The 57,120-nt window shown below is 60.3% G+C and carries 52 protein-coding genes and 1 tRNA gene (2 of these 53 running past the window's edge); 34 read left to right on the plus strand and 19 right to left on the minus strand.

Annotated features, from left to right (window positions below; translation table 11 throughout):
• A protein-coding gene (locus tag PH547_RS05005; RefSeq protein WP_285167690.1) for an LLM class flavin-dependent oxidoreductase crosses the window boundary here: on the minus strand, window positions 1-885 show its 5' portion. It extends 114 nt beyond the left edge of the window; the window shows 885 of its 999 coding nt (coding positions 1-885); its start codon is at window positions 883-885; its stop codon lies off the left edge, out of view.
• Between the two features lie 194 nt (window positions 886-1,079).
• Here PH547_RS05005 and ruvC point away from each other — a divergent pair, with 194 nt between their 5' ends.
• From ruvC to PH547_RS05035, 6 genes are all read left to right on the plus strand, one after another.
• The gene (gene ruvC, locus PH547_RS05010) at window positions 1,080-1,592 is read left to right on the plus strand and encodes a crossover junction endodeoxyribonuclease RuvC (protein WP_028754576.1); all 513 of its coding nucleotides are present in this window, start codon (window positions 1,080-1,082) and stop codon (window positions 1,590-1,592) included.
• A gap of 77 nt (window positions 1,593-1,669) precedes the next feature.
• Window positions 1,670-2,284 carry a Holliday junction branch migration protein RuvA gene (ruvA, locus tag PH547_RS05015; RefSeq protein WP_285167692.1) on the plus strand — a complete coding sequence of 205 codons (615 nt, stop codon included), beginning with the start codon at window positions 1,670-1,672 and terminating at the stop codon, window positions 2,282-2,284.
• Window positions 2,285-2,445: 161 nt separating this feature from the next.
• Window positions 2,446-3,489, plus strand: coding sequence for a Holliday junction branch migration DNA helicase RuvB (gene ruvB, locus PH547_RS05020; RefSeq protein WP_028754570.1), 1,044 nt, complete (start codon window positions 2,446-2,448; stop codon window positions 3,487-3,489).
• Window positions 3,486-4,388, plus strand: coding sequence for a metallophosphoesterase (locus tag PH547_RS05025; RefSeq protein ID WP_285167694.1), 903 nt, complete (start codon window positions 3,486-3,488; stop codon window positions 4,386-4,388). The genes ruvB and PH547_RS05025 overlap by 4 nt, the downstream gene beginning before the upstream one ends.
• A gap of 4 nt (window positions 4,389-4,392) precedes the next feature.
• Window positions 4,393-4,902, plus strand: coding sequence for an NUDIX hydrolase (locus tag PH547_RS05030; RefSeq protein ID WP_285167695.1), 510 nt, complete (start codon window positions 4,393-4,395; stop codon window positions 4,900-4,902).
• A 15-nt stretch (window positions 4,903-4,917) separates the two neighbouring features.
• Entirely contained in the window at window positions 4,918-5,481 is a 564-nt protein-coding gene (locus PH547_RS05035; protein WP_285167696.1) for a DinB family protein, read from the plus strand.
• Here PH547_RS05035 and PH547_RS05040 read toward each other — a convergent pair.
• Genes PH547_RS05040 through PH547_RS05050 form a run of 3 tightly spaced genes read right to left on the minus strand, consistent with a single transcriptional unit; the run spans window position 5,450 to window position 8,456 of the window.
• On the minus strand, window positions 5,450-6,376 hold the full coding sequence (locus PH547_RS05040) for an NAD-dependent epimerase/dehydratase family protein (protein ID WP_285167697.1): 927 nt from the start codon (window positions 6,374-6,376) through the stop codon (window positions 5,450-5,452). The genes PH547_RS05035 and PH547_RS05040 overlap by 32 nt on opposite strands.
• Window positions 6,373-7,236: a glycosyltransferase gene (locus tag PH547_RS05045; protein WP_285167890.1), complete on the minus strand. Its 864-nt coding sequence runs from the start codon at window positions 7,234-7,236 to the stop codon at window positions 6,373-6,375. The genes PH547_RS05040 and PH547_RS05045 overlap by 4 nt, the downstream gene beginning before the upstream one ends.
• Entirely contained in the window at window positions 7,236-8,456 is a 1,221-nt protein-coding gene (locus PH547_RS05050; protein ID WP_104824150.1) for an NAD-dependent epimerase/dehydratase family protein, read from the minus strand. Before PH547_RS05050 ends, PH547_RS05045 begins: the two co-directional genes overlap by 1 nt.
• A gap of 137 nt (window positions 8,457-8,593) precedes the next feature.
• On the opposite strand from PH547_RS05050, the gene ybgC reads away from it, so the two are divergent.
• The 12 genes from ybgC to glmM all read left to right on the plus strand — a co-directional run bounded on the left by ybgC (window position 8,594) and on the right by glmM (window position 21,340).
• Window positions 8,594-9,049, plus strand: coding sequence for a tol-pal system-associated acyl-CoA thioesterase (ybgC, locus tag PH547_RS05055; RefSeq protein WP_104824149.1), 456 nt, complete (start codon window positions 8,594-8,596; stop codon window positions 9,047-9,049).
• 424 nt (window positions 9,050-9,473) lie between these two features.
• Window positions 9,474-10,196, plus strand: a complete 723-nt coding sequence (gene tolQ, locus PH547_RS05060; protein WP_104824148.1) for a protein TolQ — start codon at window positions 9,474-9,476, stop codon at window positions 10,194-10,196.
• A 27-nt stretch (window positions 10,197-10,223) separates the two neighbouring features.
• The gene (gene tolR, locus PH547_RS05065) at window positions 10,224-10,682 is read left to right on the plus strand and encodes a protein TolR (protein WP_028754561.1); all 459 of its coding nucleotides are present in this window, start codon (window positions 10,224-10,226) and stop codon (window positions 10,680-10,682) included.
• 9 nt (window positions 10,683-10,691) lie between these two features.
• Window positions 10,692-12,011 carry a hypothetical protein gene (locus tag PH547_RS05070; RefSeq protein WP_104824147.1) on the plus strand — a complete coding sequence of 440 codons (1,320 nt, stop codon included), beginning with the start codon at window positions 10,692-10,694 and terminating at the stop codon, window positions 12,009-12,011.
• Window positions 12,011-12,427, plus strand: coding sequence for an energy transducer TonB (locus tag PH547_RS05075; protein WP_104824146.1), 417 nt, complete (start codon window positions 12,011-12,013; stop codon window positions 12,425-12,427). The genes PH547_RS05070 and PH547_RS05075 overlap by 1 nt, the downstream gene beginning before the upstream one ends.
• 20 nt (window positions 12,428-12,447) lie before the next feature.
• Window positions 12,448-13,752 (plus strand): Tol-Pal system beta propeller repeat protein TolB, encoded by a 1,305-nt coding sequence (gene tolB, locus PH547_RS05080; RefSeq protein WP_104824145.1) that lies wholly within the window; start codon window positions 12,448-12,450, stop codon window positions 13,750-13,752.
• 270 nt (window positions 13,753-14,022) lie between these two features.
• Complete coding sequence (pal, locus tag PH547_RS05085) at window positions 14,023-14,556, plus strand: peptidoglycan-associated lipoprotein Pal (protein WP_104824144.1); 534 nt, start codon at window positions 14,023-14,025, stop codon at window positions 14,554-14,556.
• A 160-nt stretch (window positions 14,557-14,716) separates the two neighbouring features.
• On the plus strand, window positions 14,717-15,760 hold the full coding sequence (ybgF, locus tag PH547_RS05090) for a tol-pal system protein YbgF (RefSeq protein ID WP_104824143.1): 1,044 nt from the start codon (window positions 14,717-14,719) through the stop codon (window positions 15,758-15,760).
• Window positions 15,761-15,765: 5 nt separating this feature from the next.
• Window positions 15,766-17,088 carry a tRNA lysidine(34) synthetase TilS gene (gene tilS / locus PH547_RS05095; RefSeq protein WP_260303113.1) on the plus strand — a complete coding sequence of 441 codons (1,323 nt, stop codon included), beginning with the start codon at window positions 15,766-15,768 and terminating at the stop codon, window positions 17,086-17,088.
• A 124-nt stretch (window positions 17,089-17,212) separates the two neighbouring features.
• On the plus strand, window positions 17,213-19,156 hold the full coding sequence (gene ftsH / locus PH547_RS05100; protein ID WP_104824141.1) for an ATP-dependent zinc metalloprotease FtsH: 1,944 nt from the start codon (window positions 17,213-17,215) through the stop codon (window positions 19,154-19,156).
• A gap of 318 nt (window positions 19,157-19,474) precedes the next feature.
• Window positions 19,475-19,684, plus strand: coding sequence for a GDCCVxC domain-containing (seleno)protein (locus PH547_RS05105; protein ID WP_483315530.1), 210 nt, complete (start codon window positions 19,475-19,477; stop codon window positions 19,682-19,684).
• A gap of 303 nt (window positions 19,685-19,987) precedes the next feature.
• Window positions 19,988-21,340, plus strand: a complete 1,353-nt coding sequence (gene glmM, locus PH547_RS05110; protein WP_104824139.1) for a phosphoglucosamine mutase — start codon at window positions 19,988-19,990, stop codon at window positions 21,338-21,340.
• A gap of 84 nt (window positions 21,341-21,424) precedes the next feature.
• Here the strand turns inward: glmM and PH547_RS05115 are convergent, their stop codons facing one another.
• The gene (locus PH547_RS05115; protein ID WP_104824138.1) at window positions 21,425-21,979 is read right to left on the minus strand and encodes an SH3 domain-containing protein; all 555 of its coding nucleotides are present in this window, start codon (window positions 21,977-21,979) and stop codon (window positions 21,425-21,427) included.
• A 309-nt stretch (window positions 21,980-22,288) separates the two neighbouring features.
• Window positions 22,289-22,549: a cupin domain-containing protein gene (locus tag PH547_RS05120; RefSeq protein ID WP_285167709.1), complete on the minus strand. Its 261-nt coding sequence runs from the start codon at window positions 22,547-22,549 to the stop codon at window positions 22,289-22,291.
• 456 nt (window positions 22,550-23,005) lie between these two features.
• On the opposite strand from PH547_RS05120, the gene PH547_RS05125 reads away from it, so the two are divergent.
• On the plus strand, window positions 23,006-23,860 hold the full coding sequence (locus PH547_RS05125; protein WP_104824136.1) for an outer membrane protein: 855 nt from the start codon (window positions 23,006-23,008) through the stop codon (window positions 23,858-23,860).
• Between the two features lie 249 nt (window positions 23,861-24,109).
• Window positions 24,110-24,940 carry an outer membrane protein gene (locus tag PH547_RS05130; protein ID WP_285167711.1) on the plus strand — a complete coding sequence of 277 codons (831 nt, stop codon included), beginning with the start codon at window positions 24,110-24,112 and terminating at the stop codon, window positions 24,938-24,940.
• Window positions 24,941-24,949: 9 nt separating this feature from the next.
• Here PH547_RS05130 and PH547_RS05135 read toward each other — a convergent pair whose 3' ends face one another.
• A complete protein-coding gene (locus PH547_RS05135; protein ID WP_283047194.1) occupies window positions 24,950-25,744 on the minus strand; it encodes a glycosyltransferase family 25 protein in 795 nt (264 codons plus the stop codon).
• A gap of 260 nt (window positions 25,745-26,004) precedes the next feature.
• Here PH547_RS05135 and PH547_RS05140 point away from each other — a divergent pair, with 260 nt between their 5' ends.
• The 9 genes from PH547_RS05140 (at window position 26,005) to PH547_RS05180 (ending at window position 34,434) form a co-directional block, all read left to right on the plus strand.
• Window positions 26,005-27,183 carry a phosphoserine transaminase gene (locus PH547_RS05140; protein WP_285167715.1) on the plus strand — a complete coding sequence of 393 codons (1,179 nt, stop codon included), beginning with the start codon at window positions 26,005-26,007 and terminating at the stop codon, window positions 27,181-27,183.
• Between the two features lie 84 nt (window positions 27,184-27,267).
• Window positions 27,268-28,863 carry a phosphoglycerate dehydrogenase gene (gene serA / locus PH547_RS05145; protein ID WP_104824132.1) on the plus strand — a complete coding sequence of 532 codons (1,596 nt, stop codon included), beginning with the start codon at window positions 27,268-27,270 and terminating at the stop codon, window positions 28,861-28,863.
• A 137-nt stretch (window positions 28,864-29,000) separates the two neighbouring features.
• Entirely contained in the window at window positions 29,001-29,693 is a 693-nt protein-coding gene (locus tag PH547_RS05150) for a lysophospholipid acyltransferase family protein (protein WP_104824131.1), read from the plus strand.
• Window positions 29,690-30,640 (plus strand): phosphatidate cytidylyltransferase, encoded by a 951-nt coding sequence (locus PH547_RS05155; protein ID WP_104824130.1) that lies wholly within the window; start codon window positions 29,690-29,692, stop codon window positions 30,638-30,640. The genes PH547_RS05150 and PH547_RS05155 overlap by 4 nt, the downstream gene beginning before the upstream one ends.
• The gene (locus PH547_RS05160) at window positions 30,637-31,023 is read left to right on the plus strand and encodes a hypothetical protein (RefSeq protein WP_104825191.1); all 387 of its coding nucleotides are present in this window, start codon (window positions 30,637-30,639) and stop codon (window positions 31,021-31,023) included. Before PH547_RS05155 ends, PH547_RS05160 begins: the two co-directional genes overlap by 4 nt.
• Before the next feature lie 4 nt (window positions 31,024-31,027).
• The gene (locus PH547_RS05165) at window positions 31,028-31,678 is read left to right on the plus strand and encodes a CDP-alcohol phosphatidyltransferase family protein (protein WP_104824129.1); all 651 of its coding nucleotides are present in this window, start codon (window positions 31,028-31,030) and stop codon (window positions 31,676-31,678) included.
• Window positions 31,679-31,878: 200 nt separating this feature from the next.
• A complete protein-coding gene (gene mnmA, locus PH547_RS05170; RefSeq protein WP_104825190.1) occupies window positions 31,879-33,078 on the plus strand; it encodes a tRNA 2-thiouridine(34) synthase MnmA in 1,200 nt (399 codons plus the stop codon).
• A 165-nt stretch (window positions 33,079-33,243) separates the two neighbouring features.
• Window positions 33,244-33,320: transfer RNA gene (locus PH547_RS05175), tRNA-Met, on the plus strand.
• Between the two features lie 826 nt (window positions 33,321-34,146).
• Window positions 34,147-34,434 (plus strand): hypothetical protein, encoded by a 288-nt coding sequence (locus tag PH547_RS05180; RefSeq protein ID WP_104824127.1) that lies wholly within the window; start codon window positions 34,147-34,149, stop codon window positions 34,432-34,434.
• A 160-nt stretch (window positions 34,435-34,594) separates the two neighbouring features.
• On the opposite strand, the gene PH547_RS05185 is transcribed toward PH547_RS05180, so the two are convergent.
• From PH547_RS05185 to PH547_RS05215, 7 genes are all read right to left on the minus strand, one after another.
• A complete protein-coding gene (locus PH547_RS05185) occupies window positions 34,595-34,825 on the minus strand; it encodes a hypothetical protein (protein WP_158704489.1) in 231 nt (76 codons plus the stop codon).
• An 830-nt stretch (window positions 34,826-35,655) separates the two neighbouring features.
• Entirely contained in the window at window positions 35,656-36,906 is a 1,251-nt protein-coding gene (locus PH547_RS05190; protein ID WP_104824125.1) for a DUF6250 domain-containing protein, read from the minus strand.
• Between the two features lie 39 nt (window positions 36,907-36,945).
• The gene (locus tag PH547_RS05195) at window positions 36,946-38,994 is read right to left on the minus strand and encodes an O-linked N-acetylglucosamine transferase, SPINDLY family protein (RefSeq protein ID WP_285167716.1); all 2,049 of its coding nucleotides are present in this window, start codon (window positions 38,992-38,994) and stop codon (window positions 36,946-36,948) included.
• Window positions 38,995-39,320: 326 nt separating this feature from the next.
• Window positions 39,321-45,710 (minus strand): beta strand repeat-containing protein, encoded by a 6,390-nt coding sequence (locus PH547_RS05200; protein WP_350223729.1) that lies wholly within the window; start codon window positions 45,708-45,710, stop codon window positions 39,321-39,323.
• Window positions 45,711-46,257: 547 nt separating this feature from the next.
• A complete protein-coding gene (locus tag PH547_RS05205) occupies window positions 46,258-46,500 on the minus strand; it encodes a DUF982 domain-containing protein (RefSeq protein WP_104824123.1) in 243 nt (80 codons plus the stop codon).
• 114 nt (window positions 46,501-46,614) lie between these two features.
• Window positions 46,615-46,875, minus strand: coding sequence for a DUF982 domain-containing protein (locus PH547_RS05210; RefSeq protein ID WP_104824122.1), 261 nt, complete (start codon window positions 46,873-46,875; stop codon window positions 46,615-46,617).
• Between the two features lie 153 nt (window positions 46,876-47,028).
• Window positions 47,029-47,685, minus strand: coding sequence for a TetR/AcrR family transcriptional regulator (locus PH547_RS05215; RefSeq protein ID WP_285167718.1), 657 nt, complete (start codon window positions 47,683-47,685; stop codon window positions 47,029-47,031).
• 321 nt (window positions 47,686-48,006) lie between these two features.
• Between PH547_RS05215 and PH547_RS05220 the strand changes: the two genes are divergently transcribed.
• The 3 genes from PH547_RS05220 to PH547_RS05230 all read left to right on the plus strand — a co-directional run bounded on the left by PH547_RS05220 (window position 48,007) and on the right by PH547_RS05230 (window position 51,124).
• Window positions 48,007-49,209 carry a multidrug effflux MFS transporter gene (locus tag PH547_RS05220; RefSeq protein ID WP_285167719.1) on the plus strand — a complete coding sequence of 401 codons (1,203 nt, stop codon included), beginning with the start codon at window positions 48,007-48,009 and terminating at the stop codon, window positions 49,207-49,209.
• A 132-nt stretch (window positions 49,210-49,341) separates the two neighbouring features.
• Window positions 49,342-50,037, plus strand: a complete 696-nt coding sequence (locus tag PH547_RS05225) for a DNA-3-methyladenine glycosylase I (protein WP_285167720.1) — start codon at window positions 49,342-49,344, stop codon at window positions 50,035-50,037.
• A gap of 55 nt (window positions 50,038-50,092) precedes the next feature.
• A complete protein-coding gene (locus PH547_RS05230) occupies window positions 50,093-51,124 on the plus strand; it encodes a hydroxyacid dehydrogenase (RefSeq protein WP_285167721.1) in 1,032 nt (343 codons plus the stop codon).
• Between the two features lie 155 nt (window positions 51,125-51,279).
• Here the strand turns inward: PH547_RS05230 and PH547_RS05235 are convergent, their stop codons facing one another.
• From PH547_RS05235 to PH547_RS05250, 4 genes are all read right to left on the minus strand, one after another.
• Window positions 51,280-51,936 (minus strand): methionine ABC transporter permease, encoded by a 657-nt coding sequence (locus PH547_RS05235; RefSeq protein ID WP_285167722.1) that lies wholly within the window; start codon window positions 51,934-51,936, stop codon window positions 51,280-51,282.
• Entirely contained in the window at window positions 51,926-53,014 is a 1,089-nt protein-coding gene (locus tag PH547_RS05240; protein WP_285167723.1) for a methionine ABC transporter ATP-binding protein, read from the minus strand. Before PH547_RS05240 ends, PH547_RS05235 begins: the two co-directional genes overlap by 11 nt.
• A 121-nt stretch (window positions 53,015-53,135) precedes the next feature.
• The gene (locus PH547_RS05245) at window positions 53,136-53,981 is read right to left on the minus strand and encodes a MetQ/NlpA family lipoprotein (protein ID WP_285167724.1); all 846 of its coding nucleotides are present in this window, start codon (window positions 53,979-53,981) and stop codon (window positions 53,136-53,138) included.
• Between the two features lie 213 nt (window positions 53,982-54,194).
• Window positions 54,195-54,686: a cupin domain-containing protein gene (locus PH547_RS05250; protein WP_104824115.1), complete on the minus strand. Its 492-nt coding sequence runs from the start codon at window positions 54,684-54,686 to the stop codon at window positions 54,195-54,197.
• Window positions 54,687-55,029: 343 nt separating this feature from the next.
• Between PH547_RS05250 and PH547_RS05255 the strand changes: the two genes are divergently transcribed.
• Window positions 55,030-55,422 (plus strand): BRA0787 family protein, encoded by a 393-nt coding sequence (locus PH547_RS05255; protein ID WP_104824114.1) that lies wholly within the window; start codon window positions 55,030-55,032, stop codon window positions 55,420-55,422.
• Window positions 55,423-55,485: 63 nt separating this feature from the next.
• Here the strand turns inward: PH547_RS05255 and PH547_RS05260 are convergent, their stop codons facing one another.
• Complete coding sequence (locus tag PH547_RS05260; RefSeq protein WP_104824113.1) at window positions 55,486-55,899, minus strand: carboxymuconolactone decarboxylase family protein; 414 nt, start codon at window positions 55,897-55,899, stop codon at window positions 55,486-55,488.
• A 242-nt stretch (window positions 55,900-56,141) separates the two neighbouring features.
• On the opposite strand from PH547_RS05260, the gene PH547_RS05265 reads away from it, so the two are divergent.
• Window positions 56,142-57,120, plus strand: partial view of a CaiB/BaiF CoA transferase family protein gene (locus PH547_RS05265; RefSeq protein WP_104824112.1) — the 5' portion only. It continues 182 nt past the right edge of the window; 979 of the gene's 1,161 nt are visible here — the first part of the coding sequence; the start codon lies at window positions 56,142-56,144; its stop codon lies off the right edge, out of view.

Below are 57,120 nucleotides of genomic sequence, written 5' to 3' on the forward strand. Positions count from 1 at the left end.
GATGAACTGCGAAAGCTTGGCCTCCGCAGTCGCGGGTGAGCCGACAATGGCGTAACGCAGGGTGTGTTCGACATTCAGTTTTTCCATAGGCGTCCAGAAATCGTCCATGTCCCTGCGGGGGCGAGGGAAGGGGCCGCGGACATTGCGGCGCAGGTTGACGAATTGCTGCTGTGCCGAGGTGAAGTGATAATCCGCCTCTTCGTCGGTCTCCGCGGCCGAGCCCATGACGCCGACCATGACATAGGGTTTGTCGAGCGTTGCCGACGGCGTGAAGCGGTCGCGATAGATGGCAACCGCATCGAGCAAAGCTTCCGGCGCAAAATGCGAGGCGAAAGCATAGGGCAGGCCGAGCATGGCGGCGAGATGGGCACTGTAGAGGCTCGATCCGAGCAGCCAGATCGGCACCTTGGCGCCGTTGCCGGGCACGGCAAGGATCGATTGGTTCTCGTCGGCCGGACTGAACAGATGCTGCAGCTCGACAATATCATTGGGGAAGCTCTGGGCGCCGGCATCGAGGTTGCGACGCAGGGCCTGCGCCGTGCGCATATCCGTGCCCGGCGCACGACCGAGACCGAGATCGACGCGGCCGGGGAACAGGGCTTCGAGCGTGCCGAATTGCTCCGCTATCACCAGCGGCGAATGGTTCGGCAGCATGACGCCGCCCGAGCCGATGCGGATACGCGACGTGGCTGCTCCGACATGGCCGATAACAACCGCGGTCGCGGCGCTGGCGACGCCGGGCATGCCATGATGCTCCGCCAGCCAGAACCTGGTGTAGCCAAGCGCTTCCGCCTTCTGCGCTAGGCGCTTCGAGCCTTCGAAGGATTGGCTGACTGTGCTGCCCTCGGCAACGGGCGAAAGATCGAGGATGGAAAAGGGGACCATGGCAAGAGACCTGCGTGGTGAAAGGGGAGGAGCAATTGTCTCCATGTAGGAGCGCCGACACTCCATTCCAAACCCTGCCCGGCAATTTCGTCACCCTAATTTCAAAGCTGCAGAAAGAGGCTGGGTTTGGGAGTTTGTTTTTGTTTTGTTCACATTTTGCTGGCACATCTGCAGCTCCAAAGATAGGTTGACGCATGCAGAATACGATTCGAATCATCGGCATCGATCCCGGCCTGCGCCGCACCGGCTGGGGCATTATCGACACATTGGGCAATTCCCTGCGTTTCGTGGCCTCGGGGACGGTGACGTCGGACGGCGAGATGGATCTCGCGTCGCGCCTCTGCCAGCTTCACGATGGGCTTGCCGATATCGTCCACAGCTACAAGCCGGATGAAGCCGCTGTCGAACAGACCTTCGTCAATAAGGATGCGGTGGCGACGCTGAAGCTCGGCCAGGCGCGCGGTATCGCCATGCTCGTGCCGGCGCGCGCCGGGCTGCAGGTTGCCGAATATGCGCCGAATGCCGTCAAGAAGGCAGTGATCGGTGTGGGTCATGGCGAGAAGCAGCAGATCCACATGATGCTGAAGATCCTGATGCCGAAGGTGGAGTTCAAAGGCAACGACGCCGCCGATGCACTCGCCATCGCCATCTGCCATGCCCATAATCGCGGCGCCAGCCGGATGCGCCAGGCGGCGCTGGCGGGGTAGTTTGTTTTCGTTATCGCTCTTACTTTCCTTCACTTGACCTTATCTCTCCCGAAACCCATCCCTGACGGACATCATTCATGATCGGCAAGTTGAAAGGCACAATCGAAGAGATCGGCGAGGACTATGCGCTCGTGGATGTGCACGGCGTCTGCTACGTCGCCTATTGTTCGGCGCGTACGCTGTCGAAACTCGGCTCGGCCGGCGAGGCCTGTGTTCTCTTCATCGAGACCTATGTCCGCGAGGACCAGATCCGTCTTTTCGGGTTCACGACGGTGCTTGAACGGGAGTGGTTCAATCTTCTGCAGACGGTGCAGGGTATCGGCGCGAAGGTGGCGCTGGCACTGTTGTCGACGCTGACGCCGTCGGAACTCGCCAATGCGATCGCGCTGCAGGACCGCGGCGCCGTATCCCGGGCGCCGGGTGTCGGGCCGAAAGTGGCGATGCGCATCGTCACCGAGCTGAAGAACAAGGCGCCGGCCTTTGCGGGCGAGGCGATCAATATCGGCCTAAAGCAGGAATTGGGCGAGGGTGTCGCTTCCGCCCCGGTCGCCGATGCCGTTTCTGCGCTCACCAATCTCGGCTATTCCCGCGACCAGGCCGCAAATGCGGTTGCGGCTGCGATGAAATCGGCGGGTGAGGAGGCAGACAGCGCCAAGCTGATCCGGCTGGGCTTGAAGGAGCTCGCACGGTGATCCTTTGCACCTTTTTCTATTCCTTACTATTGTCTCAAGGTAAGGAGATCGATTCATGGCGCTCTTCCACGGAATGGTGATCTAAGGGAGGGAGCCATGGTGACCGCCATGGTCTTCAGCATCAAAGCCGCAAAACGCATACCGGGAATGGAACGTCTGACATGAGCGAAGCCGCACGCTTGATATCGCCGGAAAAGCGGGGCGAAGACCTGGATGTGACGCTTAGGCCGCAGTCGCTGGACGAGTTCACCGGCCAGGCGGAGGCTCGCGCCAATCTCAAGGTGTTCATCGAGGCTGCGAAAGGACGCGGCGAGGCGTTGGACCATGTGCTGTTCGTCGGCCCCCCGGGTCTCGGCAAGACGACGCTGGCGCAGATCATGGCGAAGGAACTCGGCGTCAATTTCCGCTCGACGTCCGGCCCGGTCATCGCCAAGGCCGGCGATCTTGCCGCGCTTCTGACCAATCTCGAAGAGCGGGACGTGCTCTTCATCGATGAAATCCATCGCCTCAATCCGGCCGTCGAAGAAATTCTCTATCCGGCCATGGAGGATTTCCAGCTTGATCTGATTATTGGCGAAGGCCCGGCGGCGCGTTCGGTGAAGATCGATCTCGCAAAGTTCACGCTGGTCGCCGCCACCACGCGTCTCGGCCTGCTGACGACGCCGCTGCGTGACCGTTTCGGCATTCCTGTTCGCTTGAGCTTCTATACGGTCGAGGAACTGGAGCTGATCGTCCGCCGCGGAGCGCGGCTGATGGGGCTCGGGATAACCGAAGAGGGCGCGCGCGAGATTGCCAGACGCGCCCGCGGCACGCCGCGCATTGCCGGCCGCCTGCTGCGCAGGGTGCGCGATTTCGCCGAAGTGGCAAAGGCCGAGGCGGTAACCCGCGAGATCGCCGATGAGGCATTGACGCGGCTGCTGGTCGACAATGTCGGTTTCGATCAGCTCGACAAGCGCTATCTCAACATGATCGCCGTCAATTTCGGCGGCGGCCCGGTCGGCATCGAAACCATCGCCGCGGGCCTCTCCGAACCGCGCGACGCGATCGAGGATATCATCGAGCCCTATATGATACAGCAGGGTTTCATTCAGCGTACGCCGCGCGGCCGCGTACTGACGGCGATCGCCTGGCGACATCTCGGGATGCAGCCGCCAAAGGACCTGGAGGCAGCACAGTTCAGGCTGTTCCAGGAGGAAGGCGAGTGATCGGCCGTCGCGGTTTCCTGAAGCTCTTCGGCAGCAGTATCGTCGGATTGATGGCGCTCGGTGGCTATGCCTTTGGATACGAGCCCGTCTTGCGCCTCAACGTGGCCCGCTACCAGTTGACGCCGCCTGGTTGGGCGCCGGGGCTGAAACTGAGGATCGTAGCCCTTGCCGATTTTCATGCGTGCAGACCGTGGATGACGGCCGATCGCATCGCCTCCATTTGCACCCGTGCCAACGATCTCGGTGGCGATATCATCGTTCTGCTCGGCGATTACACGTCGGGGACGGATTTCGTAACCGGACGCGTCGATCATCGGGTGTGGGCGGCGGAGCTCGCGGCCCTGAAGGCGCCGCTCGGCGTTCACGCAATCGTCGGCAATCATGACTGGTGGCACGATGCGGCGGCGCAAAAGCGCGGCTCAGGCCCGACCTTCAGTCACAAGGCATTGGCGGATGTCGGAATTCCGGTCTATTCCAATCGTTCGGCTCGTCTCGAAAAGGATGGACACGGCTTTTGGCTGGCAGGCGTCGAGGATCAGCTTGCTTTGCGCCGGAGCGTCCGCTGGAAGCGCCAGTTCACGACGGGGCTCGATGATCTCGACGGCACACTGGCGCAGGTGAATGACGAGGCGCCGGTTATCCTCCTCGCCCATGAGCCCGATATCTTTCCGACCGTGCCGTCGCGCGTGTCGCTGACCTTGTCCGGTCATACGCATGGCGGGCAGGTCAGGGTTTTCGGCTGGTCGCCCTATCTGCCGTCGCGCTATGGCGACCGGTATGTCTATGGCCATATTGTCGAAGAGGACCGCCATATCATCGTCTCCGGCGGCCTGGGCTGTTCGGTGGCGCCGGTTCGCGTCGGCGTCCCGCCGGAAATCGTTGTGATCGATCTGGGATAGGGCGATGTCGAAACGCAGGGCCATCAGGGTGAACGCCGGTCATGCGCGATACCAGATGCGCGTGGCGGGCCTTGGTTTTCGCGAGGGGCATGTGCTCGTCCACCGCGCTGTGCATGAGCCGTTCTGGACCTTTCCGGGCGGCAGGGCGGAAATCGGCGAGACGTCGCAGGAGACGTTGCGGCGAGAGATGATGGAGGAGCTGGGCGTCGACGTTGTGGTTGGCCGGCTGCTTTGGATGGTGGAGAACTTCTTTCACTACGAGCGCCGTGATTGGCATGAGCTGGGGCTCTACTATGTGATGGATATCCCCCGGGGTTTCCCGTTTCGGCCGGAGGAGATCGTTCATCGCATCCAAGACGGCGACAATCATCTCGAATTCAAATGGGTGCCGGCCACGCGCGAGGCGCTGGTTGCACTCGATATTCCGCCCTATTTCATTGCCGACGAAATCGAAAGTCTGCCGATAACCGCGCGCCATCTGGTTTGGCGGGACGGCGATCTCGACAAAGCGTAGAGGAGGGAGTGCAGCATGTCCGGTTTCGATCCGATCCGCGTGTTCCGCAAGCTCGCTTACAACAACGCCTTGGCGAATACTCGATTGCATCGGGCTTGTGCGGCGCTTCGCCCTGGTGAGTTCGAGGCCAGGCGGGTGAGCTTCTTTCCGTCGATCAAGTTGACCCTTAATCACATCCTGACCGTCGACTGGTTTTATGTCGATGCGCTGGAGGGCGGGACGCTTGGTCTTAAGGCTTTCGACATCGAAGAGCCATTCGACACGCTCGATGCATTGACGGTGGAGCAAGGCAAAGTCGACGCGCGGCTCGTGGTTCTGTGTGAACATCTGAATCCCGAGGGGCTGGTACGGGTGATCGATCTGCATCGCGGCGACCGCATCCAGAGGGAGCGTGCGGAGGATGTGCTGAACCATCTTTTCCAGCACCAGACCCATCATCGCGGGCAGGTGCATGCCATGCTCGCCGGCAGCAGCGTCGCCCCGCCGCAACTGGATGAATTCATCGTTGCCGACGATGCGAGATTTCGGGGTGAGGACTTGGCGGCGCTTAGCTGGGACGAGACGATTCTGATGCGCTGAAACCCGCATGGCGCGGCGGCATCGTCAATTTCGCAATAGTTTCTTCCAGCAAGGCCGTGCCGCCGCCGCGCCAGCCGAGCGCGCGGATTTTCGACGTATCCATAGCGCTGACGACGCCTTGTAACGCGGGTGCGGGCAGGGGGTTCGGACAGCCGGTTGCCCGCTGCAAGTGCGCAAGGATATTGTGCGTATCGGTGAGAATATCCGAGAGGTTGAAAGCCTCGCCATTGATGCGGCTGGTCTCTGTTTCCAAGAGCAGGCGGACGGCGCGGCCGAGGTCGCGACCGTGGACTTCGGTTCCGGCGCGGGAAGGAACGGTCTTTCCCGCAAGGTAGTCCGTGAAAAGATCATCCCATTTGTTCGGCCGGAGGTCGCCGTAGACGCCCGTCGCCCTTAGGCTTGCCGTCAGGAAGCCGGGCGCGGACAAGGAGAAGAGGGCGTGTTCGGCATCGCGCTTCACTTCGCCATAGAGCGTGTTCGGCGTCGGGATGATGTCTTCCGTCAGCGTCTCGCCGGCCAGCCGATCACCATAGATGGCGCGCGACGAGAGAAAGATGCAGCGGCGGATGCCCGCGCGTTTTGCCGTCTCGAATAGCTTTATCGTGCCATCCCGATTGAGCCGGCGGAAGCTCTCGGGATCGTCGCCTTCGCCGCCGCGATATTTGCCGGGGACATGCGCGAAGGCCGCGTGCACGAAGAAATAGGCATCGTCGAAGACGTCGCTCTGATCCTCAGAAGGGTCGAGGCTAAATGGCACGAAGGTGACGGGCTGGGAGAAGAGGCTGGATTCCGGTGCGTTGCGGCCGCCGACGGCAACCTGATATCCAGCAGCAAGCAGCTCCTCGACGATATAGCGGCCGACGAGACCTGTCCCGCCCGAGACCAGAACTTTCATGCCGCCTCTTTCGGATTGGCGAATGCGGTGATGTCTGGCACGTCACGCCCGGCATGGAAATGGTGCCACAAATCGATCAGCGGTTTCAGTTGATCGGCCTTCGGGTGGTTCTTCTCCCAAGGCTTTTCATATTGGTAATGCAGGATCGAAATGCTGTTCCAGTCCCAAAGCGTGGGCATGGTGAACCATACATATTGCAGCATATTCATGAAGACCGGCAGGCCGTGCCAATCCGGGAAGAATGTCTCGAGAAAGGTTTGGTCGGTGCGCCGCCAGAAAACGTCGGGACGATCGAGCAGCTTCAGCATGTCCTTGAAGGTCGCGAGCGACGGCTTGGCGACGAAGACGCCGGAATTCATTCGATGAAAGTCCGCAAGGCTTTCATACACGTTGGGTGCGGCGGAAAATTCCGGATAGTCGAAGAGCCTGTCGACATTCTTCAGCACCAATGCATCCGCATCGATGAAGACACAGGTGTCATACTCGATGAGCTGCCAGAGCCTGAGCTTGCAGAAATTATCGAGCGGCGAGTGGAATGATGGTTTGCGGCCCTTGGTGAAGGGAGCGTTGGCATGCAGATTGCCGCGCGCGTGGCGCTCGTTGAATTCATCGGAAAGCGCCAGATGTTCCACTTCCACCAGCCGGCAGCCGAGTCCTTTCAGCGGCGCAAGATCACTTTCGTCGACGCCTGCCGTGTGTAGAACCACCATATCGGCTCTGGTGCTGGTGCGCGAAATCGAATGCATCAATGCCAACGCGCCCATGGCGTAGTCGGCATTGGTGACGAGCGTGACGAAGGCTTGCCGCGCTTGCGGGGTGGAGCGCGGCCGTATCCCCTGCAGGATTTCGCTTCCGAACATCATGAGACCGACTTCAATCGCTTGCCTTCGGGATCGTGGTTGACCGTCGCCGCGAGATCCTTGGTCCAGGCGGAAACGGCCGGAACGCGCGAGCGATCGACGCGATAGGCATATTTCCTGGCGACATCGACGATTTCGCTCAAAAGACCCGCTTGCAGGGTGATCGGCGCCAGGCCGAGATCGAGGAACTTGTCGTTCTTGACGATCAGGTCGTTCTCCGGCGCTTCCTTCCGTGGGTTGGGCAGCCGGACGATTTCCGCACCGCTCAACTTGGCGATCATCTCGGCGAGATCGCGGACCCGATGCGTCTCCGTCATTTGATTGAAGATCTCGACACGCGCATTGCGCGGCGGCGGGTTCTTCAGCGCCAGCTCGATGCAGCGCACCGAATCCTGGATGTGGATGAAGGCGCGGGTCTGGCCGCCGGTGCCGTGCACGGTCAAGGGGTAGCCGATCGCCGCCTGGATGAGGAAGCGGTTCAGTACTGTGCCGTAATCGCCGTCATAGTCGAAGCGGTTGATCAATTGTTCGTGACGGCGCGTCTGCTCCGTATGCGTGCCCCAGACGATGCCCTGATGCAGGTCGGTAATCCTGAGACCGTCGTTCTTGGCATAGAACTGGAAGAGGAGTTGATCCAGGCATTTGGTCATGTGGTAGATCGAACCCGGATTGGCCGGATAGAGAATATCCTGATTGACGGTCCGGCCATCGACGGTCTCGATGCCGACGGGCAGGTAGCCTTCCGGAATGGCGGCGCCGACCGTGGAATAGCCATAGACACCCATGGTGCCGAGATGGACGAGATGGGCGTCAAGGTTGAGTTCGACCAGCGCATTCAGGAGATTATGCGTGGCGCTGACATTGTTGTTGACCGTGTAATTCTTGTGGCGGTCGCTCTTCATCGAATAGGGCGCGGCGCGCTGTTCGGCAAAGTGGACGATGGCGTCGGGGCGATGCTCGGCGAGCCACTTTTTCAGAAGCTCATAGTCTTTTGCGAGATCGATGAGGTGGAAGTGGATGCGGCGGCCGGTCTCCGCATGCCAGATGCGGGTGCGCTCCTGGATCGAATCCATCGGCGTCAGCGATTGCACACCGAGCTCCGTGTCGATCCAGCGGCGGGAGAGATTGTCGAGAATATGGATCTCATGACCGGCATCGGAGAGATGCAGCGAGGTTGGCCAACCAATGAAACCGTCGCCGCCCATAACCGCTATTTTCATGAGATCGTATCCTTCTGCGTCGATCGCTATCCGGCACCATTCCGGATAGTCAGTATTTATGACAATCGTTCAAAGCTTGCTTGATGGCAGAAGTTCGGCCAAAGAGGGTCCCCAGATTTTTTGGAGATGCGGCGACGATGAACAGCCCCTTTCTGATTGCCGGGGAACTGGAAGCCGGTAGCCACCGGCTGGTGCAGCGAGTCTATTATGAGGATACGGATTTTTCCGGCCTCGTCTATCATGCGCGCTACCTCCACTTCCTCGAACGCGGCCGCACGGACTATCTGCGCTGCCTCGGCGTGGAACAGCGCGAGCTCCTGAATGCCGACGAGGAGGGGCTGGTTTTTGTCGTTCACCGTATGGAGATCGACTTCAGGGGGCCGGCGCGAATGGACGACCTGTTGGTGATTCGCACAACGACCGAGAAGGCCGGTGGCGCCAAGATGGTGCTGTCCCAGGAAATCCGCCGCGGTGAGACGCTGCTGATCGCGGCCAAGGTCATTATCGCGGTAATCAACGCCAAGGGAAAACCGCGGCGGTTACCGGAAAAGCTGGCTGCGCAGATGCTGGTGGCGTCCGAGGCTGTGGTTTAGTGCCATAAGGGAGGCTGCTTAGAGCCAGCAGGCAGCCGTGTGTGGCGATGTCGGAGGCCTCGAAAAGTCTCCTTGCTAAAACTTGAGTTTTGTGTGAAGGAATTCCCGCGCGCAAGAACTGTTTTGTGCCTGCCGCCGGTTTCGTCCGGTCCGTTCTTTCCAGGAGACAGAATAACCTTCGTCACCGTCAAATCTTTCATGCTCCGACGCTAACATTCTTTTAACCATAATAGTGTCTTACTGCCGTTGTCGGAGTTTGTGCGGCGCACGCCTTCCTTTGACCAAATTTGACGGCAAGAAGGCAGTTGTAAGCTTGGAAGGCTTTGACCAGGGCGTTCAGCGGCGGCTGCCAAACATTTCTTGTGAGATCACTTTTAGCCGCCCGGTCTAGCGCCGGGCGTTTGGATTCGGGGATTTTGGATCAATGGAACAAGTAGCATTGGCAGCGGCCACCACACCGGACATCACCCTCTGGTCGCTTTTCATGCAGGCAGGCTTGGTGGTCAAGCTTGTCATGCTCGGACTGCTCGCGGCCTCCGTATGGACCTGGGCGATCGTCATCGACAAGTATCTGAGCTATGCCCGGGCCCGCCGGCAGTTCGATCATTTCGAGCAGGTCTTCTGGTCGGGCCAGTCGCTCGAGGAACTCTATCGCACGCTTTCGGAGCGTACCAATACGGGACTGGGCGCCATCTTCGTCGCCGCCATGCGCGAATGGAAGAAGTCGTTCGAGCGCGGCGCGCGTTCGCCGATCGGCCTGCAGATGCGTATCGATCGCGCCATGGACGTGACGTTGGCGCGTGAATCGGAACATCTGGTCGCCCGCCTCGGATCGCTTGCGACCATCGGTTCGGCCGGCCCGTTCATCGGTCTCTTCGGCACCGTCGTCGGTATCATGACCTCGTTCCAGGCGATCGCCGGTTCGAAGTCGACCAATCTCGCGGTCGTCGCCCCCGGTATCGCAGAAGCCTTGCTCGCGACCGCGATCGGCCTCGTCGCCGCTATTCCCGCAGTTATCGCCTACAACAAGTTCTCGGCCGACGCCGGCAAGCTCTCGGCGCGCATGGAAGGCTTCGCGGACGAATTCTCCGCCATCCTGTCGCGCCAGATCGATGAGAAGCTGCAGCCGCGCCAGGCTGCGCAGTAAATCGCAGACGGAACCGGAGTAAATCACATGGCAATGTCTGTTGGAGGCAAGGGTGGCGGCGGTGGCCGCCGGGGCGGGCGTCGCGGCGGTGGCCGAGGCGGTCCGATCGCCGATATCAACGTGACGCCGCTGGTCGACGTCATGCTCGTGCTGCTGATCATCTTCATGGTGGCCGCGCCGATGATGACATCCGGCGTGCCGATCGACCTGCCGCAAACGCAGGCCGGCGCATTGAACGCCCAGACCCAGCCGATCACCATTTCCATCAAGCAGGACGGCCAGGTCTTCCTGCAGGAAACGCAGATCGAAGCGGCCGACATTGCCGCCAAGCTGAAGGCGATCGCCACCACCGGCTACAATGAACGCATTTTCGTACGCGGCGACGGAAAAGCGCCCTATGGCGTCATCGCCGACGTCATGTCGCGCATCCAGGAGGCCGGCTACAAGAATATCGGCCTGGTTACGCAGCAGATAACGGACCATTGACGGATCGACATGAAGCGCAGCATCGCCACATCTGCCGTCATTCACATCTTGGTGCTGATCGGCGCCATGCTGACGCTGAGTGCGCCTGCGCCTCTGGAGACGCCGGAGAGCACGGCGATGGACGTCGATATCGTCCCCGCCGATCAGCTTCAGCAGGGTGAGAAGCATGCGCCGGTGACGGATCATGCGGCGCCGAAGCAGACCAAGAAGCAGACCCAGGTCGCGAACGCGCAGAATGCCGGCGAAAACGATATCGACCTGAAGAACCCGGCCGTGCCGACGCAGCGTCCGCAAGATGAGAACGCCGCCCTCGCGCCGAAGAAGACCGACGTTCCGGTGCCGCAGAACGATCCGCGGCCGAACGATGTCAAGACGATCGAGCAGCAGGATACAGAGGCTGCGCCGAAGGAAGTGGCTGCTGTTCCGCAGCAGAAGCCGGATGTGACCCCCACACCGACACCGACGCCCACCCCCACGCCACAGAAGACGGAGCCGACGCCGCAGAAGAGCGAGGTCACGCCTGCGCCAACACCCACGCCGACCCCGACACCGACTCCGCAAAAGGCTGATCCGAAGCCGGTGACCGAAAACCCGACCGAGGAGGCTGCGCAGCCGCCGGCGGACAAGGTTCCTGTTCCGGACGTGAAGCCGCAGCCAGTCCAGCCGCCGAAGACTGCCGAGGCGAAGCCCGACCCGAAGCCGGAGCAAAAGCCTGTGGTGAAGCCACAACAGGTGGCGGAAGCCAAACCAACAGCCAAGCCAACGGACAAGACGACCACTCAAAGCACGAGCAAGAACACCTCGACCGATAACGGGCAGGGCGACAGCGACAAGAAGCGCGAGACGGCAAAAGGCTCGAATGCCGGTCTGGATAATGGCCTCGCCGATGAGATCAACAAGGTGCTCAATAACACCTCGTCCGGCGGCGGTGCCAAGCGCTCGGCGAAGTCAACTTCTGCGGGTGCACAGACCAATGTCGCTTCGACCGGTGGCATGAAGTCGCTGAGTAGCGGCAAGCTCAGCCAGAGCCAACAGGACGGCCTGCGCGACCTGATCGCCAAGAACTGGAATATCATTCCTGGCCTGGAAGGCGCGGGCGATGTGAAGATCAAAGTGCATTTCAAGCTCGACAAGTCCGGCCAGATCGTCGGTGAACCGGAAGTCTCCGCGAGCGGCGGACCGGCGTCGACACAGGCTGCCTTGCAGGGCGGCGCCGTTCGCGCGGTGTTGCGGTCGCAGGTGGATTTCATGAAGATCCTGCCGCCGGACAAATACGACGATTGGCAAGAAGTTGTCGTCAACTTCAGCGCAGCGGACCTGGGGCTGTGATGGTGAGCATAGCCAATATGAATCGATGTCGTTTCGCTTTCGTTTCCTTATTGGTCTCGCTCGCGGCCACGCTCTCCACATCGGCTGAAGCTAAGCACTTGATGCCCCAGTCGGATCAAGCTGCAGAGGCCGAGATAGAGAATCGCATCGCTAGCAACTGGTCCATGGTGCCCGGTTTGGATGGGGCGGATAAGGTTCGAGCGAAGGTACGCATAAAGGTAGGTCAGTCGGGCAAAATTATTGGTGAACCAAAGATCACCATGATTGGCGGACCCGCTGCCACGCGCACGGCAATTGCCGCGAGCATCTATAGAGCAATTCTAAGATCAGTTCCGTTCAAAGATCTCCCAATGAATAAAAATGACGCCTGGAGAGAAGTAGTCATTGACTTCAAAGCCGACGACTTCGGGCATTAATGCTGAAAGGCTTGATACATATGATCAGAAAATCCCTCGTTCGTCTCCTGCTGGTGCTGGCAGCCTTGACGGCAGCCCTCGCCACTCCGGCTTATGCTGTGGTCGAGATCAACATCAACAAGGGCAACGTCCAGCCGATGCCGATCGCCATCACCGACCTTCTGTCGAATGATGGCCTGGGCGCACAGATTTCGGGCGTCATTGCTGCCGACCTGCAGCGCTCCGGCCTGTTTGCGCCTGTCAACAAGCAGGCCTTCATCGAGAAGATCAGCAATCCGGATGCCACGCCGCGCTTCCAGGACTGGACGGCGATCAACGCTCAGGCGCTGGTAACCGGCCGAGTGACGCAAGAGGGCGGTCGCCTTCGCGCCGAGTTCCGCCTGTGGGACACCTATGGCAGCCAGCAGATGATCGGCCAGCAGTTCTATGCGCAGCCGGACAACTGGCGTCGCGTCGCCCACATCATTGCTGACGCGATCTATGAAAAGATCACCGGCGAGAAGGGCTATTTCGACACCCGCGTCGTTTTCGTTGCCGAGAGCGGCCCAAAGACGGCCCGCAAGACGCAGCTCGGCATCATGGACCAGGACGGCTTCAATGCCCGCATGCTGACCGACGGCAGCGACCTCGTGCTGACGCCGCGCTTCTCGCCGAACCGGCAGGAAGTCACTTACATGTCCTTCGCCAACCAGCAGCCGCGCGTCTATCTGCTGCAACTGCAGACGGGCCAGCGTGAACTGGTGGGCAACTTCCCGGGCATGACGTTTTCGCCGCGCTTCTCGCCGGATGGCCAGCGGGTGATCATGAGCCTGCAGCAGGAAGGCAATGCCAACATCTATACGATGGACCTGCGCTCGCGCACCACGACCCGCCTGACCTCGACGGCCGCCATCGACACATCGCCCTCCTATTCGCCTGATGGCACGCAGATCGCCTTCGAAAGCGACCGCGGCGGCAAGCAGCAGATCTATGTGATGAATGCGGATGGCTCCAACCAGCACCGCATCTCCTTCGGCGACGGCTCCTATTCGACACCGGTGTGGTCGCCGCGCGGCGATCTCATCGCCTTCACCAAGCAGTCTGGTCAGACATTCTCGATCGGCGTCATGAAGACGGATGGTTCGGGCGAGCGGCTGCTGACCACGGGCTTCCACAATGAAGGCCCGACCTGGGCGCCGAACGGACGCGTCATCATGTTCTTCCGCGAACCGCAGGGCTCCAGTGGCCCGCAGCTCTATTCGATCGATCTGACGGGCTACAACGAGCAGAAGATTCCGACCCCGGGCTTCGCTTCCGACCCGGCTTGGTCGCCGCTCCTCGAATAGGGGTGGGCCAGGCATGGTCGCAAACCGACGCTTCACGCAGTCAAAAGTGCGAAGCGATATCGAGTAAGATCATGCAAGAAAACAGCTTGAGCGGGCGGCGGCTCGAAAAGTCGCTGATCCGGTCGAGCGTCACTTTGTCGCCGCAAAGTCCTGTGAGTGGACCACTTCGGGACAACTTTAGGACATCATTAACCATATTTGTTGGAATCGGATTAACCGAACCCGGTTACAGTCTGGCAACCCTGATAGAGACTTAAGGAGAGACCGGCAATGAGCCGCATCGCAACCCCGGCCGTTGGCCATATGCAGAACCTCGCCCGCAACCCGATCATGATCGCGCTTTTCGTCGGCCTTTCGCTTGCCGGCTGCGCCTCCAAGAAGGGCTTGCCGAACGATGCAAACGGCCTTGGCCTCAATGGCGCCGGCAATGCCGCTCCGGGTTCGCCGCAGGATTTCACGGTCAACGTTGGCGATCGCATCTTCTTCGATACCGATAGCTCGTCGATTCGCGCCGACGCTTCCCAGACGCTCGACCGTCAGGCTCAGTGGCTCGCTCGTTATCCGAACTACGCAATCACCGTCGAAGGCCACGCCGACGAACGCGGCACGCGCGAATACAACCTGGCTCTCGGCGCCCGTCGTGCTGCCGCCACCAAGGACTACCTCGCTTCGCGCGGCGTTCCGGCTCAGCGCATGAAGACGATTTCCTACGGTAAGGAACGCCCGGTCGCGACCTGCGACGATATTTCCTGCTGGTCGCAGAACCGTCGTGCCGTCACCGTGCTCAACGGCGCCGGCTCCTGATAGGCCGAAATTCCGGCTGAAATGCACAAAGGCGGTCCGCGTGGCCGCCTTTACTTTTTTGACCACACTTTGGCCGAACTCCGTTGCTTTTTGAGATTAATTGTAAAAATCTCCTGTTCGCGCCCTGGGGCGCGAAGAATCAATGGGCAGGATGATCCGTATGAGAAAACTTGTCGTGGCGAGCTTACTTTGTCTCGCCGCCGTCGCCGGTAGTGAGCGTGACGCCTCTGCCTTGTCGCTTTTCGGACTTCACTTAGGTGGCCGCAGTGCACCGGAACAGGCCGTTCCGAACAATGCGGCTCCCCAGAGGCAGTTCGGGCAGGCACCCGTCATCAACGTTCAAAACAGCGATGCCGAAGTCCGTTTGCAGCAGCTTGAAGACCAGATGCGCCAATTGAACGGCCGCGTCGAAGAGATGAGCTATCAGTTGCTGCAGATGCAGGAGCAGATCCGCAAGACGCAAGAGGACAATGAATTCCGCTTCCAGCAGCTTGAAAAGCGTGGCGGTGGGGGCACTGGCGGTGCGGCTGGGACTGGCGGCGGCGCGGCCCCGATGAAGAAGAGCGAAGCGGATGCCCCGGCGCAGGGCGCAGGCGGCGGTCAGCAACAGGACGACATTGCCGGTGTAATCAGCGATTCGCAAGGTGGCGACGCGCCGAATACGGCGCAACAGGGCGGCGGTTCTGGCAAGCCGCCGACGCAGCTCGGCTCGATCCAGTTCGATCAGAGCGGCAAGCAGGTCGGCGCAACGGCGACGCGCGCCAACAACGGTTCGGGTGCTGCGCCGGCCGCCGGCTCAGGCACGCAGACGGCCTCGCTCGGCAGCGAAAACGATCAGTATAAATCGGCCTATGGCCACGTCCTGTCCGGCGACTACAGTGTCGCCGAACAGGAGTTCCGTCAGTATATCGACAGCTACCCGAATAGCGCCCGGGCGCCCGATGCCAACTTCTGGCTTGGCGAAGCGCTTTATTCGCAAGGCAAATATAATGATGCGGCCAAGACTTTCCTGAATGCGCATCAGAAATACGGCACCTCCGAAAAGGCACCGGAAATGCTGTTAAAGCTTGGCATGTCGCTCGCTGCCCTCGATAACAAGGATACGGCCTGCGCAACGCTGCGCGAAGTGACCAAACGCTATCCGAAGGCTTCGAAGGCGGTTACCAACAAGGTAGCCAGCGAACAAAAGCGTCTTGCCTGCTGATTGCGATGTCCGGTGACGCTGTGACTGCTGCTGCCACAGCCCAGATGCCAGATGCCGCAGCGGCCGATTTTATTCATTCCCTTTTCAAGCCTGCCCATATTCTAGTCGCCATTTCCGGCGGCAGCGATTCCACCGGCCTGCTGGTTGCCCTTTCCGAACAGTTGAAGTCCTTCCCGGATTCAAACATCACCCTTTCCGCCGCCACGATTGATCATGGTTTGCGGTCGGAGTCTGCCGATGAAGCAAGCGATGTCGCCGCTCTCTGTGCATCGCTTGGCGTGCCCCACATCATTCGTCGCTGGGAGGGCGAGAAGCCGAAGAGCGGTATCATGGCTGCAGCCCGCGAGGCGCGCTATGGGCTGCTTGCCGATATTGCGGCGGATATTTCTGCCAACGTGGTCGTTACCGCGCATACGCTCGATGACCAGCGCGAGACCTTGGCCATGCGCGCGGAACGTTTAAGCGAAGGTGAGGGCGTTGCCGGCACCGGCATTGCCGACGCCATGCTCTTCGATCGGCGCCTCTGGATCGTCAGGCCGTTTCTCGCCTGCCGGCGGGCCGATATCCGCGCCTATCTCACGCGGCGGGGCATGTCCTGGTTGGATGATCCGAGCAATGAGGATGTCCGCTATGAGCGCGTACGCATGCGCAAACGCCTGGCGGAGGATGTCGTGCCGCTCTCTGTGCTTGATGATGGCGCGGCTCGCGCGGCGCTCTCGAAGGAAGCCGCCGCCTGGCTGGATAGATATGTGACTGTTCATGCGAGCGTGCTTTGCGTCGTCAGCCGCGATGCGCTGGCCGCCGATGAGGTCGTGCTCTCCTATGCGCTCTCCTATCTCGCCGCCGCATTCGGCGGTGAGCCCTATGGTCCGGGCCGCGAGCGGATGCGTCGTATCCTGGATTTCATCGGCGAGGGGAAGCCGGGGCGGCGCACGGCGGGCGGCGTCGTCTTCGACCTGCGCCGGGACGGGCTTTATCTCATGCGCGAAAGCCGCGACATCCAGCCGCTTGTGCTTGCGCCGGGAGCCGATGGCATATGGGACGGCCGCTTCCGGATCGTCAATCACGATCCGGCCACTATCCGCATCGAAGCGGCGGGGGAGAGGGGTGCGGCGGAGTTTCCGGAGAGGCTGCCGAAGGGCGCTGTGCAGCGTGCTCGGGCCGTGTTGCCACGGGTGACCGCCGGCGCTGGCCGGAGCACCGTGTCGGCCACAATTACACCCCATCTTGCGCCTTTCGACCGCTTTTTGACACGATTCGATCTCACATTTGCGGATCGGTTGGCGACTTGCTTTGGCCGTGAACCCTATACTCGGCCGCCACTTTGAGAGTTATTGACGGAAAAAACATGTGGCGATGCGGTTTGCCTTGGCAAGGGCTTGGCGCAACCCTATGTTAGGGATCAAGTAATGCCGCCGCTCAGCGGCGGAAGTTTCAGTGCTGGGGAGTTCGATGAACCCTAATTTTCGTAATTTCGCTCTGTGGGCAATCATAGCTTTGCTGCTGATTGCTCTGTTCAGTATGTTCCAGAACGCGCCGGCACAAACAGGCTCCAGGGAAATTCCGTATTCGCAGTTCCTTCGGGAAGTTGATTCAGGCCGCGTCCGTGACGTCACCGTCACTGGCAATCGCGTGGTCGGCAGCTATGTCGAAAACGGTACAACCTTCCAGACCTATGCCCCGGTCGTGGACGACAGCCTGCTTGATCGCCTGCAAAGCAAGAACGTCAACATTGTCGGCCGTCCGGAATCGGATGGCTCCTCGAGCTTCCTGAGCTATCTCGGCACGCTGTTGCCGATGCTCCTGATCCTCGGTGTCTGGCTGTTCTTCATGCGGCAGATGCAGGGTGGCTCGCGCGGTGCAATGGGCTTCGGCAAATCCAAGGCAAAGCTTTTGACGGAGGCGCATGGTCGCGTCACCTTCGATGATGTCGCCGGTGTCGACGAAGCCAAGCAGGATCTGGAAGAAATCGTGGAATTCCTGCGCGATCCGCAGAAGTTCCAGCGTCTGGGTGGCCGTATTCCGCGCGGCGTTCTGCTTGTCGGCCCTCCCGGTACGGGTAAGACGCTTCTGGCGCGCGCCATTGCCGGCGAGGCAAATGTGCCGTTCTTCACCATTTCCGGTTCCGACTTCGTTGAAATGTTCGTCGGTGTCGGCGCAAGCCGCGTCCGCGACATGTTCGAACAGGCGAAGAAGAACGCGCCCTGCATCATCTTCATCGACGAAATCGACGCCGTCGGCCGCCATCGTGGCGCCGGTCTCGGCGGCGGTAACGACGAACGCGAGCAGACGCTGAACCAGTTGCTGGTCGAGATGGACGGTTTCGAAGCCAATGAGGGCATCATCCTCATCGCCGCCACCAACCGCCCTGACGTTCTCGATCCGGCGCTGCTGCGTCCCGGCCGCTTCGACCGCCAGGTCGTCGTGCCGAACCCGGACATTGTCGGCCGTGAACGCATCCTGAAGGTACACGCCCGCAACGTTCCGCTGGCTCCGAACGTCGATCTGAAGACGCTTGCCCGCGGTACGCCCGGCTTCTCCGGTGCCGACCTGATGAACCTCGTCAACGAAGCCGCCCTGATGGCCGCCCGCCGCAACAAGCGCCTGGTCACCATGCAGGAATTCGAAGACGCCAAGGACAAGATCATGATGGGCGCCGAGCGCCGTTCTTCCGCGATGACCGAGGCGGAAAAGAAGCTTACGGCCTATCACGAAGCTGGCCATGCGATTACGGCGCTCAATGTCGCCATCGCAGATCCGCTGCACAAGGCGACCATCATTCCGCGCGGTCGTGCGCTCGGCATGGTCATGCAGCTTCCCGAGGGCGACCGCTACTCGATGAGCTACAAGTGGATGGTGTCGCGCCTCTGCATCATGATGGGCGGCCGCGTTGCAGAAGAGCTGACCTTCGGCAAGGAGAATATCACCTCCGGCGCGTCCTCGGACATCGAGCAGGCGACCAAGCTTGCCCGCGCCATGGTCACGCAATGGGGCTTCTCCGATGAGCTCGGCCAGGTTGCCTATGGTGAAAACCAGCAGGAGGTTTTCCTCGGCCACTCCGTTTCGCAATCGAAGAATGTCTCCGAGGCGACCGCTCAGAAGATCGACAACGAAGTGCGCCGCCTGATCGACCAGGCTTACAAACAGGCTATGGACATCATCACCACCAAGCACGACGAGTTCGTGGCACTGGCCGAAGGCCTGCTCGAATACGAAACGCTGACCGGCGAAGAGATCAAGGCGCTCATTCGCGGCGAAAAGCCCGCCCGCGATCTCGGTGACGATACGCCTCCGAGTCGCGGCTCGGCGGTCCCGAAGACCGGTGCAAAGAAGGACGGCCCGCTTGGCACCAAGGGCGATGAGCCCGAGGGCGGTTTCGAACCGCAGCCACGCTGACGCACAGAGCCGATTGAACATGTAGACGAAGAGGCCAGTTCCTTTTTTAACAGGGAGCTGGCCTTTTTCTTGATAGCCGGGGTGACGAACGGAGACGGTTCGATACCGGTGATGACCCGAACGTCGAAATTCAAGCGGGAAAGCGGGTTGCTGGGTGTGACTCGAGGTGTCGACAGCGAACAGCGCATCGCCCTGCCTGCATTCATGTCGCGGAGGCATCGATGCTGAGCGTGCGCCAGGTGTGTAACCCGTACCCTGGCGGTCTCATCACTGGTGTTGTCCTAATGACGATTGGATATCTTTATGCGTGAAGTATCCGTGATCCTCAGCTCAACGATTACCTGTCCAATCTGCGGCTTCAACGCGTCAGAAACAATGCCAACTGACGCGTGCCAATATTTCTACGAGTGCAAAAGCTGCGGTGCCGTTCTTCGACCGAGGGCGGGCGATTGTTGCGTGTTCTGTTCGTTTGGAACAGTTCCTTGCCCGCCTGTTCAGGCTCAAGGCAAACAGGGCCGTTGCTGTTGATCGGTGTGACGTCGGGCTGCCAGTGCGGTTCAGTCGTCTGGCTTCCAACCGCTGCCGTCCCAACGGCCACCCGATTTACGCCGATAGACTAGGAGGCCGGTCTGTTTCAGTGGAGAACTGACCTTTTTTAGTGCTTATTAACAGTAACGCGTTGTAATACGTTTTCTTGGTAATTTAAGTGCCGAGGTTTGCAATCTATGGCATGAGCCTCAAGCATCGATGTTCGCGCCGCCCATGGAATTCCGGGGAGGAGAACGGGATGCCGCAGTCCCTCAAAGGGACGCTGCAATCACGGGAGTGCATATGAAACGTCGCTATTTCGGAACGGACGGAATCCGCGGACAATCCAATATCTATCCGATGACGCCGGATCTCGCCATGCGCGTGGGTATCGCCGCCGGCACGATTTTCCATCGGGGCAGTCATCGCCATCGAGTGGTCATCGGCAAGGATACGCGTCTCTCCGGCTACATGCTGGAAAACGCCATGGTGGCGGGTTTCACCGCAGCCGGTGTCGACGCCTTCGTTCTCGGTCCGATTCCGACGCCTGCCGTCGCCATGCTGACGCGGTCACTGCGCGCCGATATCGGTGTGATGATCTCTGCTTCGCACAATCCTTACGAAGACAACGGCATCAAACTTTTCGGCCCCGATGGCTACAAGCTGTCCGACGATCTCGAAACGAAGATCGAGGATCTGCTGGAAAAGGACATGACGGCGCATCTCGCCAAGTCGGAAAACATCGGCCGTGCCAAGCGCGTCGACGGCGTGCATGACCGTTATATCGAGCATGCCAAGCGCACGCTGCCGCGCGATGTGACGCTGCAGGGCCTGCGCATTGCCATCGATTGCGCCAATGGCGCCGCCTACAAGGTCGCGCCCGCCGTACTGTGGGAACTCGGCGCCGATGTCGTTACCATCGGTAACGAGCCGAACGGCACCAATATCAATCTCAATTGCGGCTCCACCAGCCCAGTCGCGCTGCAGAAGAAGGTGGACGAAGTGCGTGCCGATATCGGCATCGCGCTCGATGGCGACGCCGATCGCGTCATCATCGTCGACGAAACCGGCACGATTGTTGACGGTGACCAACTGATGGCCGTCATCGCCGAGAGCTGGGCCGAGAGCCAGTTGCTGCGCGGCAATGGCATCGTCGCGACCGTCATGTCTAATCTCGGTCTGGAACGCTTCCTGGAAGACAAGGGCATGGCGCTTGCCCGCACCGCGGTCGGCGACCGTTATGTCGTCGAGCATATGCGCCAGCACAATTACAATGTCGGCGGCGAGCAGTCCGGCCATATCGTGCTCTCCGACTATGGCACGACCGGCGATGGCCTTGTGGCGGCGTTGCAGATCCTGGCTGCGGTCAAGCGCACCGGCAAGCCGGTCAGCGAAGTCTGCCGCCGCTTCGAACCGGTGCCGCAGCTTCTGCGCAATGTCCGCATTTCCGGCGGCAAGCCGCTGGAAGACATGCAGGTGCGCAAGGCGATCGCCGATGCCGAAAGTGAGCTTGCCCGCAACGGCCGCCTCGTTATCCGCCCCTCCGGCACCGAGCCGCTGATCCGCGTCATGGCGGAAGGCGACGACCGTGGTCAGATCGAGCGCATCGTCGGCGGTCTGATCGATGTGATCTCGAGCGTTCGCAACGCTGCCTGATTAAGCTGTCGGTTATTCAGATATCGGCAAGAAATCCGCGGCCGCCTGATGGGGCGGCCGTTGATATTGCTCGCGGCAAGAGGATCACCGGAACATTTCGCCGGGATAAGCACCCCAGAGCATGTTCTGCCTGACATAGCCGCTCGCGGAATGCTTCCGCACGGAGACGCTACACCAAGCGCCGGTACAGGAGCGTAGCGACAGCAAGACGCCGGGCTGCAGTTCAGCGATGAGTGTGGCCGTCGTTTCCGGGCTTCCGCGCAGCATCGCGTTTGTCTTCAGCCATGGCCCGACGACCGCCGTGCGCAGCCCCGAAAGAAGGGCGCTATGCATCCATCCGGTCGTGCCGATATCATCGCGCACCTGTCGCCAATGGCCGTATTCGTCGATGATCTCCAGCGGCAGGCCGGGTTTCATATAGATCCATTTGGTTGGATAAATCGTCGATGGCCCAGCGCGCATACGCGCCTTGTATGCTTTCAGCGACACATAGCGAGGGATGGGTAATCCCGTCTCTCGTCCCTTGTTCCAGCTCGTCGCTGCGGCCGGCAGTGTGGGAACCGGGCCGGCGAGGGCGGCGGTCGTCAGAAAGCTAAATGCGAGGCATAGGCCGGCACCCAGATTGCGAAAGCAAGTCAACGACTTCCTCCATATTTTACGCCCCGGCTGCGGTCATGGTATCGGACCGATTATTGCCAATTGGTTTAAGAGTTGGGAAACATCTTGATGCCTGGGACACTGCGTCACTTGGGCGAGGGGCCAATCCGGAAGCAAAATGATGCCGAACTTTGCCGCGGCCTCGCGGAGACGCTCGATCTCCTCGGGTGTCGGCGGTCCGACGACTTCATCCGGTTGAAGTTCGTGGCCACCTTCTTCGAGAAACCCGTCGAACCGAGCGGGGGTTCCGATCAAGATGTATCTGCTGGGATCGCCGGTCATATTCATAAGCTAGTGCGGAATGCCGCGCGGCAGGAAGAGGCTTTCGCCTGCAGCCAAGCGTAGAGGCTGGCCGTCGAGCACTGCTGTCAGCTCGCCTTCAAGGACGTAAACCGTCTCGTCGTCCTTGGCGTGGACGTGGATCGGCGTCCTCGTATTTCCGTTGCTTTTGTTCTCGAAGAGACAGAACTGCCCTCCGGTCTGGTCGCCGGACAACAAGCGTTTCATGACGACGCCTGCAAGAACGAATTCTTTGCTGTCGATATCACTCATTGTCGCTTCCTTTCCACGGATCGTGCAGGTGAAGGGTGGCGGGGGCCCCGATCATTTAATGGGAGTGTGATCGCCAAAGACGATCGATGCCGTGATGCGCCGGGTCCGTATCATCCACGGATTGCGTTTCGCATCTCCATGGAGCAAGTCCTGGGCGAATAATTCTGAACCAGATATGCGATATAAGAATGGCCGGGTGCGCGCTCTCTGGCTTTTCCTGCGGCGCGAGGTGTCCTATTCCTGTAACGGGAAAAGCCAAGTCAATCAAAGACATTGCGGGTTCGTACGCTTAGTTTTACGAATCGCTAATGTACAGGGCCAAGTATATCCATCGACCGAACAGAGTAAATATTCGTAGTTAATTGGGTTTTAACCCTTATCATTCATTATCCATATCATGTCTTTCGGTTGGCAGGCTTTTGCCGTGCCAATGGCAATAAATTTGGAGCCAAAGCCATGATGAAAACTTTGATTGGGGCCGCTGCTGCTCTCTTTGTCGGCACATCCGCTTTTTCGGCCGATCTCTATACGCCGGAACCGGCTCAGCCGGCGCCGGAAGTTGCCGTCAGCCAATCGAGCGGCTGGTATCTGCGCGGCGATGTCGGTTATGCCTTCACCGATCTGCGTGGCGCCAATTATTTCCAGGGCTCCAATTCCAGCCTTGTCGATTTCGACAGCGCAAAGCTTGATGACAATTTCACGCTAGGTGGCGGTGTCGGTTACCAGATCAACAACTACCTGCGCACGGACGTGACGCTGGATTATCTCTTCAAGTCCGATTTCAAGGGCTCGACAAGCGGCGATTGCGGAGCCTGCGGCCCTGGTTTCACTGCCGTGCCCGCGACCTCCCGAGATGTGGCGTCGCTGACGGCCTATAGCTTGCTTGCCAACGCCTATGTCGATATCGGCACCTACGGCATCTTCACCCCCTATGTGGGCGGTGGTCTCGGCGGCACTTACGTTAAATGGAGCAACCTGAAGAATACCTCCTGCTCCAACGCCGATTCGAGCTCCTGCGACGAAACCGTTACCCACAATGGTCGCGGTAGCTGGCGCTTCACCTATGCGCTGATGGCCGGTACTTCGATCGATCTCTCGTGCAATCTCAAGGCCGATGTCGGCTATCGTTACCGCCACATCGAAGGCGGCGATATGTTCGGCTATGCGGAAAACGGCGGTCCGGGGTACGACAAGGGCCTCAACCTGCATGAAGCCCGCCTCGGTGCCCGCTATACGTTTGGCGGCTGCCAGACAGCCAGCTACATGCCGCCGGCTGATATCCCTGTCCAGCCGCAGCCGGTCTACAAGTAAGCCTTTCTACGGCCAAGCCTTTGAAAAGCCGTCCGGTTCGTCCGGGCGGCTTTTTACTTTTTTCTGTCGCCGTTAAGCAATTCAACCGCGTTTTAAACCTTCGTTAACCATGAATTCCCTATGGTTAATGAAATGACAATGGCTGCGGCTCGGCCCGGTCTCTCCTCTCGGAGAGCCAGAATGGCGGGTACGACAAGGGCAGGCCGGCTTGAAAGCGGGTATCGGCCCGAGGTTGGAAGGCGAGGGGTAATGATCCGTTTCGACGCTTTTGCGCTGGCCGCGATGATGGCGAGCGCGGTTGCGGGCACTGCTTTTGCGGGTGATCTGCCGCCGGAGATCAAGATGCCCGAAGTCAGCGTCAAGGATGCTAGGGGCTGGTACGTGCGGGGCGATCTCGGCTATGCGGTCAACGCCAGCCACAACGACACAACCTTCCGCGCTTATGACCCCACCAGCGGCGATTACAGCTCCAGCCGCTTTGATTCCGACCGCTTCAGCGGCGATTTTTCGGGTGGCCTCGGCGTTGGTTATCAATTCAACGACTTGCTTCGTGCCGATATCACCGGCGACTATTTCAGCGGCGATTTCGATGGCCGGATTTCGAGCGCGTCGCCCTGCGCAGGCGGCGCAGCCGGTACGGGTTGCTCCACCAAAGCGCGCTCTTCTTTCAAGGCGGGTAGCCTGATGGTGAACGGCTATGTCGATCTCGGCACGCTGGCCGGCTTTACGCCCTATGTCGGTGCCGGTCTCGGCGCGACGAGGGTTTCCTGGAACAGCGTCAATGCTGTCGGCTCCTGTGTCGACGGTGTCTCCGGCTGCGGTGGTGCTGCTTCGGTCAGCGCGCGTTATCCCGGCGAAAGCGATTGGCGCATGACCTATGCTTTGATGGCCGGAGTCGCCTATGAAGTGGCCCCGAATGTGAAACTCGATCTCGGTTATCGCTTCTCGCATATCGCCGGCGGCGATATGTTCGGTTATTCGGCGGCGGATGCGTCGGCCGGCGCCGGCGGCACGATGGGTCGCGACGGTGCACTGTCGCGGCACGAGATCCGTATCGGGTTGCGAATCACCACCTGGTAGGGTCGCTGCCTACGGCGTCGTGAGCACGTAGGCGATGCGGCGGAAGAAATCCAATGTGCGGAAGAGATGCGCGGGAACGCGCCGCCAGGCAGCGGATTTCGCGGCACGATAGTCACGACGCCAGCCGATCATCGTGCTCCGCTGCAGCGGGCTGAAGCCGACGATGTTGGCGCGCGTCGTGAAGATGGATGTGTGCATATCCCAGCCGCGTTCCACAGCGACATCCCAGGGCAGGGACATGACCGCGAGCGCCTTGACGATCTTTTCGGCGCCACTGCGCGTTACAAGGTAGCATGCCGTCGAGCCCTGTGGGCCGAAAAGGCAGCGGCCGATCACGTCTCCCGTGCGGCTTTGGGCCGCGGCGCGGAAGCCGCCCCAGCGATGGTTCACGAGCTTGATGACCTCGGCGTTCGGGATAGCTTCCTTTGCCGCCATGGCACGGGCGAGGAAATCGCCGTCCAGCGCTATGTCGTCTTCAATGATGACAGCCGCTTCGCTGCCGTCGGCAAGAAATTGGCGCAACGCCATCAGATGACTGCGGTAGCAGCCATATTCGCCGGGCAAAATGACCCTGCCGTGCCGACGTCGGAAACGGTCGTGATCGACGTCGATCCATTGCTCCCGCGGCAAAAGAGCGCCGTCGACGCCGTCGACGCGCTCGATCCTGATGCCGAATTCATCGCTCTGCCGCTTAATTTCCGCCAGTCTGTCCGTCGCTCGATCAATATTGATGAGGTAAACGAGTAGCGGCTGCGCGGGCGTGCGAGGGCTTTCGGACAGTGCGGCTTGGTACATTAAAGACATTTGTTCTTCATCTGTTGGCGCAGAGCCATTCAACGCCGATACATATGGGTGTGTCTCCGCAAAGAAGCCAGCTTTTCTGTGACTAACCTAGCGTGATTTTGCTGTGCGAAGCTTATCCCATCGGCATCATTGCTGCACGAATGCGTGAAGCATTGTCCATCCGCCCAATTTACCTATTGCACCGGCAGGCCGCTTCCAATATATCCGACGGCGGGACACTCCTCCCCAACGAGGAGCTTTCTATCTGAGAGGATAGCATCATGACTAAGCTCGCCAAGCCGGACACCCGTCCGAACAATACCCATTTCTCTTCTGGCCCCTGCTCGAAGCGCCCCGGTTGGACGCTCGATGCTCTTTCCGACGCGGCTCTTGGCCGTTCGCACCGCGCGAAAGTCGGCAAGGCCAAGCTGAAGCAGGCCATCGATCTTACCCGTGACATTCTGGAAGTGCCCGCGGACTACCGCATCGGCATCGTTCCGGCTTCCGATACCGGCGCCGTCGAAATGGCGCTCTGGTCGCTGCTCGGAGAACGTGGTGTCGACATGCTCGCCTGGGAAAGCTTTGGCGCTGGCTGGGTCACCGACGTCGTCAAGCAGCTTAAGCTCAAGGATGTCCGCAAGCTTGAGGCCGGTTACGGCGAGCTGCCCGATCTTTCCGCCGTCGATTTCGACCGCGACGTGGTCTTCACCTGGAACGGCACCACTTCTGGTGTCCGCGTTCCGAATGCCGATTTCATTCCGGCCGATCGTAAGGGCCTGACGATCTGCGACGCCACCTCGGCGGCTTTCGCTCAGAACCTCGATTTTGCCAAGCTCGACGTCGTCACCTTCTCCTGGCAGAAGGTGCTGGGCGGCGAGGGCGCGCATGGCGTCATTATCCTTAGCCCCCGCGCTGTCGAGCGCCTGACGACCTATGTACCGGCGTGGCCGCTGCCGAAAATTTTCCGCATGACCAGCGGCGGCAAGCTGATCGAAGGCATCTTCACCGGCGAGACGATTAACACGCCGTCGATGCTTTGCGTCGAGGACTATATCGACGCTCTCCTCTGGGCCAAGGAGCTCGGCGGTCTCAAGGCGCTGATCGGCCGTGCCGATGCCAACGCCAAGGTCATCCATGACTTCGTTGCCGCTAACGACTGGATCGCCAATCTCGCCGTCAAGGCCGAGACGGAGTCCAACACCTCCGTCTGCCTGAAGATCGTCGACAAGGACGTTACGGCTCTCGATGAGGACGGCCAGGCGAATTTTGCCAAGGGCCTCGTCGCGCTGCTCGAAAAGGAAGGCGTCGCCTATGACGTCGGCCATTACCGCGACGCGCCTTCGGGCCTGCGCATATGGGCGGGTGCGACGATCGAAGCTGCCGACATGCAGAAGCTGATGCCCTGGCTCTCCTGGGCTTTCGAAACGCAGAAGGCGACGCTCTCCCAGGCTGCTGCCTGAGATCATGGCGTCCACAGGCTCCGCCAGGAAGGCGGAGCCCAGCATTCGCATTTCAATCACAGTTGACCCTTTCAGGAGGCCTCCATGGCACCCCGCGTTCTCGTATCCGACGAACTGTCGGAAACCGCCGTCCAGATCTTTCGCGATCGCGGCGTCGAAGTCGATTTCCAGCCGCAGCTCGGCAAGGATAAAGACAAGCTGCTCGAAATCATCGGCAATTATGATGGCCTCGCCATCCGTTCCGCCACCAAGGTGACAGAGAAGATCATCGAAGCGGCGAAGAACCTCAAGGTCGTCGGCCGCGCCGGCATCGGCGTCGATAATGTCGATATCCCGGCCGCTTCGCGCCGCGGTATCATCGTCATGAACACGCCCTTCGGCAATTCGATCACGACCGCAGAGCACGCTATCGCGCTGATGTTCGCCGTTGCCCGACAGCTTCCTTCCGCCGATGCCTCGACCCAGGCCGGCAAGTGGGAAAAGTCGAAATTCATGGGTGTCGAAATCACCGGCAAGACGCTCGGTGTCATCGGCGCCGGCAATATCGGTTCCATCGTCATCGCCCGCGCCATCGGCCTGAAGATGCATGTCGTTGCCTATGATCCGTTCCTTTCCAAGGAACGTGCCGAGGAAATGGGCGTCGTCAAGGTGGAACTCGACGAACTCTTCGCTCGCGCCGATTTCATCACGCTGCACGTGCCGCTCACCGACAAGACGCGCAACATCATTGACGCTGACGCACTCGGCAAGACGAAGCCGGGCGTGCGTATCATCAACTGCGCTCGCGGCGGTTTGGTGGATGAGGCAGCCCTTGCCGCCGCCATCAAGTCTGGCCATGTCGCCGGCGCCGCCTTCGACGTCTTCGAAGTCGAACCCGCCAAGGAAAGCCCGCTATTTGGCCTGCCGAACGTCGTCTGCACGCCGCATCTCGGCGCATCGACTACCGAAGCGCAGGAGAATGTCGCCCTGCAGGTGGCCGAGCAGATGTCGGATTATCTCGTCAAGGGCGCGGTTTCCAACGCCATCAACATGCCCTCGATCACCGCTGAGGAAGCGCCGATCCTGAAGCCGTTCATCAAGCTTGCCGACGTTCTCGGCGCTTTCGTCGGCCAGGTGACGGACGATCCGATCAAGGAAATCGAGATTCTCTACGACGGCGTTACCGCGGGCATGAACACCAAGGCGCTGACGAGTGCGCTGCTGGCCGGCCTCATCCGCAATCAGGTTGCCGACGTCAACATGGTTTCGGCGCCGATCATGATCAAGGAAAAGGGCATCGTGCTCGCCGAAGTCAAGCGCGACAAGACCGGCGTCTATGACGGCTACATCAAGCTGACCGTCACCACCGACAGCATGACGCGCTCGATCGCCGGCACCGTCTTCTCCGACGGCAAGCCGCGCTTCATCCAGATCAAGGGCATCAATCTCGACGCCGATGTAGGCAACCACATGATCTATATCGCCAACACCGACGTTCCCGGCATGATCGGCTTCATCGGCACGACGCTCGGCGCGGCCAATGTCAACATCGCCAACTTCCAGCTCGGCCGCGACAAGCAGGGCGGCGATGCCATCGCGCTGCTTTATGTCGACGGCGCGATCAACGATGAGGTTCTGGCCAAGCTGGCCGCCCATCAGGCGATCCGTCAGGCAAAGCCGTTGGTGTTCAACGTCGACTAAGTCAAGCTCCTCCCAAGAGCGACACGAAGGCCCGGCGCAACGTGAGTTGCACCGGGTTTTTCATGATTGCAAACGGGTTGTGGATAAGTTTGCGCAAGAGACTATCGGCACCCGTGGAACGCGCCTATCTCTTAGTCATGGGGGCGTCACAACGGAATATTTTCGAAAATATCACGGGTAGGCCGGCGACGGCCTGGCTTGCGAAACCGGCCGCGGTAGCGATCGTGCTATTTGCGCGCGCTATTACTGCCGTGCGGGCGATCTGGTCGGAAAGTGGCGTGCCCACAGGCCGCTGCGTCTATTTCGCCAATCACTCCAGCCATGGCGATTTCATCCTCATCTGGGCGGTGCTGCCGCCGCGGCTCAGGCGGCGAACACGCCCAGTCGCCGGCGCCGATTACTGGCTGAAATCGAAGCTGAACAGCTTCATTGGCCGCGACGTCTTCAATGCCGTGCTGATCGAACGGGACCGCGAGGCGCGGACGGAAGATCCGATCGAGCAGATGGCTGCCGCTATCGACGCGGGCTCTTCGCTGATCCTGTTTCCCGAGGGCACGCGAAACCTGACGGACGCACCGCTGCAACCCTTCAAGAGTGGGCTATTTCATCTGGCGAGGATGCGCCCCGATATCGATCTCGTTCCCGTCTGGATCAACAATCTCAATCGTGTCATGCCCAAGGGCGAGTTCGTGCCCATTCCGTTGATCTGCACCGTGACCTTTGGCGAGGCGCTGCGCATCGGCGCAGACGAAGAGAAGGCGGATTTTCTGGCGCGTGCGCAAGCGGCGCTACTGGCCCTCTCGCCCAAACAAATGGGGAGTGGTGAATGAGCGCAGCAAGCTCCGATCTCATCCACCTTATCCTCGGTATCCTCGGCGTTCTGATCGTCGCATCCGTCGTCGGCTATGTGCTGCAGCGGCGCCTGTCGCCCGATGGTTCCAACGCGGCGATCGAAAACCTCAATGCCCGCATCAAGGCCTGGTGGGCGATGGTGATCCTGATCGGCATCGCCTTTCTGGCGGGGCGCGCCGGCGTCATCCTGCTCTTTGCCTTCTGCTCCTTCGCGGCGCTGCGCGAATTCATCACGCTGATCAACACCAGGCGCGCCGACCATTGGGCGCTGGCGGCAGCCTTTTTTGTTGCGCTGCCTGTGCAATATTATCTGCTCTGGGCCGAGCAATACGGCATCTTTTCCATCTTCATCCCGGTCTATGCCTTTCTCTTCATGCCTATTATCGCGGTCTTGCGCGGCGATACCGAGCGCTTCCTGATCCGCATTGCCGAGGTGCAATGGGCACTGATGATCTGCGTCTTCTGCGCGTCGCATGTGCCGGCATTGCTGACCCTGCACATACCGGGCTATGAGGGCCGCAATGTGCTTTTGATCGCGTTCCTCGTCATCGTCGTGCAGCTCAGCGATGTCCTGCAATATGTCTGGGGCAAGCTGTTCGGTCGCCGTAAGATCGCGCCGAAACTATCGCCATCCAAAACGGTCGAAGGCTTTGTCGGTGGTGTCGTCAGCGCGACCTTGATCGGGGCTGCGCTCTGGTGGATCACGCCGTTCACGCCGCTGCAGGCAGGCTTGCTTGCCTTCGTGATTACCCTGATGGGCTTCTTCGGCGGGCTGGTGATGTCGGCGATCAAGAGGGATCGCGGCGTCAAGGACTGGGGGCATCTGATCGAAGGCCATGGCGGGCTGATCGACCGGCTCGATTCCGTCGTCTTCTCAGCACCGATCTTTTTTCATCTCGTGCGCTATTGGTGGTCGGTGTCATGACGGCGCGGGTGAGGGCGCTGGCCGGTAGCAGCATCGTGCACGTGCTTTTCGCTTTCCTTGCCATGGGTGGATGGGCCGTCTTTGCCAACCGTCTGCATCCAATGCCGCAGCCGGTGATCTCCGGTCTCGTCCAGGGCATTCTTTCCGGCTGCCTGACGCTGTTTTTGAAATCGGTGGTGGAAGCCCTGTCCAAACGGTTCCGTGGCTTCACTGTTCTATGGGCGCCGCCATTGATCGCCTGTCTCGGGTCAACGGCCATATTGGTGACGATCCACGCGCTCAGCGGCACGCCGGAGATATTGAAGACCACCGCGGTGCCGCTGCTGGTTTCGACCAGCTATGCGGCGATCTACAATTATTCGATTTCCGGCGGGAGGCGTTAGGTCCATGGCGGGCGAGGGAATGGGCGACAGGCGGCCATTGGCAAGCCGCAACACGCGCTGGGCGCAGGGGCTGGCGCGGCGGATGACGAATTTGTCGGTGACACCGAACCAGATATCGCAGGCGAGCATCGTCATGGCGGCACTGGCCGGCGGTTCTTTCTGGCTGTCGGGGCAGGGCAGTGGCGGGCTGCGCGCCCTATTCCTGATCCTTGCGGCACTCTTCTGCCAACTTCGCCTGCTCTGCAATTTGCTGGATGGCATGGTCGCCGTCGAGGGCGGCAAGGGCGCGGCGGATGGGCCGTTCTGGAATGAATTCCCGGATCGCGTCGCCGATATCCTGATCTTCGCTGGCGTTGGCTATGGCATTGGCGCTTCCGGCCTTGGCTGGGCTGCCGCCGCCTTCGCCGTTCTCACCGCCTATGTCCGCGAGCTTGGCCGCGCTACCGGCAATCCCAGCGATTTCGGCGGGCCGATGGCCAAACAGCATCGCATGGCAACGATGACCGCGGCCGCTCTGCTCTCGGTCGTCGAAGTGCTCTGGAGCGGCGGCTCCTGGATACTGACCATCGCGCTCTGGATCGTCGCCGTCGGCGCAGCCGTGACGGCTCTTCGCCGCAGTCTCTATCTTATCGAGCGGCTAAAAGCCAAGGGTTGATTGGCGGCCTCGTCCGCTGTCGCGAAGCCGGTGATTCGCCGCCCCTTGCGCCGGGCAGCAATCCTTTCTATATCCCTGATCCATCAAGGCCGGGCGGCCAAGCCGCCGCGTGCCGCAGACGATACAAATCCGCCGCTTTTGCATGGCAACCGGTGGACAGAAGACAGCACCGAAGATCGACTGAGATTGGCGGCAAGACCGTGAACACACTGGATTTTGACAAGAGGCCGGAAGATACGCGCGTTGTCGTCGCCATGTCTGGCGGCGTCGATAGTTCCGTCGTCGCCGGCATTCTGAAGCGTCAGGGCTATGATGTGCTTGGGATCACGTTGCAGCTCTACGATCACGGCGCCGCCGTGCACCGCGCCGGCTCCTGCTGTGCGGGCCAGGATATCGATGATGCCCGCCGCGTCTGCGAGACGCTTGGCATCCCGCATTATGTGCTCGACTACGAAAAGCGCTTCCGCGAAACGGTGATCAATCCCTTCGCCGAAAGCTATGTTGCTGGCGAGACCCCGATCCCCTGCGTAGCCTGCAACCAGACCGTCAAATTCGCCGATCTCCTGGCGACGGCCAAGGAACTCGGCGCCGACGCGCTGGCGACCGGCCACTATATCCGCTCCCGCCCGAACCCGTCGGCCGATCATCCCGGCCGCCGCGCACTCTATCGCCCGGCCGATGCAGATCGCGACCAGAGCTATTTCCTCTTCGCCACCACGCAGGAGCAGATCGACTATCTGCGCTTTCCGCTCGGCGGTATGCCGAAATCGGAGACGCGGGCGCTTGCCGGGGAAATGGGCCTCGTCGTTGCCAAGAAGGCCGACAGCCAGGACATCTGTTTCGTGCCGCAGGGCAAATATTCTGACGTGATCGCCAAGCTGAAGCCGAATGCGGCGCTCGCCGGCGAGATCGTCCATCTCGACGGCCGCGTGCTCGGCCATCACGAGGGCATCCTGCACTATACGATTGGCCAGCGCCGCGGCATCGGCATCGCGACCGGCGAGCCGCTTTATGTCGTCTATCTCGACGCCCGCTCGCGCCGCGTCATCGTCGGCCCGAAGGAGGCGCTGGAAACGCACCGCGTCTATCTCCGTGACGTCAACTGGCTGGGCGACGAACCGTTGGCGCAGGCGGCTTCCGGCGAGGGTTTTGCCTGCTACGCCAAGGTCCGCTCGACCCGCGCGCCGGCCCCTGCCGTGCTGCATGCCGATGCGACTGGCATCTATGTCGACCTGACGATCGGCGAGGCAGGTGTCGCTCCGGGCCAGGCCTGCGCTCTCTATTCCGCCCCGGGTGATGACGCCCGCGTCTACGGCGGCGGCTTCATCGAACGCTCAGAGCGCGAACCGACGGCAGAAGCCTCGCTGAAGGCATTGCTGGCCAGCCCCGTCGCGGCCTGAAGGCGGCGGTGCGGGGCGTGGGGGAAAGCATTGATTTTTCCAAATCATCCGCTTGACACAAAGCCGAACCGCACCTTATAAGCCGCTCAACCGACGAGCCAACGCTCCTCGAGCGGCGGTTTCGTTTGGCCCTTGTGTATAGTCCAGGGGACTATGCGCTGAAGTGGCGGAGTAGCTCAGTAGGTCAGAGCAGAGGAATCATAATCCTTGTGTCGGGGGTTCAAATCCCTCCTCCGCTACCAAAATTTCTCCAATGAAATCAGTAGGTTGGCCGGTCAGCGTTGGAAGATGGCTGATACGCTCGGCTTCTACGCAAATTTAGTCTGCGGACACTGCCTTCAAATACCCGAAATCGCAGCAATCTGAGCAATCAGGGTGGCATAGGTTTCGATATGTCGGCGGTACTCCGCCTCGGTTACCTCCCAGCTCCATTATCCTCTTTGCGAAAATGGCTGATGTCTGGCTCTTCCATCGACTGAAGATGTTCTTGATGCTCTGCAATCTTCTGCTCTTAGCTTTTCAGAGATTCATGCAAACCCATCGCATTTGCGAAGATAGCTCTTTCGGCCGTCATCGGTAAGACAATAGTGGCCGCCACGGGAGCCGACGCAATACGATCCGCCTCGGCAGGAGCAATCTGTTGAAGTCGTCGGTTCCATTTCTTCAGGTGCTGATCCGAAAAGGGATGCGCCGCCCATATAAGACTCGCACGATTGCTTGCTCGCGCTGACAGATCCGTCACTGCAGATGAAAGTTGACCCCTGGCAGTGATCAATGCCGCCTTTTTGGCCACTGCAGGGAGTGTTTGCCGCCACGCAATAAGCCGGCAGCAAGATCAAAGTCGCTCCGCAAATTGCAATCCATGCTCGCATCAAGTCCCCTATGTGCGAGAACTATCCGATCGCTGCAGTGAGACGCGAAGATGGAGCCGCCGCCTATAAGAGGCCACTTCGCCCTAAACTATGACGACTTTATCCGGAATGGCGCGAAAATCGAGTGCGAGAATTCGCCGACAAGTCGCGAACGTCGGCGCAACGTCTTAGAAGTCAATGAAGAAGCTGCACCACCATGAGCGCTATCGTGGTTATGCCTGCACATACCGTCATGGCCGTCAAAATTGAAGTCGACATCATCTCGCTCCTCAATCGAATTTTCGGAATTGATTACAGAAGCGAGAGCGGGATGTCGCGTGACAGATCGCGTGACGGTAGCGAGAGGAACGAGAAGACTTCGCAGCCTTCATTTGTTCAGCCCCGCACGAAACCAAGCGGGAACGACGGCACTTTAAAAAAAGCCCCCGCCTACTTGCGTTTCGGCGGGGGGAGGAAATATGGCAGAACTCTTATATTAGAATGATCGAATTCTATATCAAAGGCGAAAGCGGATTCAAAAAACCCCATTCGACCAGTTTGGGTAATTTTTTGTTTCTGCAATGGCCCAAGAGACTGGATGCGACCGCAACAGCGCAGCGAGTGACGCCTACTTGGATCTTCGATGCCGACGAGACGAGGTAAGCTCAGCTTTCACCCTTATCGATGCGGCGTCTCAAATCCTCGGCGAAATATTTGTAGTTCTCCAGCATATCCTCATAGTGCGTGAGGACTATTGCCGTAATATCCTCCCAGGGGCCGTCACCGAATTTGGCTTGATGCTGGATCTCTCCTGCCTGAATACGAGAGATGCGCTGCGAGAACTCCTCGATCTGCCCGACGCAGTCGGCCAAACGTTCGACAAGCGATTTATCCATCTTCCCCTCCATCGTGCTGGCGTCATGATTGTTTGGAAGTCAACAATGATAGACGCGGAAAGACAAGCTCTCCAAGAGGGCATAGGCCCGTCAGCCAGCCTTTGGGCAACGACGACAGGACGCTGATAGTCTTGCGCGGCGTCATTGGCAGGGTCAGCGAGTCTCGCGTGCCCTCGCATTTTGCCGCGATTGTGCCGTCCCCCGAACGCAATGTCGCCTTGAAGCTATGAGACGTCCCGCGGCGACGGTTGCCGGAGCCCGGCCGCTTTTATCAGGAATTATGAGGCCAGCGATGCTTTGGGATCTAATAACAATCGCAGCAATTTTTGCTCTATTTGCCGCCGTCCGCGAGGGCCGACTTATTATTGCCAAGGCAAGAGCTTCGCATTGGAATAACTTCCAACTTCGGTAGAGCGGTTCAGCTTTTCACGGGATCGCACAACCGCTCTATCTCTTTATTCTCGTAATTTCCGGACCGAAAGCCGCAGCGCAATTTTTCGTGGAGTTGCTTTAGCCGTTGACGATCTCCGAAACGCTTCACGATAACGGCATGAGTCCAGGCGACAGAAAAAGTGCGCGAAGCGTTCTTTCTTGCGTCTTTTTTGTGACCATTATGACTCCTTGACCGCGTTGGTGCGGAAAGGGGGTGCAATATGGATTACTACGTGACACTCGCAGTCTGCGTTACCGCTGGGTCGTTCGTCTTTGCCGTTATGAATATTCGCTAGACTGGAGCGCAGAAGCACGGCCGACACCGTACGGGCGCGAGTCAAGACGAAACGCGCACCTGTATCGGTCGAGAGATGCCTGAGCTTCCAGCGTCGGGCGGACTAAAGTCGGGAAGAGCTCAGGGCATCATAGGCGTTGATCAAGCGATCCACGTCCAGCCCGTGTTCCTGCGGTCCGAAGCTGAGGTGGCTGACGGTAAAATCCGCATAGATCGCGGTGGGCCGATCGAGGAAAGTCGGCAGGTCGACCGTCAGCGCATATTCATCGTCGCCTTTCGGAAGAGCCATATGCAGGAGGTCTTTTCCGAGCCAGGATATGAAGTTAATCGACTGGCGCTCCGTCCATTCGATGACCTTGTTCGGCAAAGGCAGATGCTTCTCGTCCTTTTCCAGGAAGTAATCGTGAAGCCGGGTTGCGCGCTCGGCGCTTTGCCACAGGCTTCCACCGAACCCTCCAGGCGGGCGCTCGAAATGACCGAGGTCATCGGGAAGTCCGCCCCCTTGTTGCTGCCAATAGGCGCATACGCCGTTGTTCACGACATTTGCGGAGACGACGAAGTAATTCGGGTTGGCCCTTCTAAACTCGATGAATTCATTGAGTTTTTCTATGTCCAGATATACGATGTCATCGTCACACTTCAGAAATACCGCGCTGGAAAACCTCTCCAGCCGCTTCGCGTAGTAGTCATAGGCCTGCCAATAGGGCAGTTTTTCATTTGGGTTCCCGACGTAGCGTCGTACGGGGGCATTTATATCGCAAAGTTCCAAATCGGCGCCCCATCCGCCGCGCACCATCACCGATGCGCCGGAGCCCAGGTTCAGCTCAGGCCACTTGCCGATCGTCACGCCATTGACCTGAAGTGAGGGAGCACCCGCCGAGTCGATGCTGAGCACGACCTGGTTCGGCAGGCTTGGCGAAAGAACGCTGGGTGTCGATTTGCTCCAGATGGTCGTTGTTTCACCCCGGCTCCCAAAGTTATTCAGTTCGCTGCGCTTGACGCTGCGAAGAGCGGAATGCGTGTTCTGCCAGCCACCGACGACAATTTCGAAGCAATTATCATCGTCACCATTCGGAAGAACGGCGATATGTAGATCGTGGTCTATCTTGGCATTCGCACGGAAGGAGGAGCGGGGCGTGACCGCTCCCTTCAACTGGTACGGCGCTTCGGACCCCATATATCGCGCCGGGCCGAATTCGCGCGTGACCCACTCGTTATCTTCAGAGGAGCGCGTGAAATCCCATATGTGCCATTCATCAATGATGCCATCATTGATGGCCTTGCGGATGTATTTGGTCAGAATCTCCATTCGCTTTTGCCGCCCGGCGAATGTCACAAGAATAACAGGAGTCATAATATCCTCTTCGCTTGCAGCCGTTGCCGCAATTCAACTTCAAAGTGATTCCGGCTCTCTCAGCAGACGGCTGTCGCGCGCAAGCGGCGCGTAATCGTTCCATTGGGCCAGCTTCTCGAGATAGCGGCGCCGGTAGGCTTGATCATCCTCGAATTCGATATTCTCCAGAACGATTTCGGCGCCGACCTCGTAGTAGACATCAAGATTGCGCATGTCCGGCGCCGGCGTTTCTCCGCGCTCGATTTCGCCCTGCATCTGCCAAAACAGATGTTCGAGGCGCCGTGCGAGGCCTGGAATATCACGTAGCGCGCTCGTCTCGCGCTGGCGCTGCAAGGAGTCCCTGATCGCGGCCAGGCTCTCGCGGTCCTGCGCGAAGGCGATGGCCCGGCTTACATAATCCTCCGGCCCGCTGCAGATCAGTTCCGGAACGCCGGCGGCTGCGACGATGCTGCTGCAGAAACGCGAGGCAAAGCTTTTTCCGGGCATAGTCAGGACCGGCAGCCCGACGGTGATCGCGTCCGCCGCCGTGGAGTGCGCCCCATAGGGGAAGGTGTCCAGGAAGAGATCGGCCAACGCCATTCGCGCGAGGTGGTTCGGATTGGCCGCCTTGGACGCGAAAATGAGGCGTTCGGGCGCCACGCCGGCTTGCGCGGCCAACTGGCGCAGACGCTCGTTGACATCCGGGGCCTCCGCAAGCAGCCACAGCACGCTGCCGGGTGTCGCGGAAAGGATCTGCATCCAGCGCGCAAAGCAGTTGGCGGTGATCTTCTGCATCCCGTTGAGGCAAGCGTAGACGAAAGCGTCCTCCGGCAGGCCGGCTTCCGCGCGGGTCGGCCGTGCGGCGATCAGCCGTTTGCGGTCGATGGGCTGGTTGCAGGCAATCCGCAGCACCTTTTCCGTATAGTAGATTTCGTTCTCCGGCGGGATGATGTGCTCGTCCGCGATGACGTATTGATGAAACGGGCTGGCCGTCGTGCCGGGATAGCCGCAGAAATTGACGATGACCGGCGCAGGCCGGTAGGCGAAGATCTTCGCCCGCGCATGCTTGGTGTAGCCGTTGACGTCGACGAGAATGTCGATCTCGTCAGCACGGATTTGCTTTGCTGCGTCGATATCGCTGAGCGTGGAGATTTCCCGCCAGCAATCCACCGCGTTCTTGATCCGCGTTTGCGTCGCGTCGTTGGAGCGCGGCTCGCCGCAGTAATAGGCGAAAACCTCGACGCTGCTCTTGTCATGCAGCTCCAGCACTTCCCTGAGCGCAAAACCGACCGCATGGTCGCGCAGATCCGATGAGACGTAGCCGACGCGCAAACGCTCTCCGGTCCCCGATTTCTGTTTCGGCGGAAGGCGTGGGAAGTCACGGAGATCGGGCCGGCCGATCAGCGATTTGTGATAGCGATAGGCCTTGCCGAGCTGGAATAGGGGATCGTCGCTGTAGCAGCCGAGGATCAAGGGCGACATCGCATCCAGCAAGTGCCGGGCCGAAACATGTTCGGACGTGATGAGCGTCGGCCACTTGCACTGGTGCTGGCGCAACGACGTCCAATGCTGGCCCGCCTCGGTCTTGCTGGGCTGCAGCTCGATCGCTTGCCACAAAGCTGCTTCCGCCTCTTCCAGCAAACCGCCGGCTTCGAGAACGCGGCCGATATGCTGGAGCGCCATCAGGCGATAGCCAATCTTGTCGGCCGTGATCTCGGCGGTCGCTTTTGCGAAGTCTCGCCATTGTTCGACGGCCCGGCCGGTCAGGCCGCTGTCTTCCAGAACGCGGCCGAGGTTGATGTGCGCTGGTCCGAACTCTGGAGACAGCTTTAAACAGGCGCGAAGCGCGTGGATCGCCGCGGCGGCATCGCCAGTTTGGTTGGCGGCGACCGCATAATTGAAATAAGCGAGATGCAGCAGGGGGTTAGCGTCGTTGAACGCGATCCAGGTCTTGTAGAGTTCGACCGCCTGCGACTGTTTGCCTATGCGACCTAAAACTTCAGCGATCTGAAATAGCTCGGCAAGCGGCAATTGCTGATTCCGAGCCCTCTCCGATGCGCTGACGAGCGGCGAGGCTTGGGTCGAGACAGGTGCAATATTGACGGTCATGGACATCCTGCGGCAAGGCGGCCTTGCGGCCGAGGGAAACTGACGAGCGAAAGCGTCATCCCTTCTAGTGCAGCTAGCTTGCGTCGGACTGATTGTTTTTCGGGAGAGGCGCCCGTGGGCAGGAGCGTGACGTCGTCCGGCATGGGGGTGGCGAACGGTCAAAACGGGAAGTAGCGGCCGCTCTGCCGCTCGCCGTCATGACGGTCGAATCGCAAACGAATCCGGATTCTCGGAGTGTCTCGCAAAAGAATAGCGCCGCGCAATTTCTCGCGCGGCGCCGAGGTCTTTTGCGGCGCGGGTGAAACCGCGCCGCAATCCGTCAGATTTTAGTTGTAGGCCGCGTAGGCAGAGATGACCGCCGCGACTTGTCCTTCATCTAGTGCCTGCACCTGTGTCGTGGTCAGGGCATAGAGCTGGGCGCTGGAGAGCGAAGCGATGTCATCGGTGGACAGTCCGCCCAGACCCGCCGTGCTGATCGCCGCAATCTCGTCGGTGGAGAAGGTTGCGATGTCGGCGGTGGAGAGGGCGCCGACTTCGGTTGCCGTCAGAGCACCGATCTGCGAGCTCGTCAGAGCGGCGACCTGATCGGTGGAGAGCGCTTCGATCTGCGAGGAGCTCAAGGCGGCGACCTGCGTGGTCTTCAGGACACCGATCTGAGTGGTGGACAGAGCGGCGACGTCATCGGTGGAGAGCGCACCGATCTGGGTAGAGCTCAGGGCGGCTACCTGGTCGGTGGTCAGGACCTTGGCCTGATCGGTGGAGAGCGCGCCGATCTGGCTGGTGCTCAACTTGGCGATCTGGCTGGTCTTCAGAGCGGCCACCTGATCGGTGGAGAGCGCTGCAACCTTTTCGGAGGAGAGACCGGAGAGGGCTGCAGTGCTGATCGCTGCGATCTCGTCCGTCGAGAAGGTCGCGAGGTCGGCGGTAGAGAGCGCGCCGACTTCGGTTGCCGACAGGGCACCGATTTGCGTCGAGCTCAGAGCGGCAGCCTGATCCGTGGAGAGGGCTTCGATCTGCGAGGAGCTCAGCGCGGCGACCTGGCCAGTCTTCAGCACACCGATTTGAGCGGTGGAGAGAGCGGCGACGTCGTCGGTGGAGAGCGCACCGATCTGGGTAGAGGACAGAGCGCTGACCTGGTCGGTGGTCAGAACCTTGGCCTGGTCGGTCGAAAGAGCGCCGATCTGGCTGGTGCTCAGCTTGGCGATCTGACCGGTGGTCAGAGCGGCCACTTGGTCAGTCGAGAGCGCTGCAACCTTATCGGATGTCAGGCCCGACAGAGCCGAGGTGCTGATCGCTGCGATCTCGTCGGTGGAGAAGGTTGCGAGGTCAGCAGTGGAGAGCGCGCCGACTTCGGAAGCCGTCAGAGCACCGATTTGCGAGCTCGTCAGAGCGGCAGCCTGATCCGTGGAGAGGGCTGCGATCTGCGAGGACTTCAGAGCGGCGACCTGTGCAGTCTTCAGGACACCGATCTGAGTGGTGGACAGAGCCGCAACATCGTCGGTGGACAAGGCTGCGATCTGGGTCGAGCTCAGAGCGGCAACCTGATCGGTGGTCAGAACCTTGGCCTGGTCGGTCGAAAGAGCGCCGATCTGGGTGGTGCTGAGCTTAGCGATCTGGCTGGTCTTCAGAGCGGCCACCTGATCCGTGGAGAGAGCTGCAACCTTTTCGGAGGACAGGCCGGAGAGGGCTGCAGTGCTGATCGCTGCGATCTCGTCGGTGGAGAAGGTTGCGAGGTCAGCGGTGGAAAGGGCACCAACTTCGGTTGCCGACAGGGCTGCGACCTGGGTCGAGCTCAGCGCGGCAGCCTGATCCGTGGAGAGAGCTGCGATCTGCGAAGAGCTCAGCGCGGCGACCTGGCCAGTCTTCAGCGCACCAATCTGGGCAGTGGAGAGGACGGCGACGTCATCGGTGGAGAGCGCACCGATCTGGGTCGAGGACAGAGCCGCGACTTGGTCGGTGGTCAGAACCTTAGCCTGATCGGTGGAGAGCGCGCCGATCTGGGTGGTGCTCAGCTTGGCGATCTGGCTGGTCTTGAGAGCCGCAACCTGATCGGTGGAGAGCGCTGCAACCTTATCGGAGGAGAGACCGGAGAGGGCTGCAGTCGAGAGGGCTGCAATCTCGTCGGTGGAGAAGGTTGCGAGGTCAGCGGTGGAGAGAGCACCGACTTCGGTCGCCGTCAGAGCACCGATCTGCGAGCTCGTCAGAGCGGCAGCCTGATCAGTAGACAGGGCTTCGATCTGCGAGGACTTCAGGGCGGCGACTTGGCCGGTCGTCAGGACACCGATCTGAGCGGTAGAGAGGACGGCGACATCATCGGTTGAGAGCGCACCGATCTGGGTCGAGGTCAGAGCAGCGACCTGGTCGGTGGTCAGAACCTTGGCCTGGTCGGTCGAAAGAGCGCCGATCTGGGTGGTGCTGAGCTTAGCGATCTGGCTGGTCTTCAGAGCGGCCACCTGATCCGTGGAGAGGGCGGCAACCTTTTCAGAGGACAGGCCGGAGAGGGCTGCCGTCGAGAGAGCTGCAATCTCGTCGGTGGAGAAGGTTGCGAGGTCAGCGGTGGAGAGCGCGCCGACTTCGGTTGCCGACAGGGCTGCGACCTGGGTCGAGCTCAGAGCGGCAGCCTGATCGGTGGAGAGAGCGGCGATCTGCGACGAGCTCAGCGCGGCGACCTGGCCAGTCTTCAGCACACCAATCTGAGCGGTGGAGAGGACGGCGACGTCGTCGGTCGAGAGCGCACCGATCTGGATCGAGGACAGAGCCGCGACCTGGTCGGTGGTCAGAACCTTGGCCTGGTCGGTGGAGAGAGCGCCGATCTGGCTGGTGCTCAGCTTGGCGATCTGGCTGGTCTTGAGAGCAGCAACCTGATCCGTGGACAGCGCTGCAACCTTTTCAGAGGACAGGCCGGAGAGGGCTGCAGTCGAGAGGGCTGCAATCTCGTCGGTGGAGAAGGTTGCGAGGTCGGCGGTAGAGAGCGCGCCGACTTCGGTTGCCGACAGGGCACCGATTTGCGTCGAGCTCAGAGCAGCAGCCTGATCCGTGGAGAGGGCTGCGATCTGCGTGGACTTCAGGGAGGCGACTTGGCCGGTCGTCAGGACACCGATCTGAGCGGTGGAGAGGACGGCGACGTCGTCGGTGGAGAGTGCACCGATCTGCGAGCTTGTCAGAGCAGCGACCTGTTCGGTGGTCAGAACCTTGGCCTGGTCGGTGGAAAGAGCGCCGATCTGAGTGGTGCTGAGCTTAGCGATCTGGCTGGTCTTCAGAGCCGCAACCTGATCGGTGGAGAGCGCTGCAACCTTATCGGATGTCAGGCCCGACAGAGCTGCGGTCGAGAGAGCTGCGATCTCGTCGGTGGAGAAGGTTGCGAGGTCAGCGGTGGAGAGCGCGCCGACTTCGGTTGCCGACAGGGCTGCGACCTGGGTCGAGCTCAGAGCGGCAGCCTGATCCGTGGAGAGGGCGGCGATCTGCGAGGACTTGAGAGCTGCGACCTGAGCGGTCTTCAGGGCACCAATCTGGGCAGTGGAGAGGACCGCGACGTCATCGGTAGAGAGCGCACCAATCTGGGTCGAGCTCAGCGCGGCGACCTGGTCAGTGGTCAGGACCTTCGCCTGGTCAGTGGAGAGTGCGCCGATCTGGCTCGTGCTGAGCTTGGCGATCTGGCTGGTCTTCAGAGCGGCCACCTGATCCGTGGAGAGAGCTGCAACCTTTTCGGAGGACAGGCCGGAGAGGGCTGCAGTGCTGATCGCTGCGATCTCGTCGGTCGAGAAGGTTGCGAGGTCAGCGGTGGAAAGGGCGCCAACTTCGGTTGCCGACAGGGCTGCGATCTGGGTCGAGCTCAGAGCGGCAGCCTGGTCGGTCGAGAGGGCGGCGATCTGCGAAGAGCTCAGCGCGGCGACCTGGCCAGTCTTCAGGACACCGATCTGAGCGGTGGAGAGAGCGGCGACGTCGTCGGTGGAGAGCGCACCGATCTGGGTCGAGGACAGAGCCGCGACCTGGTCGGTGGTCAGAACCTTAGCCTGATCGGTGGAGAGTGCGCCGATCTGGCTGGTGCTGAGCTTGGCGATCTGGCTGGTCTTCAGAGCGGCAACCTGATCCGTGGAGAGTGCTGCAACCTTTTCAGAAGTCAGGCCGGAGATGGCCGCGGTGCTGATTGCTGCGATTTCGTCGGTGGAGAAGGTTGCGAGGTCGGCGGTGGAAAGTGCGCCAACTTCGGAGGCCGTCAGGGCACCGATTTGCGAACTCGTCAGAGCGGCGGCCTGGTCGGTGGAGAGTGCTGCGATCTGCGTGGACTTCAGAGCTGCGACCTGTGCGGTCTTCAGCGCACCAATCTGGGCGGTGGTGAGGACAGCCACGTCGTCGGTGGAGAGCGCACCAATCTGGGTCGAGCTCAGAGCGGCGACCTGGTCGGTGGTGAGAACCTTGGCCTGGTCGGTCGAAAGCGCGCCGATCTGGCTGGTGCTGAGCTTGGCGATCTGGCTGGTCTTCAGAGCAGCAACCTGGTCGGTGGAGAGCGCTGCAACCTTATCGGATGTCAGGCCCGACAGAGCTGCGGTCGAGAGAGCTGCGATCTCGTCGGTGGAGAAGGTTGCGAGGTCAGCGGTGGAAAGTGCGCCAACTTCGGAGGCCGTCAGGGCACCGATTTGCGAACTCGTCAGAGCGGCGGCCTGGTCGGTGGAGAGTGCTGCGATCTGCGAGGACTTGAGGGCTGCGACCTGAGCGGTCTTCAGCGCACCGATCTGGGCAGTGGAGAGGACCGCGACGTCATCGGTGGAGAGCGCACCAATCTGGGTCGAGCTCAGAGCGGCGACCTGGTCGGTGGTCAAGACCTTGGCCTGGTCGGTCGAAAGTGCGCCAATCTGGCTCGTGCTGAGTTTGGCGATCTGGCTGGTCTTCAGGGCAGCAACCTGATCGGTGGAGAGGGCGGCAACCTTTTCAGAGGACAGGCCGGAGAGGGCTGCGGTCGAGAGGGCTGCGATCTCGTCGGTGGAGAAGGTTGCGAGGTCAGCAGTGGAGAGGGCGCCAACTTCAGTAGCTGTCAGGGCAGCGACTTGCGAGCTCGTCAGAGCGGCAGCTTGGTCTGTAGACAGGGCTGCGATCTGCGAGGACTTGAGAGCTGCGACCTGAGCGGTCTTCAGCGCACCGATCTGAGCGGTGGAGAGGACCGCGACGTCATCGGTCGAGAGCGCACCGATCTGCGTCGAGCTCAGAGAGGCAACCTGGTCAGTGGTCAGAGCCTTGGCCTGGTCGGTCGAAAGAGCGCCGATCTGGGTGGTGCTCAGCTTGGCAATCTGGCTGGTCTTCAGAGCGGCAACCTGGTCGGTGGAGAGCGCTGCGACCTTATCAGAGGTCAGGCCGGAGATGGCCGCGGTGCTGATTGCTGCGATTTCGTCGGTGGAGAAGGTTGCGAGATCAGCGGTGGAGAGGGCGCCAACTTCGGAGGCCGTCAGGGCTGCGACCTGGGTCGAGCTCAGAGCGGCAGCCTGGTCGGTGGAGAGGGCTGCGATCTGCGAGGACTTCAGCGCGGCGATCTGTGCGGTCTTCAGGACACCGATCTGAGTGGTGGAGAGAGCGGCAACATCGTCAGTGGAGAGGGCGCCGATCTGCGAGCTTGTCAGAGCGCCGATCTGGTCGGTGGTCAGGACCTTCGCCTGGTCAGTGGAGAGTGCGCCGATCTGGCTGGTGCTGAGCTTAGCGATCTGGCTGGTCTTCAGAGCGGCAACCTGATCGGTGGAGAGCGCTGCGACCTTATCGGAGGACAGGCCCGACAGAGCTGCGGTGTTGATTGCCGCGATCTCGTCAGTGGAGAAGGTTGCGAGGTCAGCCGTGGAAAGGGCGCCAACTTCGGAGGCCGTCAGGGCTGCGACCTGGGTCGAGCTCAGAGCGGCCGCCTGATCCGTGGAGAGGGCTGCGATCTGCGAGGACTTGAGGGCTGCGATCTGCGCGGTCTTCAGCGCACCAATCTGAGTGGTGGAGAGGACGGCGACGTCATCGGTGGAAAGCGCACCAATCTGGGTCGAGCTCAGAGAGGCAACCTGGTCAGTGGTCAGAACCTTGGCCTGGTCGGTGGAGAGTGCGCCAATCTGGCTGGTGCTGAGCTTGGCGATCTGGGTGGTCTTGAGAGCAGCAACCTGATCCGTAGAGAGCGCTGCGACCTGATCGGTGGTCAGGCCGGAGAGGGCTGCGGTGGAGAGGGCTGCGACTTCGTCGGTGGAGAAGGTTGCGAGGTCAGCAGTGGAAAGGGCGCCAACTTCGGAGGCCGTCAGGGCTGCGATCTGGGTCGAGCTCAGCGCGGCAGCCTGATCCGTGGAGAGGGCTGCGATCTGCGTGGACTTGAGGGCTGCGACCTGTGCGGTCTTCAGGACACCGATCTGATCGGTGGAGAGAGCAGCAACGTCGTCAGTGGAGAGGACTGCAACCTGCTTCGAGGTGAGAGCGGCAACTTGGGTGGTGGTCAGACCCTTGGTCTGATCGGTGGAGAGGCCTGCAACATCGGCTGTGGTAAGCGCGGCGACCTGCTCGCCGGAAAGGCCACCCAACTGGGTCGTGGAGAGAACTGCCAGTTGGTCCAGGCTCAAACCGAGAATGGCGCTCGTCGATACGGCGCCCATCTGCGTGGAGGTGAAGGTGGAGATATCCTGCGTTTCAAAAGCGGAAATCTGCGTCGAGCTCAGCGCCTTGATCTGGGTGGTGCTCAGTGCCGCGACGTCGTCGGTCGTCAACTGCTTAATCGTTGAGGTGGTAAGAGCTTTAATCTGATTGATGCTCAGAGAAGAAATAACTGAAGTCATGGACGCGCCCCTAGTGTGTTAGCTGACTGCGAGTATCATTCCTCTGCCGTCGGCCGCGCGCGAAGACCAGCAAAGTCCTTTTACGGCGCCCCCGGGCGCACGTTTGCTGGCAGCTTACCCTCGTAATCAGACACCAATACCGGCGTCGACAATTCGGGCGTCCTGTCGGAAGAGAATGAAGTTACACGGAACATGGCTCGGACGAGCCGGCGCGTTGGAAGGGCATCATGCTTCCAGAGCCATGCATGGCCCTGATCCCTACGCCATTGGACGCTGACGTCCTGCCTGCAAATTCCGGTTCGCCCAGATCTGTCGTTTACTCATGGGCGAATCGCGTTTTTCAGCAGAATTCTAGCGACCCAAGAACGCTTTTATTCGGTTGCTTTTAATTTTGAATTAACGACCGGCAAGCTCAGGTTTTTTCCAGCAACGGATTTAGCCCAATACTTGTTCGCACCTCGAAGGCGGCCTTTCGGTATTACGCGCTTATCAGAGCATTCGCCTCGCGACAGGCGGCGACGAAAGCCACGCGGGTTTCGTTCGCGGTCGTATAGCCTTCGAAACAATCAATGCAGGCGCGCAAGGCCGCCTCGTAGGCGTTTCCGTGGCGTACCGGCCAATCCGCGGTCAAGCAATCCGTGGCCTCGGCTGCCGTCCGGATGATGCGGATATTTTTCGGCAGGCGTACGACGACAGGCTTTCTCCAGGCGGTTTGAAACATCGCGCTCCTCGTTTGGCATTTTAAAACGGGATAGCGACGGTTTCGTTCCAAGCATTGTTGCGGACAGCGGCACGAAGCCAAGGCGCGAGAGGAGGATCGGGGGACGCAGGCGACTTATTCGACCATTGTGGCTTCGATCGGTACGCCAGCTTCCCTGGCCGCGGCGACGAAGCTGTTGCGCGCGTCCAGCGGCTGCCTGATCCCGCTTTCAACATCCGCACATATCTGCAGGGCCATCATGAACGCCTTGCCTTCGGCAACGGGCCATGCATTCAGCAGCATGTCCAATGCCTCTTTCGTGGTGCCAACGGTATAGATTTTCCCCGTTCGCTTGCAGATGACCATCACCGGGAAATTCCAATGTCTATTGCTCATCGTACAAGCTCCGACCCCACGCACTCACGTTAACGCTGCGGATGGCAAGGGCACAAGCAAAATTAGATAAGGTGTCTGGCGCGCGTTTGAGGCGCTGCGATCGTTGTAAAAAGGGCTTGAGAAACGCTGTAGACTCAGGGCTCAGAGTCCGGCTTATGCCCGAACTCCGTACCCCCGCAAAAACATATCTACGGCTTGTTCCGCCGATCCCCGAATCTCTGCCTCCGTCGGCGTTTGACCAAAGAGTGTGGTCATCTGCAGGTCGGCGTTGATCAGCGCGCTGAATTGGCGAGCGGCGAGGTCGCAGTCGGGAATGTTAAGGAGGCCCTGGTGGTGGAGGCGGGCGAAGATGGCGCCCAATGCCTTGCCGATCCTGCAGGGACCGTGTTCGCGCCAGGCTTCGAAAAGGTGCGGATAGCGGGGGCCTTCGGACTGGACGAGCTTGCGCAGGAATTTTCCGTCCTGATTATAAAGACAATTATTGTTGATATCGACAGCGAAGGCGATCAGATCCTCCCGAAGGTTTTCCGGTCTGTCAGGGAAGGCGGCCAGCGCGGAGAACAGAGCCGTATTGGCGCGCCCACTCACGTCGGCGATGACGGCGATGAACAATGCCTCTTTTTCGCGGTAGTGATTGTAAATGGTCTGCCGGGAGACGCAGGCTTCCTCGGCGATCTCGTCGATGCTCGCGCCGGAAAAACCCTCGCGACAAAAAACTTCCGCCGCAGCGTCGAGGATGGAAATACGCTTCAGGCATTGGGTGGGTCTTACGGTCTTTGCCTGCGAGGCGGCGGTGCTTCGGCTTTTCATGGGATCAAGATAATCCGCATTGACGATTTGGACAATAGTGTCTATTTTTACAATCATGTCCAAAACGATGGACATGATTGTTAAGCGTATCTCAGGCCCGCGCTTTCCTCCCAAGACCGTGCGGCGTTCTTAAAACCCAACCCAAGAATTCGTTGAGCATTCCGTCGATTTTCGGGTGGTTTGCTCTTCGAAGAAAAGGCAGTTGAGCCTTTGTCGGGCTCGATTGGCGGATGCAGCATTTTGTTTTCAACGTCTCCTGCGGGAGACGCGGCGCGAAGGCAATCCGGTCTTCACGCTCAAATTTTCTGAAAGATCATCATCATGACGACGTCTTTCCTTCGCTATGCGATCATCCTTGGCCTGCTTTCGGCCATCGGTCCCTTCGCGATCGACATGTATCTTCCCGCTTTGCCATCGATCGGCAAGGATCTTGCGGCGGAGAACAGTGTCGTTCAGTTGAGCCTGTTGTTCTTCTTCATTCCCTTCGCCGTCTTTCAATTGCTCTATGGGCCGCTTTCGGACACGTGGGGACGCAAGGCGCCACTTTATCTCGGCATCGGCCTGTTCGCAGTGGCGAGCATAGGTGCGGCGACGGCGAGCAATATCGAGACGCTGATCGCTTTCCGCTTCCTGCAGGGCATCGGCGGCGCGGCCGGCATGGTGGTGCCGCGCGCCGTCGTGCGCGACATGCATACCGGCGTTCAGGCGGCGCGGCTGATGTCGCTGCTGATGCTCGTCTTCAGCATTTCGCCGATCCTCGCGCCGCTGACGGGCAGTGCCGTCATCGCCTTCTACGGTTGGCGCGGCGTGTTCTGGGCGGTGACGATCGCGGCGGTGATCGGGCTGATCCTGCTGTCTACCCAACTCGAGGAGACCCGGGCGAAAGCAGAGCGCTCGCAAAGCGGCCTTCGCAGCGCGATGGCGGCCTATCGCCTGCTGCTCGGTGACCGCAATTTCCTGACGCTCACCTTTATTGGCGGCCTCGGCATATCGAGCTTTCTCGTCTACCTCGCCAATTCGCCCTTCGTGCTGATCGACCATTACGGCCTGACGCCGACGCAATACAGCTTTGCTTTCTCGATCAACGCCGTCTCCTTCTTCTCGGTGTCGCAGCTCACCGGCTGGCTCGGCGAGCGTTTCGGTCTGGTGCGGGTGATGCGCGTCGCGGTTACCGCTTTTGCCACGACCATGGCACTGCTGGCGGTGGTCATGAGCCTCGGCTTCAACCAGTTGCCGGTTCTCATCGTGTTTCTCTTTATCGGTTTCGGTTTTCTGGGTCTGGTCATTCCCACGACGGGCGTGCTGGCGTTGGAAGATCATGGCGAGATTGCCGGTACGGCCTCGGCGCTGATGGGCACGCTGCAGTTTGCTGCCGCCGCCGTCGCGATGATCATTGCCGGCCTGTTTTTCGACGGCTCGGCGCTGCCAATGGTCGGCTGCGTCGCACTCTGCGCCGTCGCCGCACTCCTGCTGACGCAGGCGACCATCGCCCGCCGGCCGGCTGCGGAAGCGGCCGCGGAATAGCGACTATCTCCCACGTGGGTTTAAAAGGCCGGGCTTTGCCCCGGCCTTTTGCGTTCCGGCTGTCGCGCATCATCTTGCGCGCAAGCACAAGATCGTAAAAGACTTTGAGCGGTCATCGAAGGGGAGAGAAAGGTGGGCAACTTCGCGGAAGTTCTGGAGCGAGCGCAAAAGCGCAAGGGTGGGGCGGAAGCACTGAAGGCACTCATGCCAAAGGCGCCCGATCACGATGCCTTGCGCGCCATGCCGGACGACAGGTTGCTGTCGGAAATGACGCGCTACGTCTTCTATGCCGGCTTCGTGCGCAATGTTATTGATTCCAAATGGCCGGGTTTCGAGGCGGCTTTCTCCGGTTTCGACCCGGCTTTCCTCAACCTCGCACCCGACGACTACTGGCATGATCTGACCTCCGACGCGCGCATCGTGCGCAACGGCGCCAAGATCATGTCCGTGCGGGACAATGCGCATTTCATTCGCCAACTTGCCGAGGAGCACGGCAGCGCCGGGCGCTTCTTTGCCGATTGGCCGGTGGAAGATCATATCGGCTTGCTCGCCGTTCTCGACAAGCGCGCCAACCGGCTTGGGGGCATGAGCGGCCAATATTTCCTGCGCGCCATCGGGCGCGATAGTTTCGTCATGAGCCACGATGTACTCGTCTGCCTGCGTCTTTCCGGCCTGCCGATCTCGGAGCCGAAGCCGGCCAAGAAGGAGCTGCGCCTGATCCAGGATCAGTTCAATGCCTGGGGCGCCGAAACGGGCCTGCCGCAAACCTATCTCTCGCGCATCTGCGCCTTCTCTGTGGGCATGCCGGGGGAAGAGGAAGAGCTCTGATTGATTTGGCTGGTCGGATGATATTGGATCGTCTTCGGGAATAGGAGAGACTTCTATGTCGACCGACAACAGGCCTTTGGCCATCAGTGCGCCCGAGCCGCGCTCGCTTGAGCTCATCTTCACCAAGGATGCGCTGTCGCTCCTTCATTCGAAATACCGGATCGTCGAGGCTGATCCGGAGAATATTGCTGGGCTTGGCGACGACGTACTCGGCGAGGCGCGCTATATCATCGGCCAGCCGCCGCTTTCGAAGGATACGCTCGACCGCATGCCGCGCCTGCGCTGCATTTTGAATGTCGAAAGCAATCTCATCAACAACATGCCCTATGATGTGCTGTTCGAGCGCGGCATCCATGTCGTTACCACCGGACAAGTCTTCGCCGAGCCGGTGGCGGAGATCGGGCTTGGATTTGCGCTCAGCCTGGCGCGCGGCATCGTCGACGCCGATCTCGATTTTCGCGGGGGCAGGGAGCTTTGGGGCGGTGACGGCAATGCCAGGGCCCGTCTGCTCTCTGGCAGCGATATCGGTATCGTCGGGTTCGGCGACCTCGGCAAGGCGCTGAACCGGGTGCTGTCGGGCTTTCGCGCGACGATCAGGGTGTTCGATCCCTGGATGCCGCCTTCGATCCTCAGGGAACATGGCGTCCAGCCGGCCAGCCTCGACGAGGTGCTTTCGGGTAGCGATTTCGTTTTCGTCGTCGCCTCCGTCACCAGCGAAAACAAGGGCTTCCTCGGCGCAGAAGCTTTTGCACGCATGCGCAAGGGAGCGGCTTTCATCCTGCTTAGCCGCGCCGATGTCGTGGATTTCGACGCATTGATGGCTGCGGTCGCCTCCGGCCATATCGTTGCGGCAAGCGATGTCTATCCGGAGGAGCCGCTTGGCAAGGATCATCCGGTGCGCGGCCTCAAAGGCTTCATCCGCTCGGCGCATCGCGCCGGTGCCCTCGACAGCGCCTTCAAGAAAATGGGCGACATGGTGCTGGAAGATATGGCCCTGATGGACCGGGGCCTGCCGCCGATGCGCTGCAAGCGGGCGGAGCGCGAAACGGTGTCGCGGATGCGCTCGAAGCCGGTCACTAGGAACTGAAGCTGCAGGTTGCCACGCAGACGGCAGCGGGTGAATTCGCACCGACGCCTATGCGCCGGCGACGTTGCAGGAAAAGTTGTTCATCCAAGGTGATGGGCGGCTGCCGCCGAACCATCCGGCAGCCGCATTCCGTCATCGGATTTGACCGATGAGTATCAGCGATGATCGAGCTTTGCGACCAGGCGGTCGCCAAGCCATTGCATGCCGCAGACGAGGATGATCAGCACGATGACGACGGCGATCATTACGCCGGTCTCAAAGCGCTGGTAGCCGTAGCGGATCGCGAGGTCGCCGAGGCCGCCGCCGCCGATGGTGCCGGCCATGGCCGAGGCGCCGATTAGGGTGACCAGCGTCACCGTAAAGCCTGCGACAATCCCGGGCAGTGCTTCCGGCACCAGCACTTCCCGGATGATGGTCCACCGGTTGCCACCCATGGCGCGCACGGCATCGATCAGGCCGCGATCGACCTCGCGCAGCGAAACTTCGGCGATGCGGGCGTAATAGGGTATCGCCGCGATGGTAAGCGGCACGATTGCCGCAGTCGTGCCAAGCGCGGTGCCGACGAGCAGCCGCGTCAGCGGGATCAATGCGATCAACAGGATGATGAACGGCACGGCGCGGAAGCCGTTGACCAGCGCCGCGAGGATGCGGTTGACGGTGAGCTGTTCGGCGATGCCGTCATGGCCCGTGACGACCAGCGCGAGGCCGAGCGGCAGGCCGATGACGAGCGAGATCAGGCCGGATGCTCCGGTCATCCAGATCGTTTCCCAGAAGGAGCGCCAGAGCAGGCCGAGGATGATGTCAGTTGTCATAGCCTAAAACCTCCACCCGGGCGGTCCGGGCCGTCAGAAGATCAGTCACCTGCGCTGGCAGCGTTGCATCGCGGGTCGGCACAGCGATGAAGAAGCGGGCGACGGGCTGGTTCTGAATATGATCGATGCCGCCATGCACCAGGCGGAAGGAATGCGGCAGCGCTGCCGAAAGCTCGGCGAAGAGCGCGCCTTGCGCGGCCGGGCCGGCGAGATCGACGCTTAAAATCGCCTCGGTGCCCGATGCCTGCGACAGTCGCTCGGCGATATGTTCCGGAAGCTGCGGGCGGATGGTGCTGAGCAGGCTTGCGGTGATCTCAGTCTGCGGATTGGCGAAAATCTGCCAGACCGGGCCTTTCTCAACGATGCGGCCCGCATCGATGACGGCCACACGATCGGCAATCGCGCGCACCACTTCCATCTCGTGGGTGATGAGCAGGATCGTCAGGCCAAGCTTGCGGTTGATATCCTTCAGCAGCGTCAGGATCGAGCGTGTCGTCTCGGGATCGAGGGCGGAGGTCGCTTCGTCGGAAAGGAGAAGGGCGGGGCGGGCGGCCAGCGCCCGGGCGATGCCGACACGCTGCTTCTGCCCGCCTGAGAGAGCCGAGGGATAGGCCTTCGCCTTATCGGCAAGACCGACGAGTTCGAGCAGCTCGCGCGCCCGCGCCAGCCGCTCCGCCTTGGCGACACCTTCGATCTTCAGCGGCAGCGCAACATTGTCTTCGACCGTCTTTGCCGAAAGCAGATTGAAATGCTGGAAAATCATGCCGATGCGGCGGCGCAGCGGCTGCAGTTCGTTTTCCGACAGGCCGACGATATTGCGTCCTTCGATATGGATTTCGCCGCTGTCGGCACGTTCCAGCCCGTTCAGGCAGCGGATCAGCGTTGACTTGCCGGCACCGCTGCGGCCGATGATGCCGACGATCTCGCCACGGCGGGCCGTGAGCGAAATACCGTCGAGCGCAGGGTTCGTGCCAAACCGGCGCCTGACATCAACGAGGCGGACGATCTCATCGCCTTGCGACGTGCCGGGCGGCGGGGCATGTCCTTTGATGGCGGTGGCAGAAACGAAGGAATTCATATCAATCTTCTTTCGGCTTTGCGGCGTCGGGCACTGATATCCTGGAACACCGAAGGCGGCCCGAGCAAAAAATGCCCCAGCCGCCTTGGTGCTCAGCGCTGCCCCCGGCGCCGAATTGGTGTTAGTAGGCGCTGAGGCCGGTGCCTTTGTAGACCTTGTCGAACTCGGTCCTGACCGTATCGTTCTGATAGGAGGCGACCAGCGTCTTCACCCAGGCCTCGCTTTCGCTACCCTGCTTGACGGCGATGAAGTTGCGATAGGGATTGCCGTCGATCGGCTCTTGTGCAATGCGGTCCTTCGGCGAAAGCCCGCTCTTCAGCGCCCAGTCGGTGTTGACGACGGCGGCATCGAGATCGTCGATCGAGCGACCGACGATGCCGGCGTCGAGCTCCTTGATTTCGACATTTTTCGGGTTCTCGACGATGTCGGCGGTGGTGGCGAGAATGCCGGTGCCGTCCTTGAGCTTGATGACGCCCTCATTCTGCAGCACGCGCAAGGCGCGGCCCTCGTTGGACGGATCGTTCGGCACGCCGATGACCGCGCCCTTCGGCAGGTCGGCAACCGCCTTGTATTTCTTGGTGTAGAGGCCGATGGGCCAGACGCCGGTATAGCCGACGCGGACGATGTGATAGCCGTGTTGCTTGATCTGGTTGTCGAGATAAGGCTGGTGCTGGAAGGCATTGGCATCGACCTCGCCGCGCTCCAGCGCTTCGTTTGGCTGGGTATAGTCGTTGAAGGCCACGGTTTCGATCTTCAGGCCCTTCTTGGCGGCTTCCGCAGTGACCACGCGCCAGACATCTTCATCTTCGCCGCTCATGATGCCGACCTTGATCGTCTTGTCGGCGGCAAAGGAGGGGGCGGCTGCCGTCAGGCCGAAAACGGCGACAGCGGAGGCAATGAGAGCCGCAAGGCCGGTCCGGCGCGAGAAGCGCAAGGCAGCGAGACCTTCAGAAGACTTTTTCGTCATGGGAAATCCTGTTCCATGTGATTGAGACGCCATTGTCTCGTTGACCGTATGGATCATCTCAGACGGTTGTGGGTCACGCGAAGCAGGATCATTTGTTGTGCGCCGCACTTCTGAAAAACTCTTTTTGGCGCACCGCAGATCTAGAACTAATTTTCTATAGAGATAGTCGATTTTTGTGCCACGACGATTCCAACTGCATCGAAATTGTGCAAATCAGCGGTGGATTGGATCTTTCCAGAGCACTTCTTCCGGCTTTTCCACCGGTTCGATATCGAGATTGACGACGACGGGCTCCTGTCCGGAGCGGACAAGCACGCATTCCAGCGTTTCGTCGCGGCTGGCGTTGATCTCCTGATGCGGCACGAAGGGCGGCACGTAGATGAAGTCGCCGGGGCCGGCTTCGGCGACGAATTCCAGGTTTTCGCCCCAACGCATCCGCGCCTTGCCCTTGACGACATAGATGATGCTTTCGAGATCGCCGTGATGATGGGCGCCGGTCTTGGCGTTGGCGTGGATCGTCACCGTTCCGGCCCAGATCTTCTCGGCGCCCGCGCGGGCATGATTGATAGCGGTGGCCCGGTTCATGCCCGGCGTCTGCGCCGTATTCGGATCGAGCGCATTTCCGGGGATGATCTTGACACCATGTTCGCGCCAATCGACAGGTTCGTGGTGGTGGCCGTGATCGTGTCCATGATCGTTGCTCATGGCTGTCCTTTCGCTACGGAAGAGGCGAGTCGAGCCTCTTCCAAAGGTGAAGTATTCTGCCAGCCTATGGCGAAACCCTTCAAAAATATAGGGAATCACAGAAACTTTCGAAAGAGGCTTTTCAAGTCGAGATTAATCTATAGACTCTATCAAGTTAAATGACCGGTGGGAACATTTCGTGTTATCCCGCGTTGCGCCGGTCGGAAAATGGTTTGCCGCGCCGCTCGTCCGATCAAATGCGTTCGGGGCGCGCCAGATTCAGAAGCAGCGCGTAGGCCTCTCCGCGAGAGACCGGATAGTTTTTCAAATTATGCGCCGGACTTCCACTTGAAAGGAGACAGACATGAGCAATGCCTTGCCGCCCCTTCATGAGGGTCATGCCCCCATTACTTTGCAGCAGCTCTTCAGGGAAGCGCTCTATGCTTTCGAGGAATGGGACACAGAAGTCACTGAACCGATCGTGATGTTCGAAGGGAAGGTCGTTCCCGTGAGCGTCGTTTTCGAAGCCATGCGTGAATGCACCGATATCGTGCCCAACAACATCGTTTCGGCCGTCACCGAACGGTTGACCAAGCCCTGGGAGGGCGAAGGTCCTCTCGATACAATGACCTTTTCGACCGCTGCCCGGGTCATGGGCGTTCTCGTTCGCAAGCGTCTTCTGGTCGTCAACAATGGTGTCGATGTCGCCGCCGTTGTTGCTGCCGAGACTCAGGCGGCGGAACAGTCAGACCGGTAAGAAACGGCGCATGATTTATTGGGGAACCCGCTGGTTCGCGCCAGCGGGTTCTTTTATGCGATATCAGCGGCGGCTGACGTCAAATTCCGGATCGACGGGGATCTGCATTGCCGTCACCAGATGGTTCGTCTGTCCGGCAAGGCCGATGACGGCCAGCAATTCGCCATGCTGTGCGTCTGTCATGCCCTTTGCCCTGGCGGCGGCGGTATGGGAATGAACGCAGTAGGTGCAGCCGTTGGCGGTGGACACGGCGATATAGATCATCTCGCGAACCAGCGGATCGAGTGCGCCGTCCGCCATCATCACCGCCTTAAGCCCCTCCCAGGTACGCTTCAATAATGCCGGATCATTGGCGAGGCCACGCCAGAAATTATTGACGAAATCGGATTTTCTGACGGCGCGGATGTCATCGAAAACGGCCTTCACCGCCGGGATCGCCTCGGCTTCCGCATCGTCGAGCAATTTGACTGTCGTCATTCCCAAATCTCCTTCCAACAATCCGCATGGATGCGAACGCTATAGCGCATTTTCGCGTGGGCTTCGCTGAAGGATCGCGTGATCGCGGCAACTCTTTTCATTTGCAAAAATCATCCATATGTGAAAATACTATTCACATAAGAAAAATGCGGTGCGGGACGCAGGGGATTCGGCGGGGGAAATCTCTGTCGAAGCGGAGGTTGGCGACCTGCCGGATTGATGCGAGGGAAGCGGAAATAGTCATGGTGGTGGAGAAGGAATTGCCGCTGGCCGGCCTGGTGGTCGTGGATATGAGCCAGTTCCTGTCCGGCCCCTATTGCACCCTGAGACTGATGGATCTCGGCGCCCGGGTCATCAAGATCGAGCGGCCGGAGGGGGGCGATCTCTCGCGGCGGCTTTATCTGAGCGATAGTGAGAGCGGCGATTCGACCATTTTCCACGCGATCAACCGTTCGAAGGAAAGCCTGGCGATCGACTTGAAAAACGAGCGCGACATACAGGCGCTGCGCAAGCTGATCTCCAAGGCCGACGTCCTGGTACAGAATTTTCGGCCGGGGGTCATCGAGCGGCTTGGGCTGGACTATGAGGCTGCGCAGAAGATCAATCCGCGGCTCGTCTATTGCTCGATCAGCGGCTATGGCGGCGAAGGTCCTTGGGTGTCGCGTCCGGGGCAGGATTTGCTGGCGCAATCGCGCTCTGGTGTCATGTGGCTGAATGGCGATGAGGGGCAGGGGCCGGTGCCGTTCGGCTTGGCGATCGGCGATATGCTGGCGGGTGCGGCCGCCGCCCAGGGTATTCTGGCGGCGCTGGTGCGCCGCGGCGTCACCGGCGAGGGCGGGCTGGTGGAGACGAGCCTGCTGGAGGCACTGGTCGATCTGCAGGTGGAGGTGCTGACTGTCCACATGAACAGCGGCAACAAGCTGCCCCAGCGCTCCGGGTTCCGCAGTGCGCATGCCTATCTTTCCGCGCCATATGGCGTTTATCCCGCCACCGACGGCTATCTCGCCATCGCTATGACGCCGATTTCGAAGCTCGCCGACCTGCTCGGCATGGAGGAGCTCGCGCCCTACCGCGACGATCCGAAAAGCTGGTTTACGGCGCGCGACGATATAAAAGCGCTGATCTCGGCGCGCATAGCCACCCGCACCGTGGATGAATGGCTGGCCATTCTGGAACCGGCAGACATTTGGTGTGCCAAGGTGCTGAACTGGCCGGAACTGT

The sequence above is a fragment of the Rhizobium cerradonense genome (genome assembly GCF_030182455.1).
GTDB lineage: Bacteria > Pseudomonadota > Alphaproteobacteria > Rhizobiales > Rhizobiaceae > Rhizobium.

Bases quoted from the DNA above. Each gene is read 5' to 3' on its own strand.
- tolR (WP_028754561.1), top strand. From the start codon at position 10,224: ATGGCAATGTCTGTTGGAGGCAAGGGTGGCGGCGGTGGCCGCCGGGGC.
- PH547_RS05160 (WP_104825191.1), top strand. From the start codon at position 30,637: ATGACGGCGCGGGTGAGGGCGCTGGCCGGTAGCAGCATCGTGCACGTG.
- PH547_RS05215 (WP_285167718.1), bottom strand. From the start codon at position 47,685: ATGAAAAGCCGAAGCACCGCCGCCTCGCAGGCAAAGACCGTAAGACCC.
- PH547_RS05140 (WP_285167715.1), top strand. From the start codon at position 26,005: ATGACTAAGCTCGCCAAGCCGGACACCCGTCCGAACAATACCCATTTC.
- tolB (WP_104824145.1), top strand. From the start codon at position 12,448: ATGATCAGAAAATCCCTCGTTCGTCTCCTGCTGGTGCTGGCAGCCTTG.
- PH547_RS05240 (WP_285167723.1), bottom strand. From the start codon at position 53,014: ATGAATTCCTTCGTTTCTGCCACCGCCATCAAAGGACATGCCCCGCCG.
- ruvC (WP_028754576.1), top strand. From the start codon at position 1,080: ATGCAGAATACGATTCGAATCATCGGCATCGATCCCGGCCTGCGCCGC.
- PH547_RS05260 (WP_104824113.1), bottom strand. From the start codon at position 55,899: ATGACGACAGTCAAATTGCTCGACGATGCGGAAGCCGAGGCGATCCCG.
- ftsH (WP_104824141.1), top strand. From the start codon at position 17,213: ATGAACCCTAATTTTCGTAATTTCGCTCTGTGGGCAATCATAGCTTTG.
- glmM (WP_104824139.1), top strand. From the start codon at position 19,988: ATGAAACGTCGCTATTTCGGAACGGACGGAATCCGCGGACAATCCAAT.
- PH547_RS05030 (WP_285167695.1), top strand. From the start codon at position 4,393: ATGTCGAAACGCAGGGCCATCAGGGTGAACGCCGGTCATGCGCGATAC.
- PH547_RS05150 (WP_104824131.1), top strand. From the start codon at position 29,001: ATGGGGGCGTCACAACGGAATATTTTCGAAAATATCACGGGTAGGCCG.
- PH547_RS05120 (WP_285167709.1), bottom strand. From the start codon at position 22,549: ATGAGTGATATCGACAGCAAAGAATTCGTTCTTGCAGGCGTCGTCATG.
- ybgF (WP_104824143.1), top strand. From the start codon at position 14,717: ATGAGAAAACTTGTCGTGGCGAGCTTACTTTGTCTCGCCGCCGTCGCC.
- PH547_RS05035 (WP_285167696.1), top strand. From the start codon at position 4,918: ATGTCCGGTTTCGATCCGATCCGCGTGTTCCGCAAGCTCGCTTACAAC.
- PH547_RS05045 (WP_285167890.1), bottom strand. From the start codon at position 7,236: ATGTTCGGAAGCGAAATCCTGCAGGGGATACGGCCGCGCTCCACCCCG.
- PH547_RS05220 (WP_285167719.1), top strand. From the start codon at position 48,007: ATGACGACGTCTTTCCTTCGCTATGCGATCATCCTTGGCCTGCTTTCG.
- PH547_RS05195 (WP_285167716.1), bottom strand. From the start codon at position 38,994: ATGACCGTCAATATTGCACCTGTCTCGACCCAAGCCTCGCCGCTCGTC.
- PH547_RS05205 (WP_104824123.1), bottom strand. From the start codon at position 46,500: ATGTTTCAAACCGCCTGGAGAAAGCCTGTCGTCGTACGCCTGCCGAAA.
- PH547_RS05180 (WP_104824127.1), top strand. From the start codon at position 34,147: ATGAGCGCTATCGTGGTTATGCCTGCACATACCGTCATGGCCGTCAAA.
- PH547_RS05190 (WP_104824125.1), bottom strand. From the start codon at position 36,906: ATGACTCCTGTTATTCTTGTGACATTCGCCGGGCGGCAAAAGCGAATG.
- PH547_RS05155 (WP_104824130.1), top strand. From the start codon at position 29,690: ATGAGCGCAGCAAGCTCCGATCTCATCCACCTTATCCTCGGTATCCTC.
- PH547_RS05250 (WP_104824115.1), bottom strand. From the start codon at position 54,686: ATGAGCAACGATCATGGACACGATCACGGCCACCACCACGAACCTGTC.
- PH547_RS05040 (WP_285167697.1), bottom strand. From the start codon at position 6,376: ATGAAAGTTCTGGTCTCGGGCGGGACAGGTCTCGTCGGCCGCTATATC.
- PH547_RS05245 (WP_285167724.1), bottom strand. From the start codon at position 53,981: ATGACGAAAAAGTCTTCTGAAGGTCTCGCTGCCTTGCGCTTCTCGCGC.
- PH547_RS05070 (WP_104824147.1), top strand. From the start codon at position 10,692: ATGAAGCGCAGCATCGCCACATCTGCCGTCATTCACATCTTGGTGCTG.
- PH547_RS05255 (WP_104824114.1), top strand. From the start codon at position 55,030: ATGAGCAATGCCTTGCCGCCCCTTCATGAGGGTCATGCCCCCATTACT.
- PH547_RS05185 (WP_158704489.1), bottom strand. From the start codon at position 34,825: ATGGATAAATCGCTTGTCGAACGTTTGGCCGACTGCGTCGGGCAGATC.
- serA (WP_104824132.1), top strand. From the start codon at position 27,268: ATGGCACCCCGCGTTCTCGTATCCGACGAACTGTCGGAAACCGCCGTC.
- PH547_RS05210 (WP_104824122.1), bottom strand. From the start codon at position 46,875: ATGAGCAATAGACATTGGAATTTCCCGGTGATGGTCATCTGCAAGCGA.
- PH547_RS05165 (WP_104824129.1), top strand. From the start codon at position 31,028: ATGGCGGGCGAGGGAATGGGCGACAGGCGGCCATTGGCAAGCCGCAAC.
- PH547_RS05050 (WP_104824150.1), bottom strand. From the start codon at position 8,456: ATGAAAATAGCGGTTATGGGCGGCGACGGTTTCATTGGTTGGCCAACC.
- tolQ (WP_104824148.1), top strand. From the start codon at position 9,474: ATGGAACAAGTAGCATTGGCAGCGGCCACCACACCGGACATCACCCTC.
- ruvB (WP_028754570.1), top strand. From the start codon at position 2,446: ATGAGCGAAGCCGCACGCTTGATATCGCCGGAAAAGCGGGGCGAAGAC.
- PH547_RS05130 (WP_285167711.1), top strand. From the start codon at position 24,110: ATGATCCGTTTCGACGCTTTTGCGCTGGCCGCGATGATGGCGAGCGCG.
- PH547_RS05230 (WP_285167721.1), top strand. From the start codon at position 50,093: ATGTCGACCGACAACAGGCCTTTGGCCATCAGTGCGCCCGAGCCGCGC.
- ybgC (WP_104824149.1), top strand. From the start codon at position 8,594: ATGAACAGCCCCTTTCTGATTGCCGGGGAACTGGAAGCCGGTAGCCAC.
- PH547_RS05125 (WP_104824136.1), top strand. From the start codon at position 23,006: ATGATGAAAACTTTGATTGGGGCCGCTGCTGCTCTCTTTGTCGGCACA.
- PH547_RS05135 (WP_283047194.1), bottom strand. From the start codon at position 25,744: ATGTCTTTAATGTACCAAGCCGCACTGTCCGAAAGCCCTCGCACGCCC.
- ruvA (WP_285167692.1), top strand. From the start codon at position 1,670: ATGATCGGCAAGTTGAAAGGCACAATCGAAGAGATCGGCGAGGACTAT.
- tilS (WP_260303113.1), top strand. From the start codon at position 15,766: ATGTCCGGTGACGCTGTGACTGCTGCTGCCACAGCCCAGATGCCAGAT.
- PH547_RS05235 (WP_285167722.1), bottom strand. From the start codon at position 51,936: ATGACAACTGACATCATCCTCGGCCTGCTCTGGCGCTCCTTCTGGGAA.
- pal (WP_104824144.1), top strand. From the start codon at position 14,023: ATGAGCCGCATCGCAACCCCGGCCGTTGGCCATATGCAGAACCTCGCC.
- PH547_RS05075 (WP_104824146.1), top strand. From the start codon at position 12,011: ATGGTGAGCATAGCCAATATGAATCGATGTCGTTTCGCTTTCGTTTCC.